This window comes from Ralstonia sp. OTU4908 (assembly GCF_038440115.1).
In the GTDB taxonomy this organism is placed as follows: Bacteria; Pseudomonadota; Gammaproteobacteria; order Burkholderiales; family Burkholderiaceae; genus Ralstonia; species Ralstonia pickettii.
Window position 1 is genome coordinate 112,644 of the sequence record NZ_JASATD010000005.1, and the last position, 55,983, is coordinate 168,626.

General features: G+C 62.6%; 55 protein-coding genes and 2 pseudogenes (2 of these 57 running past the window's edge). 22 read left to right on the forward strand and 35 right to left on the reverse strand.

The window, feature by feature from the left end:
• From lnt to AAHM38_RS06660, 16 genes are all read right to left on the reverse strand, one after another.
• Positions 1-1,047: the 5' portion of an apolipoprotein N-acyltransferase gene (gene lnt / locus AAHM38_RS06585; protein ID WP_116575882.1), read on the reverse strand. The gene continues 465 nt to the left of window position 1, outside the view; the window shows 1,047 of its 1,512 coding nt (coding positions 1-1,047); it begins with the start codon at positions 1,045-1,047; the stop codon falls past the left edge of the window.
• A 64-nt stretch (positions 1,048-1,111) separates the two neighbouring features.
• Positions 1,112-2,005 (reverse strand): HlyC/CorC family transporter, encoded by an 894-nt coding sequence (locus tag AAHM38_RS06590; protein ID WP_065856702.1) that lies wholly within the window; start codon positions 2,003-2,005, stop codon positions 1,112-1,114.
• A 162-nt stretch (positions 2,006-2,167) separates the two neighbouring features.
• Positions 2,168-3,598 carry a hypothetical protein gene (locus AAHM38_RS06595; protein ID WP_257019853.1) on the reverse strand — a complete coding sequence of 477 codons (1,431 nt, stop codon included), beginning with the start codon at positions 3,596-3,598 and terminating at the stop codon, positions 2,168-2,170.
• Between the two features lie 374 nt (positions 3,599-3,972).
• Positions 3,973-4,785 carry an rRNA maturation RNase YbeY gene (ybeY, locus tag AAHM38_RS06600; protein WP_116575883.1) on the reverse strand — a complete coding sequence of 271 codons (813 nt, stop codon included), beginning with the start codon at positions 4,783-4,785 and terminating at the stop codon, positions 3,973-3,975.
• 12 nt (positions 4,786-4,797) lie between these two features.
• Entirely contained in the window at positions 4,798-5,790 is a 993-nt protein-coding gene (locus tag AAHM38_RS06605) for a PhoH family protein (protein WP_116575884.1), read from the reverse strand.
• A 21-nt stretch (positions 5,791-5,811) separates the two neighbouring features.
• Positions 5,812-7,182 (reverse strand): tRNA (N6-isopentenyl adenosine(37)-C2)-methylthiotransferase MiaB, encoded by a 1,371-nt coding sequence (gene miaB / locus AAHM38_RS06610; RefSeq protein WP_116575885.1) that lies wholly within the window; start codon positions 7,180-7,182, stop codon positions 5,812-5,814.
• Positions 7,183-7,234: 52 nt separating this feature from the next.
• Complete coding sequence (locus AAHM38_RS06615; protein ID WP_012761215.1) at positions 7,235-7,648, reverse strand: hypothetical protein; 414 nt, start codon at positions 7,646-7,648, stop codon at positions 7,235-7,237.
• A 90-nt stretch (positions 7,649-7,738) separates the two neighbouring features.
• Entirely contained in the window at positions 7,739-8,737 is a 999-nt protein-coding gene (locus AAHM38_RS06620; protein WP_041667949.1) for an NAD(P)/FAD-dependent oxidoreductase, read from the reverse strand.
• 139 nt (positions 8,738-8,876) lie between these two features.
• Positions 8,877-9,797 carry an OmpW/AlkL family protein gene (locus AAHM38_RS06625; RefSeq protein ID WP_012761217.1) on the reverse strand — a complete coding sequence of 307 codons (921 nt, stop codon included), beginning with the start codon at positions 9,795-9,797 and terminating at the stop codon, positions 8,877-8,879.
• Between the two features lie 211 nt (positions 9,798-10,008).
• Positions 10,009-10,926, reverse strand: coding sequence for a DUF1571 domain-containing protein (locus tag AAHM38_RS06630; protein WP_116575886.1), 918 nt, complete (start codon positions 10,924-10,926; stop codon positions 10,009-10,011).
• A 20-nt stretch (positions 10,927-10,946) separates the two neighbouring features.
• On the reverse strand, positions 10,947-12,686 hold the full coding sequence (locus AAHM38_RS06635) for an AMP-binding protein (protein ID WP_012761219.1): 1,740 nt from the start codon (positions 12,684-12,686) through the stop codon (positions 10,947-10,949).
• 100 nt (positions 12,687-12,786) lie between these two features.
• Entirely contained in the window at positions 12,787-14,106 is a 1,320-nt protein-coding gene (locus AAHM38_RS06640; protein WP_012761220.1) for an acetyl-CoA C-acetyltransferase, read from the reverse strand.
• A gap of 4 nt (positions 14,107-14,110) precedes the next feature.
• A complete protein-coding gene (locus tag AAHM38_RS06645) occupies positions 14,111-15,031 on the reverse strand; it encodes a MaoC/PaaZ C-terminal domain-containing protein (RefSeq protein WP_116575887.1) in 921 nt (306 codons plus the stop codon).
• Between the two features lie 6 nt (positions 15,032-15,037).
• Complete coding sequence (locus tag AAHM38_RS06650) at positions 15,038-16,450, reverse strand: 3-oxoacyl-ACP reductase (RefSeq protein WP_116575888.1); 1,413 nt, start codon at positions 16,448-16,450, stop codon at positions 15,038-15,040.
• A gap of 32 nt (positions 16,451-16,482) precedes the next feature.
• Complete coding sequence (locus AAHM38_RS06655; RefSeq protein WP_116575889.1) at positions 16,483-18,993, reverse strand: acyl-CoA dehydrogenase; 2,511 nt, start codon at positions 18,991-18,993, stop codon at positions 16,483-16,485.
• A 117-nt stretch (positions 18,994-19,110) separates the two neighbouring features.
• Positions 19,111-20,175, reverse strand: a complete 1,065-nt coding sequence (locus tag AAHM38_RS06660) for a TetR/AcrR family transcriptional regulator (protein WP_116575890.1) — start codon at positions 20,173-20,175, stop codon at positions 19,111-19,113.
• 647 nt (positions 20,176-20,822) lie between these two features.
• Between AAHM38_RS06660 and AAHM38_RS06665 the strand changes: the two genes are divergently transcribed.
• Complete coding sequence (locus tag AAHM38_RS06665; protein WP_116575911.1) at positions 20,823-22,502, forward strand: DEAD/DEAH box helicase; 1,680 nt, start codon at positions 20,823-20,825, stop codon at positions 22,500-22,502.
• A 5-nt stretch (positions 22,503-22,507) separates the two neighbouring features.
• Complete coding sequence (locus AAHM38_RS06670; RefSeq protein WP_116575912.1) at positions 22,508-23,542, forward strand: serine/threonine protein kinase; 1,035 nt, start codon at positions 22,508-22,510, stop codon at positions 23,540-23,542.
• 33 nt (positions 23,543-23,575) lie between these two features.
• Here the strand turns inward: AAHM38_RS06670 and AAHM38_RS06675 are convergent, their stop codons facing one another.
• The gene (locus AAHM38_RS06675) at positions 23,576-24,472 is read right to left on the reverse strand and encodes a pirin family protein (protein WP_116575891.1); all 897 of its coding nucleotides are present in this window, start codon (positions 24,470-24,472) and stop codon (positions 23,576-23,578) included.
• A gap of 149 nt (positions 24,473-24,621) precedes the next feature.
• Here AAHM38_RS06675 and AAHM38_RS06680 point away from each other — a divergent pair, with 149 nt between their 5' ends.
• From AAHM38_RS06680 to AAHM38_RS06690, 3 genes are all read left to right on the forward strand, one after another.
• Positions 24,622-25,539, forward strand: coding sequence for a LysR family transcriptional regulator (locus AAHM38_RS06680; protein ID WP_012761228.1), 918 nt, complete (start codon positions 24,622-24,624; stop codon positions 25,537-25,539).
• 454 nt (positions 25,540-25,993) lie between these two features.
• Complete coding sequence (locus tag AAHM38_RS06685; RefSeq protein WP_116575913.1) at positions 25,994-26,734, forward strand: response regulator transcription factor; 741 nt, start codon at positions 25,994-25,996, stop codon at positions 26,732-26,734.
• A gap of 77 nt (positions 26,735-26,811) precedes the next feature.
• Positions 26,812-27,144 (forward strand): cupin domain-containing protein, encoded by a 333-nt coding sequence (locus tag AAHM38_RS06690; RefSeq protein WP_116575892.1) that lies wholly within the window; start codon positions 26,812-26,814, stop codon positions 27,142-27,144.
• Positions 27,145-27,189: 45 nt separating this feature from the next.
• Here the strand turns inward: AAHM38_RS06690 and AAHM38_RS06695 are convergent, their stop codons facing one another.
• On the reverse strand, positions 27,190-28,350 hold the full coding sequence (locus tag AAHM38_RS06695) for an FAD-dependent oxidoreductase (protein ID WP_116575893.1): 1,161 nt from the start codon (positions 28,348-28,350) through the stop codon (positions 27,190-27,192).
• A 121-nt stretch (positions 28,351-28,471) separates the two neighbouring features.
• On the opposite strand from AAHM38_RS06695, the gene AAHM38_RS06700 reads away from it, so the two are divergent.
• From AAHM38_RS06700 to AAHM38_RS06710, 3 genes and pseudogenes are all read left to right on the forward strand, one after another.
• Positions 28,472-29,395: a LysR family transcriptional regulator gene (locus AAHM38_RS06700; protein ID WP_116575894.1), complete on the forward strand. Its 924-nt coding sequence runs from the start codon at positions 28,472-28,474 to the stop codon at positions 29,393-29,395.
• 139 nt (positions 29,396-29,534) lie between these two features.
• Positions 29,535-30,868, forward strand: a pseudogene (locus AAHM38_RS06705) (MFS transporter).
• A gap of 31 nt (positions 30,869-30,899) precedes the next feature.
• Complete coding sequence (locus tag AAHM38_RS06710) at positions 30,900-31,886, forward strand: M14 family metallopeptidase (protein WP_116575895.1); 987 nt, start codon at positions 30,900-30,902, stop codon at positions 31,884-31,886.
• Here AAHM38_RS06710 and AAHM38_RS06715 read toward each other — a convergent pair.
• Positions 31,883-32,551: a TetR/AcrR family transcriptional regulator gene (locus tag AAHM38_RS06715; protein WP_012761235.1), complete on the reverse strand. Its 669-nt coding sequence runs from the start codon at positions 32,549-32,551 to the stop codon at positions 31,883-31,885. The two genes, AAHM38_RS06710 and AAHM38_RS06715, sit on opposite strands and share 4 nt — an antisense overlap.
• Positions 32,552-32,659: 108 nt before the next feature.
• On the opposite strand from AAHM38_RS06715, the gene AAHM38_RS06720 reads away from it, so the two are divergent.
• The 3 genes from AAHM38_RS06720 to AAHM38_RS06730 all read left to right on the forward strand — a co-directional run bounded on the left by AAHM38_RS06720 (position 32,660) and on the right by AAHM38_RS06730 (position 36,434).
• Positions 32,660-34,210, forward strand: a complete 1,551-nt coding sequence (locus AAHM38_RS06720) for a flavin-containing monooxygenase (protein WP_012761236.1) — start codon at positions 32,660-32,662, stop codon at positions 34,208-34,210.
• A 23-nt stretch (positions 34,211-34,233) separates the two neighbouring features.
• On the forward strand, positions 34,234-35,190 hold the full coding sequence (locus tag AAHM38_RS06725; RefSeq protein WP_116575896.1) for an alpha/beta fold hydrolase: 957 nt from the start codon (positions 34,234-34,236) through the stop codon (positions 35,188-35,190).
• Positions 35,191-35,612: 422 nt separating this feature from the next.
• Positions 35,613-36,434: a GGDEF domain-containing protein gene (locus AAHM38_RS06730; RefSeq protein WP_080693839.1), complete on the forward strand. Its 822-nt coding sequence runs from the start codon at positions 35,613-35,615 to the stop codon at positions 36,432-36,434.
• A 185-nt stretch (positions 36,435-36,619) separates the two neighbouring features.
• Here the strand turns inward: AAHM38_RS06730 and AAHM38_RS06735 are convergent, their stop codons facing one another.
• Entirely contained in the window at positions 36,620-36,931 is a 312-nt protein-coding gene (locus tag AAHM38_RS06735; RefSeq protein WP_024973601.1) for a hypothetical protein, read from the reverse strand.
• A 540-nt stretch (positions 36,932-37,471) separates the two neighbouring features.
• On the opposite strand from AAHM38_RS06735, the gene AAHM38_RS06740 reads away from it, so the two are divergent.
• On the forward strand, positions 37,472-39,241 hold the full coding sequence (locus AAHM38_RS06740) for an EAL domain-containing protein (RefSeq protein WP_116575897.1): 1,770 nt from the start codon (positions 37,472-37,474) through the stop codon (positions 39,239-39,241).
• 391 nt (positions 39,242-39,632) lie between these two features.
• Here AAHM38_RS06740 and AAHM38_RS06745 read toward each other — a convergent pair whose 3' ends face one another.
• Positions 39,633-40,046 (reverse strand): PHA-granule associated protein 4, encoded by a 414-nt coding sequence (locus AAHM38_RS06745; protein WP_235202057.1) that lies wholly within the window; start codon positions 40,044-40,046, stop codon positions 39,633-39,635.
• A gap of 220 nt (positions 40,047-40,266) precedes the next feature.
• Between AAHM38_RS06745 and AAHM38_RS06750 the strand changes: the two genes are divergently transcribed.
• From AAHM38_RS06750 to AAHM38_RS06760, 3 genes are read left to right on the forward strand one after another with little or no spacing between them, the layout of a single operon-like run.
• On the forward strand, positions 40,267-40,587 hold the full coding sequence (locus AAHM38_RS06750) for a hypothetical protein (protein WP_024973598.1): 321 nt from the start codon (positions 40,267-40,269) through the stop codon (positions 40,585-40,587).
• 24 nt (positions 40,588-40,611) lie between these two features.
• Positions 40,612-40,899 (forward strand): hypothetical protein, encoded by a 288-nt coding sequence (locus tag AAHM38_RS06755; protein WP_024973597.1) that lies wholly within the window; start codon positions 40,612-40,614, stop codon positions 40,897-40,899.
• 48 nt (positions 40,900-40,947) lie between these two features.
• A complete protein-coding gene (locus AAHM38_RS06760) occupies positions 40,948-41,634 on the forward strand; it encodes an SOS response-associated peptidase family protein (protein WP_257019852.1) in 687 nt (228 codons plus the stop codon).
• Between the two features lie 360 nt (positions 41,635-41,994).
• Here the strand turns inward: AAHM38_RS06760 and AAHM38_RS06765 are convergent, their stop codons facing one another.
• From AAHM38_RS06765 to AAHM38_RS06790, 6 genes are all read right to left on the reverse strand, one after another.
• Positions 41,995-42,417, reverse strand: a complete 423-nt coding sequence (locus AAHM38_RS06765) for a type II toxin-antitoxin system VapC family toxin (protein ID WP_024973595.1) — start codon at positions 42,415-42,417, stop codon at positions 41,995-41,997.
• A complete protein-coding gene (locus tag AAHM38_RS06770; protein ID WP_430715396.1) occupies positions 42,417-42,668 on the reverse strand; it encodes an AbrB/MazE/SpoVT family DNA-binding domain-containing protein in 252 nt (83 codons plus the stop codon). The genes AAHM38_RS06765 and AAHM38_RS06770 overlap by 1 nt, the downstream gene beginning before the upstream one ends.
• A gap of 382 nt (positions 42,669-43,050) precedes the next feature.
• Positions 43,051-43,182: a hypothetical protein gene (locus AAHM38_RS06775; protein WP_257019851.1), complete on the reverse strand. Its 132-nt coding sequence runs from the start codon at positions 43,180-43,182 to the stop codon at positions 43,051-43,053.
• A 75-nt stretch (positions 43,183-43,257) separates the two neighbouring features.
• Positions 43,258-43,503, reverse strand: coding sequence for an AbrB/MazE/SpoVT family DNA-binding domain-containing protein (locus tag AAHM38_RS06780; RefSeq protein WP_024973593.1), 246 nt, complete (start codon positions 43,501-43,503; stop codon positions 43,258-43,260).
• Positions 43,504-43,805: 302 nt separating this feature from the next.
• On the reverse strand, positions 43,806-44,600 hold the full coding sequence (locus AAHM38_RS06785; RefSeq protein WP_125472830.1) for a hypothetical protein: 795 nt from the start codon (positions 44,598-44,600) through the stop codon (positions 43,806-43,808).
• An 81-nt stretch (positions 44,601-44,681) separates the two neighbouring features.
• The gene (locus AAHM38_RS06790; protein ID WP_024973591.1) at positions 44,682-44,903 is read right to left on the reverse strand and encodes a hypothetical protein; all 222 of its coding nucleotides are present in this window, start codon (positions 44,901-44,903) and stop codon (positions 44,682-44,684) included.
• Between the two features lie 360 nt (positions 44,904-45,263).
• On the opposite strand from AAHM38_RS06790, the gene AAHM38_RS06795 reads away from it, so the two are divergent.
• From AAHM38_RS06795 to AAHM38_RS06810, 4 genes and pseudogenes are all read left to right on the forward strand, one after another.
• Positions 45,264-45,638: a DUF7673 family protein gene (locus tag AAHM38_RS06795; protein WP_024973590.1), complete on the forward strand. Its 375-nt coding sequence runs from the start codon at positions 45,264-45,266 to the stop codon at positions 45,636-45,638.
• 122 nt (positions 45,639-45,760) lie between these two features.
• A complete protein-coding gene (locus AAHM38_RS06800; protein ID WP_024973589.1) occupies positions 45,761-46,381 on the forward strand; it encodes a hypothetical protein in 621 nt (206 codons plus the stop codon).
• On the forward strand, positions 46,378-46,671 hold the full coding sequence (locus tag AAHM38_RS06805; protein ID WP_024973588.1) for a hypothetical protein: 294 nt from the start codon (positions 46,378-46,380) through the stop codon (positions 46,669-46,671). The genes AAHM38_RS06800 and AAHM38_RS06805 overlap by 4 nt, the downstream gene beginning before the upstream one ends.
• 166 nt (positions 46,672-46,837) lie before the next feature.
• Positions 46,838-47,014, forward strand: a pseudogene (locus AAHM38_RS06810) (IS1595-like element ISCARN29 family transposase); the annotation flags it as partial.
• Here the strand turns inward: AAHM38_RS06810 and AAHM38_RS06815 are convergent.
• The 6 genes from AAHM38_RS06815 to merR all read right to left on the reverse strand — a co-directional run bounded on the left by AAHM38_RS06815 (position 46,976) and on the right by merR (position 52,935).
• Complete coding sequence (locus AAHM38_RS06815) at positions 46,976-47,641, reverse strand: hypothetical protein (protein ID WP_024973587.1); 666 nt, start codon at positions 47,639-47,641, stop codon at positions 46,976-46,978. The pseudogene AAHM38_RS06810 and the gene AAHM38_RS06815 overlap by 39 nt on opposite strands.
• A 186-nt stretch (positions 47,642-47,827) precedes the next feature.
• Positions 47,828-48,631 carry a phosphonate ABC transporter ATP-binding protein gene (gene phnC, locus AAHM38_RS06820; protein WP_051539935.1) on the reverse strand — a complete coding sequence of 268 codons (804 nt, stop codon included), beginning with the start codon at positions 48,629-48,631 and terminating at the stop codon, positions 47,828-47,830.
• A 2-nt stretch (positions 48,632-48,633) separates the two neighbouring features.
• On the reverse strand, positions 48,634-49,458 hold the full coding sequence (phnE, locus tag AAHM38_RS06825) for a phosphonate ABC transporter, permease protein PhnE (RefSeq protein WP_024973585.1): 825 nt from the start codon (positions 49,456-49,458) through the stop codon (positions 48,634-48,636).
• Entirely contained in the window at positions 49,458-50,318 is an 861-nt protein-coding gene (locus AAHM38_RS06830; protein ID WP_152545590.1) for a hypothetical protein, read from the reverse strand. Before AAHM38_RS06830 ends, phnE begins: the two co-directional genes overlap by 1 nt.
• A gap of 226 nt (positions 50,319-50,544) precedes the next feature.
• Positions 50,545-51,420 carry a phosphate/phosphite/phosphonate ABC transporter substrate-binding protein gene (locus AAHM38_RS06835; protein ID WP_024973583.1) on the reverse strand — a complete coding sequence of 292 codons (876 nt, stop codon included), beginning with the start codon at positions 51,418-51,420 and terminating at the stop codon, positions 50,545-50,547.
• Positions 51,421-52,545: 1,125 nt separating this feature from the next.
• Complete coding sequence (gene merR, locus AAHM38_RS06840; protein WP_037056936.1) at positions 52,546-52,935, reverse strand: Hg(II)-responsive transcriptional regulator; 390 nt, start codon at positions 52,933-52,935, stop codon at positions 52,546-52,548.
• A gap of 87 nt (positions 52,936-53,022) precedes the next feature.
• Here merR and AAHM38_RS06845 point away from each other — a divergent pair, with 87 nt between their 5' ends.
• From AAHM38_RS06845 to AAHM38_RS06855, 3 genes are read left to right on the forward strand one after another with little or no spacing between them, the layout of a single operon-like run.
• The gene (locus AAHM38_RS06845; RefSeq protein ID WP_024973580.1) at positions 53,023-53,370 is read left to right on the forward strand and encodes a mercuric transporter MerT family protein; all 348 of its coding nucleotides are present in this window, start codon (positions 53,023-53,025) and stop codon (positions 53,368-53,370) included.
• 11 nt (positions 53,371-53,381) lie between these two features.
• A complete protein-coding gene (merP, locus tag AAHM38_RS06850; protein ID WP_024973579.1) occupies positions 53,382-53,660 on the forward strand; it encodes a mercury resistance system periplasmic binding protein MerP in 279 nt (92 codons plus the stop codon).
• A gap of 5 nt (positions 53,661-53,665) precedes the next feature.
• Positions 53,666-53,878: a GDCCVxC domain-containing (seleno)protein gene (locus AAHM38_RS06855; RefSeq protein WP_080693836.1), complete on the forward strand. Its 213-nt coding sequence runs from the start codon at positions 53,666-53,668 to the stop codon at positions 53,876-53,878.
• Between the two features lie 69 nt (positions 53,879-53,947).
• Here the strand turns inward: AAHM38_RS06855 and AAHM38_RS06860 are convergent, their stop codons facing one another.
• Complete coding sequence (locus AAHM38_RS06860) at positions 53,948-54,280, reverse strand: copper-binding protein (protein WP_024973578.1); 333 nt, start codon at positions 54,278-54,280, stop codon at positions 53,948-53,950.
• Positions 54,277-55,983, reverse strand: the 3' portion of a protein-coding gene (locus AAHM38_RS06865) for an efflux RND transporter permease subunit (protein WP_024973577.1). 1,464 nt of this gene lie beyond the right edge of the window; only the last 1,707 of its 3,171 coding nucleotides appear in the window; its start codon lies beyond the right edge, outside the window; its stop codon occupies positions 54,277-54,279. The genes AAHM38_RS06860 and AAHM38_RS06865 overlap by 4 nt, the downstream gene beginning before the upstream one ends.

Below are 55,983 nucleotides of genomic sequence, written 5' to 3' on the forward strand. Positions count from 1 at the left end.
CGGCATGTTCATCATGTTGACGAACCAGTGGAAACCGAAGGGGATGAACTCGCCGAACGGCACGAGGTGGTGCTTGTTGTAGCGGTACACGCCCTGGAATTGGGGGCCGATGCCGAACACGCTGTTGGTGTAATCGACGCGGGAGTCCTCGCTGGCGGCGCCGAACAGCAGGCTGGAGCCGGTGGTATCGACATAGGTGCGGAGGGCCAGCGCGATCTCCTGCGGCATCTCCTGAATCATGATCGGGAAGGCCGTCTCGGGTGTGACCACGAGTTGCGCGGGCTTCTCGGTGACCATCTTGGTGTACAGCTCCAGCGAGCGCTCGATGCCGGTTTGCTGGAACTTCACGTCCTGCGGCACGTTGCCTTGCAAGAGGCGCACGGAGATCGGCTTGCCCACCGGCTGCGTCCACGCAATGCCGTGCAGCGGCCAGCCGGCCACCAGCACGAGCGCACCCGCGATGCCCGCCAGCCAATGCAGGCGGCGCTCGGCCGCGACGCACAGCAGGCCAGCCAGCACGGCGGCGATCAGCACGATGCCGTAGACGCCCACCAGCGGCGCGTAGCCGGCCAACGGGCCATCGGTGTGTGCGTAGCCGCCGTTGATCCACGGAAAGCCGGTCCACACGGTGCCGCGCAGCCATTCAGTGACGGCCCATGCCGCACCAAATACCAGCGCCGATGCAGCACCGGACCACCGCCCGCGTCGTGTCAGCCACTGCCATGCCCACACCGCCAGCGCCGGATGCAGCGCCAGATAGCCGGCAAACAGCAGCACGGCCAGCGCCGCCATCCAGGCCGGCATGTCGCCGTAGACGTGCATGCTGATATAGAGCCACCAGACACCCGACAGGAACCAGCCGAGCCCAAAGCCATAGCCAATCCACGCCGCATCACGCAAGCGTGGCGCGCGCTGCACGAGCGCGGCCAAGCCCGTCAGGGAGAGTATCTGCAGCCACCACCAGTGGTTCGGCGCGAACGACAGCGTATGCATGACGCCAAGCAGCGCTGCCAGCGGCATCGCAAAACGCAACCGCGCGAGCGGCACAGCTTGTGCGTCCTGCCGACGCGACGGTGCGGCAGGGGAAGAGAACTGAGCGGGCACGGAAGGATCAGGCGGGATGAGAACCAGAGGTGTCGGCCGTGGCACTACCCCCGGCCGGCGTGGTGAGGCGGCGCACAAGCAGCACCTGCACCTGGCGCGCATCGGCGCGCAGCACGTCGAATTGCAGCGTGCCCATGACGATCTTTTCGCCCCGGTGCGGCACGCGGCCCAGGTGGTTGGACAGCAGCCCGCCCACGGTATCGACGTCTTCGTCGGAGAAATGCGTGCCGAAGGCTTCGTTGAACTGGCTGATTTCGGTCAGCCCGCGCACGCGCATGTGGCCATCGGCGGTCGGCAGGATGTTGTCTTCTTCCTGATCGAAGTCGTATTCGTCTTCGATGTCGCCAACGATCTGCTCGAGCACATCTTCAATGGTGATGAGGCCTGCTACGCCGCCGTATTCATCGACGACGATGGCGATATGGTTGCGGTTGACGCGGAAGTCACGCAGCAGCACGTTCAGACGCTTCGATTCCGGAATGAACACGGCCGGGCGCAGCATGTCGCGCACATCGAAGCCTTCGTCGGTGTAGAAGCGCAGCAGATCCTTCGCGAGCAGGATGCCGATGATGTTGTCGCGGCTGCCTTCGTAGACAGGGAAGCGCGAATGCGCGGCTTCCTGCACGAACGGGATGAATTCTGACGGCGCGTCGGCGATGTTCAGCGCATCCATCTGCGCGCGCGGGATCATGATGTCGCGCGCACACAGGTCTGAGACCTGGAACACCCCTTCGATCATCGACAGAGAGTCGGCGTCGATCAGGCTGCGCGCATGGGCGTCTTGGAGGATTTCGAGCAGCTCGGCCCGCGATTCGGGCTCGGGCGAGATAAGGTCGGTCAGGCGTTCCAGCAGTGAGCGGGGTTTGTCGGCTGGCTTCGGACTGGGATACGGATCATTCATGGCGCGGTCGCGCGTCGTTAAACATCGGCCCAGCATACACCAAAAGCCCTGCCGTCCCGATGACGTGGGGTGGTCGCCCAGCCTCCGGAAGTGGCTTCTATTTCACATTTGGAGGCCGGGTTCGGGCGCGTTGAGACGGACGATCTGCCGAGGAGGAAGCGGTCAATCGTGTCCGCCTTCGCCACCGCGTTGCTGGCCGTTGCTGTGCGCGTTGCTGCCTTCGTTGCCTGGGTGATTGTTGTTCTGACCCGGGTTGGCGTCGCCCTGATCATGATGCTGACCATGCCCGCCCGAGTCGTCGCCCTCGCCGCCGCGATCGTGATCCGCTCCCCGGTTGCCGCTACCGTGGCCCTCGCCGTAGTGATGTCCGTTGTTGCTGTGGTTGTCATCGCCGCCGTGGTGTCCGTCACCGCCGTGATCATGATCGCCACCGTGGTGTCCGTCGCCGCCATGGTCGTGATCGCCGCCGTGGTGTCCGTCGCCGCCATGGTCGTGATCGCCACCGTGGTTTCCGTCGCCGCCGTGGTCGTGATCGCCGCCGTGGTGTCCGTCACCTCCGTGGTCATGATCGCCGCCGTGGTTTCCGTCGCCGCCATGGTCGTGGTCGCCACCGTGATGACCGTCGCCGCCATGGTCGTGGTCGCCACCGTGATGACCGTCGCCGCCATGGTCGTGGTCGCCACCGCGATGACCGTCGCCGCCGTGGTCGTGGTCGCCACCGTGATGACCGTCGCCGCCGTGGTCGTGGTCGCCACCGTGATGACCGTCGCCGCCATGGTCGTGGTCCCCCCCATGATGGCCGCCGTGATCGTGATCGTGATCATGATCATGGTGGTGGCCGTGATGGTGACCGCCGTCGTGGCAGCTCCCGCACGGCGATGGGACGGGCGATGGGCTCGGCGTTGGTGTGGGTGTTGGAGCTGGTGTCGGCGTTGGACTCGGACTCGGCGATGGGGCTGGCGACGGACTGGGCCCGGGGCTCGGTGTGGGTGCCGGCGTGGGGCCAGGGCTGGGCGACGCACCGGGTGCAGGGGCTGGCGTCGGGCTGGGCTTGGACGGTGGCGCGTTGTTGCCGCTCGGGGGCGGTGCGTCGCTATTGCTGGTGGGCGGGGTTGCCGCCGGTGCCGGGTCTGCAGGACGGGAATTGCTGTGATACCGCCCCAGCGTGCTCGCGCCGCCGTAGGCCGTCCAGCGTCCGGCGATTTCCTTGTCGACGCCGGCGAGCCAGTGGTCGCCCGTGGCTCCGACGCCCACCAGCGCCTTGCTGCTTGCAAAGTCGTAGCCGCCGCCAATGAGTGCCTGCACGCTGGTGCTGCCCACCACCGCCTGCACGCGTGGCCGGATGGTGCCTTGCGCGACCATCAGGTTCACCTCGGCGCCAACCACGTTGTTGCTGTCGGAGATGTTGACCGTGCGGCAACCGACGACCGCGCCCGGATGCCAGGCGCCGTCGAACACGATGACGATGCCCGCGTAGCACGATTGCTTGTGATCAGCGTGCGCGATGCGCGGCGCGACCGCGAGCGCCGTGCCGACGCCCACGCCAACCAGCAGCGTGGTCCACGGAATGCTGTCCATGAAGCGTTGACGCATGATGACCTCCCCGGAGTGGCCTGACCCATCTGCGTGCGGATTTGGCCGATGGCGCTCGTTTGCGCCGAGTTCGCTAAGCGCGCTCGCGTGGCGGCTTATGCGTGGAGGATAGAAATCGCTACGGCAAAACCCATGCGCCATACGGAGAGCGACGAGGGTGCCGGATGGCCGATGGTCTGTGCGACGCGTATGCGCGATTCGAACGGCGCGAGCATGCGCCGAATGGCGGAGGGAAACCCGTAGACCGTTGTCAGGACTGGCTTTGCGTTAATGCGGGTTGATTCATCGCTGAAACACCACGCTGCAAGAATGGAACATGCAAAAAGCAAAACGCCGGCGCGAGGCCGGCGTTTGAACATCAGGGGCGTTGCGCTCTAGCGATCTGCGTAGGGATCGGCAAAACCGAGGTCGCGGAGGATCTCCGTTTCAATGCCTTCCATTTCCTTTGCATCCGCCGCGTCTTCGTGGTCGTAGCCCTGGGCGTGCAGCGCGCCGTGCACGATCAGGTGTGCGTAGTGCGCGGTCAGCGGCTTCTTCTGTTCCTTTGCCTCCTTTTCAACCACCGCGCAGCACAGCACGATGTCGGCCGACACCGGGTCTTCCGCGCTCTCGGCGTAAGAGAAGGTCAGCACATTGGTGGCGTAGTCCTTGCCGCGGTAGGTGCGGTTGAGCGTGCGGCCTTCTTCTTCGCCGACAAAGCGCACGTTGAGCTGCGCATCGGCAAACAGTGCCGGGGCGATCCACGCTTCGATGTCGCGTTCCTTCGGCAATGCCTTGCGAGCGGCCGCCTTGAGTTCATCGCCGTACTGCACCGTCAGGTCGAGCGTGAGCATCTCGGCGCCGGCGGTGTCGTCATCAAAGGCTTCTTCCGTGGAGTCTGCCAATTCAGCGGGTTGGGTTTCGATGCGCAACGTGATGCTGTCGTGGTGCTCCGGACGCAGCGAAAGCATGGCGTGCATGTTGGCGTCGGCGTGCTCGGCAACGAGGGTGATGGCCCCATCGACGGTATTCGGCAGGCCCAGGATCAGGCTGCGGCCATCGGCGAACGCAATGCGCAGCGCGCTCGCATCCACCGTCTTCGGTTTGCCTTGGGCGTCGAATACGTCAACGCGCGGGCCGAGCGACTCCGCGGCCGCGGGCTGGGTCTTCTTGGTTTTTGCTTTGGTATCGGTTTTTGCTTTAGCCACGTTCAGGCGTCCTTATGCATCTTTATGCTGGGCATGGAATTCGTCATAGGCCTCGACGATGCGGGCCACCAGCGGGTGCCGCACCACGTCGACGCTCGTAAAGCGCGTCATCGCAACGCCGCGCACGTCACGCAGCACGTGCTGCGCTTCGACCAGGCCACTCTTCTGGCCGCGCGGCAGATCGATCTGCGTTGTGTCGCCGGTGATCACCGCCTTGGAGCCGAAGCCGATCCGCGTGAGGAACATCTTCATCTGTTCCGGCGTGGTGTTCTGGGCTTCGTCCAGGATGATGAAGGCGTGATTGAGCGTGCGCCCGCGCATGTAGGCCAGCGGCGCGATCTCGATCATCTGGCGCTCGAACATCTTCTGCGTCTTGTCGAAGCCGAGCAGGTCGTACAGCGCGTCGTACAGCGGGCGCAGGTACGGGTCCACCTTTTGCGCGAGGTCGCCGGGCAGGAAGCCGAGGCGTTCGCCGGCTTCCACCGCCGGGCGCGTCAGTACGATGCGCTTGATGGCGTCGCGCTCCAGCGCATCCACCGCGCAGGCGACGGCCAGATACGTCTTGCCCGTACCCGCCGGGCCGATGCCGAACGACAGGTCGTGGGAGAGGATGTTGCGCAGGTACGCGCGCTGCATCGGCGTGCGGCCATGCAGATCGGTGCGCCGCGTATGCAGCACCGGCGATAGATCATTGCCGTCCGGCTCGTCGGTGCCCGATTCCGGCAGGTAAGCCCCATGTGCGGCGACCTGGCGGGTTTCTACCAGGCCGAGCTGGATGTCATCCACCGACAGCGGTTCCCGCGCGGCGTTGTAGAACGTCTCCAGGGCGTTGGTCGCGCCTTGCGCGTTGGTACCGCGCACGGTGAACTTGCTGCCACGCCGGTTGATGGTCACGTCCAGCGCCTGCTCGATCTGGCGCAGGTTCTCGTCCAGCGGTCCGCACAGGTTCTGCAGGCGCGTGTTGTCGTTCTTGGGCGCGGTGAATTCTGCGATGGAGGGTTTCATCAAGTCGGGTTGTGTTGATGATCAGTGAGTCGCGCTGGCCGTACGCTGTTCGGCCACTTCGCCACGCAACGAATGCGGGAACGCGTGCACGATACGCACGTCCAGCATCTGGCCGATCAGCTGGTCGCGACGCGCCTGCGGCAGATCGGGCAGGGCGAAGTTGACGACACGGTTGTTCTCGGTGCGGCCGTGCAACTCAGTCGGATCCTTGCGCGACGGGCCTTCCACCAGAATGCGCTGCACGCTGCCGACCATGCCTTGGCTGATGCGCGCCACGTTCTCTTCGATGGTCGCCTGCAAATGTTTCAGGCGTTCGAGCTTGACGGCCTGCGGCGTATCGTCGGGCAGGTTGGCGGCCGGCGTGCCGGGGCGGGGGCTGTAGATAAAGCTGAACGATGTGTCGTAGCCGATCTCGTGGATCAGGTCCATCGTTTTGGCGAAGTCCGCATCCGTCTCGCCCGGGAAGCCGACGATGAAGTCGGTGGCGATCGAGATGTTTGGCCGGATCGCGCGCAGCTTGCGGATGCTGCTCTTGTATTCGAGCACCGTGTAGCCGCGCTTCATCGCCATCAGGATGCGGTCGGAGCCGTGCTGCACGGGCAGGTGCAGGTGGTCGACGAGCTTCGGGTTGGTGGCATAGGCCTCGATCAGGCGGGAGCTGAATTCCTTCGGGTGGCTGGTCGTGTAGCGGATGCGCTCGATACCGGGAATCTCGGCCACGTATTCGAGCAGCAGCGCGAAATCCGCACGCTCGCTCGTGTCGCCCATCTTGCCGATGTAGGCGTTGACGTTCTGGCCCAGCAACGTGACTTCTCGCACGCCCTGTTCGGCCAGGCCGGCCACTTCGGCCAGCACGTCGTCGAACGGGCGCGAGACTTCCTCGCCGCGCGTGTACGGCACCACGCAGTAGCTGCAGTATTTCGAGCAGCCTTCCATGATCGACACGAAGGCGCTGGCGCCGTCCACGCGCGCGGGCGGCAGGTGGTCGAACTTCTCGATCTCGGGGAACGACACGTCGACCTGCGAGCGGCCCGTGCGGCGGCGTGCTGCGATCAGGTCGGGCAGGCGGTGCAGCGTCTGCGGGCCGAAAACGACATCCACGTAAGGGGCACGCGCCACGATGGCCGCACCTTCCTGGCTGGCCACGCAGCCACCTACGCCGACCACGAGATCCGGTTTGAGCGCCTTGAGCGCCTTGACGCGACCGAGTTCGGAGAACACTTTCTCCTGCGCCTTCTCGCGTACGGAGCATGTGTTGAAGAGGATCACGTCCGCATCTTCGGGCGTGTCGGTGGGGACGAGACCTTCAGCCGCGTTGAGCACGTCGGACATCTTGTCCGAGTCGTACTCGTTCATCTGGCAGCCGTAGGTTTTGATGAAGACTTTTTTCATGTGCCGTTCACAGTGGTTGACCTGGGGGCACGTGCTTCGTGGGGTGTTCTGACTACTGGGACTGCGCTTGCGCCTGACTTTGTGCCGCCACCGCAGCCTTGTAATCGTCATCGCTGACAACCCAGGCTGTCAGCAACTGCTGATACAAGTCGAGCTGATAGCGCACCTTGAACGTCTGGCCGACCACCGAGCCCGGCGGCAGCAGGCGCCCGTCCAGCGACAGGATCCGCACGCCCGGAGCAAAACGGATATCAGCGCTGCTGCTGCCGAAGCCCAACAGCAGGATGCGGACGATGCCGGTGCTGCCGGTACTCAGCGTGCCGGTATTGGCCGAATTGACGGTCAACTGGGCTGCCGGGGCCGTCGCCGGAATGTTGCGCAGCACTTGCGCATGAGACAGCAGCGGCGCCGAGGCCGCAGCAACGGCAGCAAAGGCTAGGGCGAGGACTTGGCGTCGGGTGCGCATGGCGTCGTCAGGAGAAAGCCACCGCCGGGTGAGCGACCCGGCACACGAAACACGAGACAACCCGGTATTGTAGCGTTCCGGGCAGAAGTCTTATAGCGCTTCGGCAATCTTGGCGGCCAGCGCAACGCCGCTCAGGAACGCGGCTTCCACGCGCGGGCCTTCGCACCAATCACCGCAGGCGCCCAGGCGGGCGGCGGCGTCCCAGTGGCAGGGCATGCCGGCAGACTGCTCGACCAGCGCGTGTGGCCACAGGTGCACGGCCATCAGATCGGGCTCCGGCGTCCCCGGGAATGCTTCCGCAAAGCGGGCGTGCATGGCATGGAGGGCCTGCTCGGGGCTGTCGTTGGCATGGGCGGCCGACCAGCCCGGCGATGCATGCACCACCCAGGATTCATCGACCATGACGCGGCCCGGTTTGGTGTTGTCGCGGGCCGCCCAGGCCAGCATGTCGTCGTCGATGCGGATGCCGTCATACGGCAAGCCGAGGGGTTGCGCAAAGCCCATCATCAGCGCCCAGCACGGGGCGTAGTGCACCGGCGCGATGGCTTCCTGCAGCGAGGCTGGCGTGGCGCCGTGAAACAGTGCGGGCAGTTCGGGCGCGGGCAGGGCCAGGGCGAGGAAGTCGGCGTGGGCGGCGTCCGTGCCGTTGCGCTCGATCGTCCAGCGCCGGCCATCGTGCGTTACACGCGTGACGGCGCGACCGAAGCGCACATCGAGCGGTGCTGCCAGGCTGCGCACCAGCGCGCCCATGCCGGGCAGGCCGACATAGCGGGCTTCATCGCGCGAGTCGGCTTCCAGCCCATCGACAGTGCGATGGCCCCAGCGTGCGGGCCAAGGCAGCACCGAGCCCTGACGGCCAGCGGCATCCACCGCGCGCCTGAAGACCTCGCTGCGCACGTTGAACGACTGCGCACCGTGGTCGAACGCATACGCCGGGGCGGACTCGGGCAGCACCGTGGTGGCCAGCCGGCCCCCGACACCGCCGGCGCGCTCATAGACCGTGGTGGCAATGCCTTCTGCGGCAAGCGCGTTGGCACAGGCAACACCGGCAATGCCGGCTCCGACGATGGCGATGGAAGGCTGGGTCATGGATGTGGCGTGGGTGCGGGGGCAGGAGTCCGGAATCGGCGCGGTGATCGGCGAGTAACAGTCCGCCATGATATCGGGTCGCGCCCCAATGAAAAACGCCACCCGAAGGTGGCGTTTTGCGATGGAGCAATTCTGCAGCTTAGAACTTGTAACCCACTGCCAGCCCAAAGACGATGGGGTCGACCTTGATGTCGGTCTTGTTGACGGCCAGCACCTGGCCTTGCTGGCTGCGGATCGTGATGGTGGAGGTCGTCTTCAGCGGCAGGTAGGACACCGTGCCGATGGCGGTCCAGTTCTTGGCGAACTCATACGACACACCCACGTTGGCGACCGGCGTCCACGAGCTCGACGTTTCCGCCGTCACCTTCGCCGGGCCCGTCGGCACCTGTCCCATGCCGAGCTGCAGCACCTGTCCCAGGTTTTGCAGCGCGTTCACGAAGTTCGAATTCAGGCGCAGATTGGTGAAGAAGTTGTAGCTGACACCTGCGCCGACGAACGGACGCAGCTTGCTTTCCTTGGTGCCGAAGTAGTACTGCGCGACGATCGCCGGGCTCCATTCACGCACGGTGGCGACCGGGTTGTTCTGCGGCAGGCCCAGGTTGATCAGCGTCAGCGGCCCGACCACCGGCACCGGGGCGATCACATTACCGCTGCCATACAGGTTGAATTTGGGTGGAACGCCACCCACGAACGTGCCGGCAATGTTGTCGTTAAAGAAGTGCGTGAACGTGAGCGACAGCGTATTCGCGTTACTGACTTTCACGTCAGTTCCCGGCGACTGGTAGGTGCCCAGGCCGAGCGCGCTGGTGGTGGTGGTCAGCGGCGTGGCGGAATCCATCGGGCGGATGTAGAACCAGCCCAGCGCCATGACGTTGCGACCCCAGACGTAGTTGTCCATGAAGCCGCTGAAGCCGCCGCCGCTGCTGGTGCCGCTGCCATTGCTGGCACTTGCGGCTACGTTGGCCTCTGCGGTGGATTGGGCGTGAGCCAGGGGGGCAGCAAGGGTGCTGGCGGCAGCGCAGGCAAAGGCTGCGGCAAAGCGGCGGGCAGTGCGGTTCATGTGGTTGTCTCTCTGGATTGGATTGTTATCACGCCTTGGTGTGGCGATTTGTGTTTCCGCAGCATAACGCAGCGCTTTTGTTCGGTTACGCTGCGATGACCGAAGTTTTCCTCTAGCGTGTACGCACGCAACAAGGGGTTTCCCCTAGTCTCGTTTCATACTGTCCGCCGGACGGCGGAGCCTTGGCCCACAACGGTCTTGGGGCCGCAGTCTAAAACTTGTATTCAGGATTTTTGGGGTTGAAAGTCTGGTCGTTCCAGGTCTTGCGCGTCACGCTCTCAATGACGATTTTCTCGAGCTGATTGCCCGATTCGTCCCACGCCTCTTCAATGCGCACCCACGGGTTTTTGAGGTCGAAATACAGGCGCACGCGCTTGGCGTAGAGCGTGGGCGGCCCGCTTGGTGAATCCCAGGTCAGCCGCAGCATGCGCTCGCCGTCTTCGGTCACCATCTTGGCTTCGTTGAACTTGCCGCTGCCGCCGGCAGCCACGTGGGCGCGTCCGTCGCGCTCGACCGAATCGACGATGAACTGCAGCCCAAGCTCACGCGCCGTGTGGTTCGACTGCGATTTGGCCAGCGAGCCGTCCAGCGCACTCCAGATCGCCACGAAACCGACGAGCCCGCCAAGGTGGCCGTACATCTCGTCCTTGCGCACGGTTTCGTCGTAGATGATCTCCTGGCCGGCGTGCGCGCCGCCCTTGAGCCAGCGCGCGTAGACCTGGCGCGGTGCGTTGCGGTAGCGGACCAGCATGAGCGCCGGTTGGCTTTGCCACTGGTCTCTCACGCGTTCCTGGCGGCGCATGCGGTATTCATATTCGGGCAGCTTGGCCGCCTCGCCCTTGAGCCAGCGCACCAGCGTTTCGGGCTTCATGGCCTGCGCCATGGCCAGGACGTCTTCGTCCGACCAACTGGCGAACGCGTTGGCGTTGACCTGGCTGCCGAGCCAAGCCGTCTGCCTGGCGATGTCCATGGCGGCAAAGCTGCCGATGGCCGCCGATTGCGATGCGGCGGTCTGTGTGGCGGTCGGCGCGGCTGCCGCTGGCACAGAAGCATCCGGCGCGGCAGGCTGGGCCCAGGCGTGTACTGCACCGGCCAGCAGCGTGGCCAGGGCGAGGGTACGCAATTGCATACGAGTCTCCGCTGTCGGTGTCATTGCTGAGCTTGCGCGCGGGCGCGCTTGATGTCCGGATCGGCATCGCGCAGTTCGCGGCGCAGGATCTTGCCCACGGTCGACTTGGGCAGCTCTTCGTGGCGGAACTCGACGATGCGCGGCATCTTGTAGCCGGTCAGGTGGGCGCGGCAGTGTTCGAGCAGGGCGGGCTCGGTCAGCGCGCCGGTGCGCGGCACCACGATGATCTTCACGCGCTCGCCGGCCACCGGATCGGGCACGCCAATGGCCGCCACCTCCAGCACGTCGGGGTGCAGTGCCACCACGTCTTCGATCTCGTTCGGATACACGTTGAAGCCCGACACGAGGATCATGTCCTTCTTGCGGTCGATCAGGCGGATGTAGCCGTTGGCATCCATCACTCCGATATCGCCGGTGGAGAACCACCCTTCGGCGTCGATGGACTTGGCGGTCTCATCGGGGCGCTGCCAGTACCCGCGCATGACCTGCGGCCCACGCACCTGCAGTTCGCCGGGTTCGCCCAGCGGCGCGATCGTGCCGTCGTCGCGCTTGAAGCGCACTTCGGTGGAGGGCGCGGGCAACCCGATCGTGCCGCTAAATTCGGTCACGTGCGGCGGGTTCATCGACACGACCGGCGAGCATTCCGTCAGCCCGTAGCCTTCGACGATGGTGTGGCCCGTGACTTCCTTCCAGCGCTGCGCGATCGCACGCTGCACCGCCATGCCGCCCCCGATGGTGATCTTCATGGCCGAGAAGTCGCGCTTGGCAAAGTCCGGGTCTTCCAGCAGCGCATTGAAGAGCGTGTTCACCCCCGCAATGCCCGAGAAGCGTTCGTTGCGCAGGATGAAGATCACGCGCTTGGTGTCACGCGGATTGGCGATCAGGATATTGCGCCCGCCCAGCGTCATGAACATCAGCAGGTTCACCGTGAGCGAGAAGATGTGATACAGCGGCAGCAGCGTGACGTTGGTTTCCACGCCGCCGTTGAGCATGCTCTTGGACCACTCTTCCGCTTGCAGCAGGTTGGCGATGATGTTGCGGTGCGTGAGCATCGCGCCCTTGGCCACGCCCGTGGTGCCGCCCGTGTATTGGAGGAAGGCCAGATCTTCCGGCGCCAGCTGCACTGACTGCAGGGTCCGTGAGCCTCCGGCGGCCAGCGCATCGCGCAGCCAGACCGGCGAGGGCAGCTTGTACGGCGGCACCTGCTTCTGCACGTGGCGCATCACGAAGTTCAGCGCGCGGCCCTTGAGGTTGAGCGCCCCGCCCATCAGGTCGCCGATGCCCGTGATGACGATGTTGCGCACCTGGCTGCCGGGCAGCGCCTGCTCCAGCGTGCGCGCGAAGTTCTCCAGCACCACGATCGTTTGTGCGCCGGAATCGCGCAACTGATGGGCCAGCTCCGGCACCGTGTACAACGGGTTGACGTTGACGACGATGGCGCCGGCCAGCAGCGTGCCGAACAGGCACACGGGGTACTGCAGGCTGTTGGGCAGCATGATCGCCACCCGATCGCCTTTCTTTACACCGCGCGACTGCAGCCACGCCGCAAACTGCTTGGCCTGGCGCTCGCACTCGCCGTACGTCATTTCGGTGCCGACACTCACGTAGGCGACGCGGGTACGGTACTTCTCCACCGATTCCCGAAACACCTCGACCAGCGAGTGATAACGATCGGGATTGATCTCCGCGGGCACGCCCTCGGGGTACGACTTCAGCCAGATGCGATCGGTCAGATCGCTGCGGTCGGCAACGGTGTTCATGGTGTCTCCGTCCATGAAAAACGCGGCGTGGTTTTATTGTGTGCCGCGCGGGTTTTGAATCTTGCTAGACGCGGGCCGTTCCCGTTGTGGCCCGAGCGGATTACTGCGACATCGTTTCGGGTCGCTCCAGAATGGCGACGACACCTTGCCCGCCCGCGGCACAGATCGACACCAGCCCGCGGCCGCTGCCGCGCTGCGCCAGCATCTTTGCCAGCGTCGCGACAATGCGCCCGCCCGTGGCGGCAAATGGATGCCCTGTGCCCAGCGAGCTGCCGTTCACGTTGAGCTTGCTGCGGTCGATGCTGCCCATCGGCGCGCTGCGGCCCAGCTTTTCGCGACAGTATTCGGGCGATTCCCACGCCGCCAGCGTACACAGGACTTGCGCTGCAAAGGCTTCGTGAATCTCGTAGTAGTCGAAGTCCTGCAGCGTCAGGCCCGCGCGCTCCAGCATGCGGGAAACGGCATAGGCCGGGGCCATCAAGAGCCCTTCGTTCTGCTCCGGCGTGCCGCTGAAGAAGTCGACAGCCGCCGTGTCCGCGCAGGTCATGTAGGCGAGCACGGGCAGGTTGTGCGCGCGCGCCCAGTCTTCGCTGGCGAGCAGCACGCACGAAGCGCCATCGGTGAGCGGCGTGGAGTTGCCGGCCGTCATGGTGCCGGCGGCGCTGCGGTCGAATACCGGCTGCAGCTTCGCCAGTTGCTCGATGGTCAAGTTGCTGCGCAGATTGTTGTCACGATCGAGCCCGAGGTGGGCGGTCATCAGGTCGGTGAAGAACCCGCGCTCGTAGGCCGCCGTGAGGTTGTGGTGGCTGCGTAGGGCCAGCGCGTCCTGGTCTTCGCGACGGATGCCCCAGCGCTTGGCCATCAGCTCGCAGTGTTCGCCCATCGACAGGCCAGTGCGCGGCTCGCTGTTGCGCGGCAGGAGCGGGCGCACGAACATCGATGGCCGCAGGCCGGCCAGCGCTTTGACGCGCGCGCCCGTGGACTTGGCGCGGTTGGCCTCCAGCAGGATCTTGCGCATCTTTTCGTTCAGGCCGACGGGCGCATCGGAGGTAGTGTCCGTGCCGCCGGCAATGCCCACGTCGATCTGCCCCAGTGCAATCTTGTTGGCAACGAGGATGGCGGCTTCCAGCCCGGTGCCACAGGCCTGCTGGATGTCGTACGCGGGCGTCTGCTTGGCGAGCGTGGTAGACAGCACCGTTTCGCGCGTCAGGTTGAAATCGCGCGCGTGCTTGATGACCGCGCCGGCCACGACTTCGTCCAGACGCTGGCCATGCAGGTTGAAGCGGTCGATCAGGCCTTGCAGCGCGGCGGTCAGCATCTGCTGGTTCGAAGCCGTGGCGTAGGCCGTGTTCGAGCGGGCAAACGGGATGCGGTTACCGCCGAGGATGGCCACGCGGCGCAGCTGCGCGTTGACGAGCATGAATTCAGTCTCCCGTGTTGTCTTGTTGTGCTTGCGGCAGCGTCAGCATGCCGCGCAGATAGGGTTTGTCGCCCGTGGCGTTGCGCACTTCAAAGGCGCGGCCCGGGGTGGCTTCGCTGGCTTGCCACAGCGTCGCCGTCCCCGGCAGTGATAGCGGCGTCTTGAATTCGGCCAGCACTTCGCCTTGCGTGAGCGGCGCCGCGGGCAACAGCTCTGCCAGCGCTCGGGCCTTTGTCCACATACCGTGAGCGATGGGATGCGCAAAGCCGAACAGTCTTGCACCGATAGTGGACACGTGGATGGGGTTCCAGTCGCCCGACACGCCGGCGTAGCGTCGGCCGGTGTCGGCGGGCACATCCCAGCGGCCGTCTGGTGACAAGGTCTGGGCACCGGGCAGCGCAATCAGCGGCGCACCTTGCGGAGAAGGCACGCCCACGCGCAAATAGGTCGACAGCGATTCCCACACCACCGCGCCGGCCTTGACGATCGCGGTTTCGATGGCGAACGCCTGCCCGCGTGCATGGTGGAACAACCGGCGGGGGCGCACTTCCACGCGCACGCGCTCACCCACCTGCAAACGCTGGTGTTGGCGGATCGTGTTGCACAGGTGCACCAGGCCGATGACCGGATAGGGAAACGCCGATTCCGTCATCAGCATGAGCTGCAGCGGAAAGCCTAGCAAGTGCGGATACGTCATCGGCACGCCATGCGCTGCGGAGAAGCCGCACACCGCTGCGTACTGTGCGATGTGCCCGGCGTCGAGCGGCACTTCCTGCCGCACCAGGGTGTGGCGCGGCAGCGGTCCGCCACGCTTGCCTTTACGTTGCGACAGCAGCGCGCGCCACGCCAGCGCCCCCGGCGATGGTGGCGCCGTCACCAGCGTCTGCGTGGCGATCATGGGAAAGAGCGGGGCCAGCGTGCGCACGATCGCTCAGGCGCCGAGCAGGCTTTGCCCGCACACGCGCACGATGTTGCCCGTTACGCCGTTCGACGCAGGGTTGGCGAACCACGCAATCGTCTCGGCCACGTCGACGGGCTGGCCGCCCTGGCTCATCGCATTCATGCGGCGGCCGGCTTCACGAATGGCAAACGGCACGGCTGCGGTCATCTGCGTTTCGATAAAGCCCGGCGCAACCGCGTTGATGGTGATGCCGCGTTCCGCCAGCAACGGCGCGCCAGCCTGCACGAGGCCAATCACCCCGGCTTTGGACGTCGCGTAGTTGGTCTGCCCCATGTTGCCTGCAATGCCGCTGATGGACGACACGCAGACGATGGCTCCGCCCGCGTGCAGCGCATTGGCTGCAAGCAGTGCGTCGTTGATGCGCAACTGAGCGGCGAGGTTGATATCGAGCACGCTGCGCCACGCGGGTTCGGTCATGCGGGCGATGGTCTTGTCGCGCGTGATGCCTGCGTTGTGCACGAGGATGTCGACGCCGCCCAATGCGGCAAGTTGCTGCGCGAGCAAGGCGGGTGTTTCAGGCGCGGCAATGTCGTATGCCATGGCTTCACCGCCGATTTCCTGGGCGACGGCGCCCAGCGCCTCTTGTGCGGCGGGCACGTCCAGGCAGAGCACGCGCGCACCATCTCGCGCCAACACGTGCGCAATGGCCGCGCCGATGCCGCGCGAGGCACCGGTCACCAGCGCGGTGCGGCCGGCCAGCGGCTTCTGCCAATCCACCGAGACCGCTGCGGCGCGATGCACGCGCACCACTTGCCCCGACACATACGCCGAGCGCGCCGACAACAGAAACCGCAGCGTCGACGCGGCCACGTTTTCCGCACCCTCCGCTACGTACACGAGCTGCGCCGTGCAGCCGCGCCGGACTTCCTTGCCGAGAGATCGCGTGAGTCCTTCCAGCGCGCGCTGCGCGATCGCCGCCTCGGGCGTCTTGCTGCCTTCGGGCGGACGGCCGATCACGACCACGCGCCCACAACCGCCGATGGCCCGGACGCCATCGTGAAACACGTGATACAGCGCATCGAGGCCGTCGACCGACGCAATGCCCGTGGCATCGAAAACGATGCCGCCAATGCGATCGAACGCCTCGCCTTCCTTGCCCGTGGGCGCGACAAAGCGGCCGGTGATCTGCCCGTGCCGGTTGGCAGTTCCGAGCCACTCCGGATCGCTTTCATGAAAGCGCGTGGGGACGCCGGTCTCGGCAAAGAGCGCTGCGAGCGTCTCGCGCATGGAGCCGCCTGGCGCCGCGCCCACCAGAAACGGCCCGACAAATTCCGGTTCGCCGGGCACGTAACGGCGCAACGGCACCGGCTGCGGCAGGCCGAGGTTGGCCGACAGCCACTTGCCGAAGCCGGAACCGACGAAATCGAGGTACTTGTCTTGCATCGTTGTTGTTGTCGTTTGTCAGGCCCGGACCATCAGGCTGCGCGGCGCTCGGCGGCGTGCAGGGCATCAAGCGCATCCTTGCGGCGCTGCAGGTCGGCCATCAGGTTGAAGTCGGGCGGGAAGTCATCCACAGCAACGGCGTGCTCACCGTAGCGCGCGTAGTCGCACAGTTGCTTGCGTTCGCCTTCGTCGATGAGGTTTTGTGCCACCGCTTGCGCCGTCCAGGCTTCGAAGTCAGGCAGGCTTTGCGGCACGGCCGGCAGCTTGCCTGCCCGGATGGCCGGTTTCAAGCGTTGCTCGATTGCGTCCACGGCCGGTTGCAGACGGAAGGCCGCCTCGCCATAGGCGATCGGGTCGACTTCGGGCGTCGGGCAGTACGAGTCGGCAAGCAGGCGATCGCGTACGGCGCCGGGCGTCTGCATCAGCTCGGCAACCTGTGCAGCCAGCGCATCCGACGGCTTTCGATATGGCGTGCCGAACGGGAAGATCAGCGCACGCAGTAGCGCCGCGACGCCTGCGTTCGGGAAGTTGGCCAGCACACCGTCGAGCGCATCGTGTGCCTTCACCAGCGCGTCCTGCACCGACCAATGAACGAGCGGCGTGTCTTCGGCGGGGCGGCCCTCATCTTCAAAGCGCTTGAGCGTGGACGAGATCAGGTACATCTGCGAGAGGATGTCGCCAAGCCTCCCCGTGATGCTTTCGCGGCGCTTGAGCGTGCCGCCCAGCGTAAACATCGACACATCGGACAGCAGCGCCAGCGCGGTCGAGAAGCGGTTCACGGCACGGTAATGCCGATGCATTTCCGGTGCAGCGTTGCCCGGCACGCTCGCTACGCGCCCGCCGGAGAGCGCATGCAAGAACGCACGCACCACGTTGCCGGCGATGAACGCGCCGTGGCCGAACAGCGCCGCATCGAACGCACGCAGCGTCTCGGGTGAATCGGCGCCTTGCGCGGCGGTCATCTCGCGCAGCACATACGGATGGCAGCGGATCACGCCCTGCCCGAAGATGATCAGGCAGCGCGTCATGATGTTCGCGCCTTCCACCGTGATGGCGATCGGCACCTGCTGATACGCGCGCGCCAGGAAGTTGTTCGGGCCCATGCAGATGCCCTTGCCGCCGACGATGTCCATCGCGTCGGTGACCACATCGCGCGCACGTTCGGTGACGTGGTATTTGGCAATGGCGGAGATGACTGAAGGCTTTTCACCCCGGTCGACGGCCAACGCGGACAGACGCCGTGCCGAGTCCATCATGTACAGATTGCCGCCCATCCGACCGAGCGCTTCCTGGATCCCTTCGAACTTGCCGATGGGGGTACGGAACTGGCGACGCACGGCGGCGTACGCGCCGGTGCTGCGCACGGCCAGCTTGGCCATGCCCACGTTCGACGAAGGCAGCGAGATGGCGCGGCCCGCTGCCAAGCATTCCATCAGCATGCGCCAGCCACGGCCGACCTGTGCCCGGCCGCCGATCACCCAGTCGATGGGGATGAACACATCCTTGCCCCAATTGGGGCCGTTCTGGAACACCGCATTGAGTGGCCAATGGCGGCGGCCGATGTTCACGCCCGGATGCTTGGTCGGGATGAGCGCGCACGTGATGCCGGGTTCCTTGTCGGCACCGAGCAAACCATCCGGATCGACTGCGCGGAAGGCCAGTCCCAGCACTGTCGCGATGGGGCCGAGCGTGATGTAGCGTTTGCTCCATGTCACGCGAAAGCCAAGGGTCTCGCGGCCTTCGTGCATGCCGCGGCAGACCACGCCCACATCGGGAATGGCGGCGGCATCGGAGCCGGCATACGCGTTGGTCAGCGCAAAGCAGGGGATTTCTTCCCCGCGTGCGAGGCGCGGCAGGTAATGGTCCTTTTGCGCTTCGGTGCCGTAGTGCAGAAGCAGCTCGGCGGGGCCCAGAGAGTTGGGCACCATGACCGAAACGGCTGCAGCGGAGCAGCGCGTCGACAGTTTCATGATGACCTGCGAGTGCGCATACGCCGAGAAGCCTTTGCCGCCGTATTCCTTCGGGATGATCATGCCGAGGAAGCCCGCGCGCTTGGCATAGGCCCACGCCTCGGGCGACAGGTCTTGCCAAATCTGCGTGCTTTCCCAATCGTTGGCAAGGTCGCAGAGCTTTTCAGTTTCGACGTCGAGGAAGGATTGCTCTTCCGCCGACAGACTGGGCGGCGGGGAAGACAGCAAACGCGACCAGTTCGGCCGGCCGGAGAACAATTCGGCATCCCACCAGACCGTGCCGGCTTCAATGGCGTCGCGCTCCGTCTGCGACATCTCCGGCATGATCTTGCGGAACATCGCCAGCACCGGGCGCGTGATGAGTGCCCGGCGCAACGGCTTGACCGCAAGCACCAGCGCGGGCAGCACAAAGACGATGGCGAGCACCGCTGTCATCACCGGGCCGACGAGGCCCAGCCAAGCACCGGCGACCAGCCACACCGCCGTTGCGATCAGCCAGGCGACTGCCGAGGCTTCCATGCTGGCGAGAGCGAGCGCGCCGATGCAAAGCAGGACGATCCAGATCGTCGTCATGAGGGTCTCCATTCGATGCGTTGATGTGCCGGCTGTCTCGAACATGCGGCGGCACCTGCCGAACACCGGAGCGACTACCGTGCCTGCACACGGGAGTGCCGCGCGGCGCCCGCGTTGTCAGGCGTTGGGGCTGCGCCAGGGCCGCATCGGGTTGGCCGGGAAGATTGCCCGTGCTGCATTGCTGCGGCGAATGGCCAATGCCCGGGTGCGCGCAGACGGCGCGGGGCCGTCGCTATCGCTGTCGGCACCGTGGTGATCGTCGTGCTCGTCGGCGCTGAGGTCGTCGTGGTCGTCCGCGGCATCGTCTGCGCTTGCGCGCGAGCCCGGCGTGCGGCCGAACAAGTCACCGGCGAAGGGCGACGCCGTGGCAGGCGTCGCGCTGCGTTCGGTGATGCGGCCATTGCCGTGCCCGGCGTGGCGGCCCGAGCCGCCGTGGCCGCTGTCGTTGCCGTTGGAGGCGTCGTCTGCTTGCGCGACCGGCGTGGGCACCTGTGCTTCGGCCAGTTCGACGACCTGGTCGAGCGCGCCGGCCTCGCCCGGCAGCGGGGCGTTGAGCGTGGCCACCACCAGCGCCGTCAGGCGTGCCAGGAGTGAGGCATCGTTCATCGTCTTGCCCTGCGTGAACAGCGGCAGCAGGTTGTTGAGGTCGTCCCCCGCCAGCACGCCGGCAAGTGCCTTGAGCGCAAAGTGCAGGCGCCAGCCCAGTTCTGCGCGTGGCAGGTGCGGCAGCGCACGCGAGAAGGCTTCGAAAAAGCGATCGAACACCGGCGCATAGTGGCCGAGCAGATAGTTCTGCACGAACGGCGAAGTATCGGAATACACGCGCCCCATCAGCCGCAGGAACGCAGGCCCGCCGGTGTCTGGGTTGCGCGCCATCTGCAGCGCTGGCACAAACAGCGCGCCGAGCACGTGGTCGCAGGTCAGTTGTTCCTTGCTCCAGCGCTCTTCGCATGCATCGAGCAGTGCCAGCCGGCGCGTGTTGAGCGGGTCGAGCCGGCGCCCCAGCACCGACTGCATCAACGCTTCCTTGCTGCCGAAGTGATAATTGACCGCCGCCAGATTGACCTTGGCGCGTGCCGTGATCTGCCGCAACGACATCGCCTCGTAGCCGAACTCGATGAACAACAGTTCGGTGGCTTCCAGAATGCGGCCCTTGGTGTCTCCTGCTCCAGGACGTCCCATGTCTCCTACCTCGTTTTTTTAAGCGTGATATCGGCCTCGATTGCTGCGGTGCAGCGCTCGAACGTACGATTCAAACATGTGTATGGGGTTGCTCGGGCATGTTAGGAACAGACGTTTGAAAACGCCAAGCGCCCAATTCGAGCAAGCACTCTAGACCGGAAGAGCTTGCCCAACCAATGTATGAAACACGTGGCCCGGAAAGTGAGTGAGCGCAAACATGAGAAAGCTCAACCAGGCTCGCACCCGATGAGCGGGTCAGCCGGCCGGCCGATGGAGCGAGGTCAGACCGCCGAAAAATGCGGCAGGGTTTTGTGCAGGAGGGGGAGAGGGAGCCGCCGTCCTGGACGACCAGCGTCGAGACCTCCACCCACGAATGCCGATCTTCGCGATAGGCGGAAGCGGCGTCCGTCTACAGCCGGAGGCGCATTCCCCGTGCAATTCCGACGGTATGCGTTGAGGGAGCGGCCGGGAATGTGGTGAATACGCCGTGGAGGCCTTGCGGCGGCGGTGGGGTAAACACCATCACCTGTTAAACTAGCGCCCTTCTTGCAGTCCCCGGGGTCCAGTCGCCCCGTCACCTACCCAGGCTTTGTCCACGATTGGCGCACGAACGAATGCGCGGGACACGCCGGTCCAATCGCTTTTCCATGTCGTTTTCCGAACTCGGCTTGTCAGACAAGCTGGTACGTGCCGTGGCCGAACTCGGCTACGCAGAACCCACTCCGATTCAACGCCAGGCCATCCCCGCCATCCTCAAGGGCGGTGACCTGCTCGCCGGTGCACAGACCGGCACCGGCAAGACCGCCGGTTTCACGCTGCCGCTGCTGCACCGCCTGTCGGCATCGCAGCCCAACAAGGTGCAAACGCCGCAGGGCATGCGCTTTCCGATCCGCGCGCTGGTGCTGACGCCCACGCGTGAGCTTGCCGCGCAGGTGGAAGAAAGCGTGCGCGCCTATGGCAAATACCTGCCGCTGAAGTCGATGGTGATGTTCGGCGGCGTCGGCATCAACCCGCAGATCGATGCGCTCAAGCGCGGTGTCGATATCGTCGTGGCCACGCCGGGCCGCCTGCTGGACCACGTCGGCCAGCGCACCATCGATCTGTCCCACATTGAACTGCTGGTGCTGGACGAAGCCGATCGCATGCTGGACATGGGCTTCATCCACGACATCCGCAAGATCCTCAACATCCTGCCGCCGAAGCGACAGAACCTGCTGTTCTCGGCAACGTTCTCCGACGACATCCGCGAACTGGCTGACCGTCTTCTCGACAAGCCGGCGCTGATCGAAGTCGCGCGCCGCAACACGACCGCCGAGACAGTCGAACAACGCATCTACCCGGTCGACCGCGAGCGTAAGCGCGAACTGCTGGCCAAGCTCGTGCGCGACAACGACTGGCACCAGGTGCTGGTCTTCACGCGCACCAAGCACGGCGCGAACCGCCTGGCCGAGCAGCTCACGCGCGACGGCATTCCCGCGCTGGCCATCCACGGCAACAAGAGCCAATCGGCGCGCACGCGTGCGCTGACGGAGTTCAAGGCCGGGACGCTGCGGGTGCTGGTTGCAACCGACATCGCCGCCCGTGGTATCGACATCGACCAACTGCCGCACGTGGTCAACTTCGACCTGCCGAACGTGCCGGAAGACTACGTGCACCGTATCGGCCGCACGGGCCGCGCCGGCGCGCAAGGCGAGGCGATTTCGCTGGTCTGCGTGGACGAGCATGGCCTGCTGCGCGACATCGAGCGCCTCATCAAGCGCGAACTGCCGCGTACCGTGCTGGAAGGTTTCGAGCCGGACCCGTCCATCGCGGCGGAGCCGATTCCGAACGGGCGCAACTCGGCGGGCCGTGGCGGTAACGCGCGCGGTGGCCGCCCGGGCGGTGGGCGCAGCCAGCAGCCGCGCCAGGCCAGCGGCAACGCTGCGCCGCGCGAGCCGCGGGCTCCGCGTGAGCCTCGTGAGCCGCGTCGCGAGTCGAGCGGTAACGGTCAGGGTCAGGGTCAGAACCAAGGCCAAGGCCAAGGCCGCAATGGTGCCGGCAGCCGCCAGCGTCAGCCGCAAGGTCAACGCGACGGCCAGGCTGCGCCGAAGCCGCGCAATGGCCACGGTGCCGGCAACGGCAACGGCCAATCGCAGGCGCGCGGCCAGCGCCAGGGCAACGGTCAAGGCCAGGGCCAAGGCAATGGACAAGGCGGGCAGGGCGGTCAACAACGCCGCGCATCAAACACGCAAGCTGCGCAGCCCGCCCATAAGGCACAGCCGGCCAAGCAGCCGTTCAATGGTTTGTTCGCCAAGGCGGCTGCGTTGCTCGGCGGCCGTAAAGCCTGACGTTGATGCACGACGACGGCCCACCCGCATCAGCTGACGCGCCCTACGACGGCCTGACGCCTGACAGCATCCTCGATGCGCTGGCGGAGGTCGGGCTGATGCCGGACGGCCGCATGTTCCCGCTCAACAGCTACGAAAACCGCGTGTACCAGGTCGGCGTGGAAGACAGCGCGCCGGTGGTGGTCAAGTTCTACCGCCCGGGCCGCTGGACCGATGCGCAGATCGTCGAGGAACACGCCTTCACGGCAGAACTCGCAGCGGCGGAGATCCCCGTGGTCGCGCCGCTGGAAATCGACGGCCGCACGCTGCACGCGTTCGAGCGTTGGCACTTCGCGGTCTTCCCGCGTTGCGCAGGCCGCGTGCCGGCCATCGACCAGGACCACACGCTTGAGTGGATGGGCCGCTTCCTTGGCCGCATCCACGTCGTGGGTGCGCGGCGGCCGTTCGTGGCCAGGCCCGCACTCGACATCGACACCTTCGGCGTGCAATCGCGCGACTGGCTGCTCGAACACGATTTCATCCCGCCCGATTTGTTGCCGGCTTGGCGCAGCGTGGCTGACGCCGCACTCGACGGCGTGCGCCGCTGCTACGACCGCGCAGGCGACGTTTCATTGCTGCGCCTGCACGGCGATTGCCACGCCTCGAACGTGCTCTGGATCGAAGAGGCCGACGCCAAGCAGGGCGATCCACTGCGCAGCGCCGGCCCGCATTTCGTCGACTTTGACGACAGCCGCACCGGCCCGGCCGTGCAGGATCTGTGGATGCTGCTCTCGGGCGATCGCGCGTCGATGCAATCGCAGCTCGCCAGCCTGCTGGCCGGCTATGAGGATTTCTGTGAGTTCGACACGCGCGAGCTGTATCTGGTGGAAGCGCTGCGCACGCTGCGCTTACTGCATTACAGCGCATGGCTGGCGCGTCGCTGGAATGATCCGGCGTTTCCTGCCGCGTTCCCGTGGTTCAACACGCAACGCTACTGGCAGGACCGGGTGTTGGAATTGCGCGAGCAGATCGCGCTGTTGGACGAACCGCCGCTCTGGTGAAACCGAGCGGCGGTTTTTCTTTGAGGCGTGGGCTTAGGCGAACTTGCCGGCCTGGAAGTCACGCACGGCCTGGAAGATTTCTTCCTGCGTGTTCATCACAAACGGGCCGTATTGAGCGATCGACTCGTTCAGCGGCTTGCCGGCCACCAGCAGCACACGCGCCTCAGCGTCGCCTGCACGGATCACCACACCGTCGCTGCCTTCCGTGTTGGCAAGGATGGCCATCTGCTTGTCTTCCACGCGCTGCAGCCCGGCGTCGCCAGGTGCTCCGGCGTCACCGACCAGCGCGCTGCCACGGAACACGTAGACGAACGCGTTGTGCCCTGCCGGCAGCGACTGCGCAAATGACGCGCCCGCTGGCAGCGTGATGTCGAGGTACAGCGGCTGCGTCGCTTCACGCGTCATCGCACCTTGCACACCGTGCGATTCTCCCGCGATCACACGCACGGCCACGCCGTCTTCCGTTGTGAACTCGGGAATCTCGTTCGACGGAATGTCGCGGTACCACGGTGTTGTCATCTTGTCGCGGGCAGGCAGGTTCAACCACAGCTGGAAGCCTTCCATCACGCCGTCCTCCTGTTCCGGCATTTCCGAGTGCACGACGCCGCTGCCGGCCGTCATCCACTGTACGCCGCCGTGTTGCAGGAGGCCTTCGTGGCCCGCACTGTCGCGGTGGCGCATGCGGCCCGCGATCATGTATGTCACCGTTTCAAAGCCGCGGTGCGGGTGATCGGGAAAGCCGGCCAGATAGTCGTTCGGGTCGTCACTGCGAAACGCGTCCAGCATCAGGAACGGATCGAGCCGGCGTTGCAGGTTGTTCGTCAGCACGCGGGTGAGCTTCACGCCCGCGCCGTCCGAGGTGGGGCGGCCCGTGATGATGCGCTCGACGAGGCGGGCACGCTGCACTTGCGGTTGCACGAGGGTTTCCATGTGGTTCTCCTGAAATTCGGCATTTGTCATACGCCAAATGTAGGGTAGTTGCCTCGTTTGCACTAGTCGGTTATTGTGGGAAAAAATGTTGCTCCTGGCGAGACAATAACCATTCCGGCCGGCGCGCATCACGATAAGAGGAGGAAACCATGGATCTGAACCAACTGGCGCTGTTTGTGCGCGTGGTCGAAGCGGGGAGCTTCACGGCAGCAGCCACGCGGCTGGACCTGCCCAAATCGTCCGTCAGCCGGGGCATTGCGGCGCTTGAACAGGATTTGAACGTGCGACTGTTACAGCGCACCACGCGCACGCTGCATTTGACCGACGCGGGCCAGAGCCTGTATCAGGTGGCGTCGCATGCATTGGAAGACATCGAACGCGCCACCACCTGCGCCGGCGAGCTGCAGGACTTGCCGCGCGGCAAGGTGCGGATCACGTCTTCCGAAGACGTCGGCCGCCTGCTGGTGGCGCCGGTGGCGGCGCGCTTCATGCAGCAGTATCCGGAAATCGATCTGGACGTGGTGCTGACGCCGCGCAACGTCGATCTCGTGCAGGAAGGTTTCGACCTCGCTGTCCGCGTTGGACGCCTAGCCGATAGTTCGCTGGTCGCGCGGTCGCTGGGCGTGTTGCGCATCGGCCTGTTCGCCTCGCCCGATTACCTGCAGCGCCGCGGTGCGCCGGACACCGTACAAGGGCTGGCCGACCATTGCTGCCTCGATTTTCGCGGCACCGGCCGCGGCGAAACGCAATGGCGCCTCGTCGGCCCCGATGGGCTGAAAACCGTGGCTGTGCGTGCGCGCCTGAATGCCGACAGCCTCATCTACCTGGAAACGTTGATTGCTTCAGGCGCCGGTATCGGTCCGCTGCCGCTGTATGCGAGTGCCGTGGCGCGCGCCAACGCACCGCTGCCGCGACTCGTTCGCGTGCTGCCGGACTATGCGACCAGCGGTGAGCCGATCAACCTCGTCACGCCCTCTGCCCGGTTCGTTCCCAGGCGCGTTCGCTTGCTGATCGACATGCTGACCGAGTCGATTCGGCAGGAGCTGGAAAACGCTGATCCCACCTGAAGTGTCGCGGCACAGAAGCTGCCAACGTTAAATGTTGTCACGACTGCGCCCGTTGCACGTTTCGCAAGGCACCATGCGATCCACGTGTGCCGGACCAGTACGTCTGACCCTCCATGACGTCACCCCCGTAAGCGTTGCAGTGCTTCCCCCCGGTGCGCTGCGATGTGTCTGGCACATGCGACCCTTGGGTGTTTCTGATCCCGTCACACTGTTGTGGGAAGCACCGCCGCCCGGACATCATTGTCCGGGCTTTTTTTTGCCGTTTCACGAATGCTTGTCGCACGGTGTTTAACGGCCTTCACAAATTAGGACTCTTCTCATGGTTCGTAGCAAACCTCGCCATGAAAATTGCTGCCACGTAACACATGCAACGGAACGCGTCGAACGCGCTTGAATAAGCGCCATCAATTCCGCACCCGCCGCGACGCATGTGCGAATTTTCATGGAGCCGAACATGCGTATCGCCTTGCTTGAAGACGATCCCTTCCAAAGCGAAGTCATCGTCCAGATCCTGTCCCAGTCCGGCCACGACGTGGTGACCTTCACCGACGGTGCGACCTTGCTGCGCATGCTGGGCCGATCGTCGTACGACATGCTGATCCTCGACTGGCATACGCCTGGCATGCTCGGGATCGACGTACTGAGCGTCGTGCGCAGCCGTCATAAAGAAGTGTTGCCGGTGCTCTTTGTCACGGCCGAAGAAGGCGAGAAAAGCCTTGTGCGCGCGCTCACGCACGGCGCAGATGACTACATCGCCAAGCCGTTCCGCATTGCCGAGCTGCGTGCGCGCGTCGACGCGCTGCTGCGCCGTGCCTATCCCATTCCGTATGGTCGCCTGCCATTCGCCGTCGGGCCGTACCACTTCAACACGCAGCGCCAACAGATCACCCTGCACGGCGAACCCGTTACGCTGACCGGCATCGAGTTCCAGCTGGCGCTGCTGTTGTTCTCGAACGTGGGCCGCACGCTGTCGCGCGACCACATCTTCGGGCAGGTGTGGGGCCGCAATTCATCGGAATACACGCGCACGATCGATAGCCACGTGTCGCGCATCCGCATGAAACTGAATATCGAGCCGGTGAACGAGGTGCGCCTGGTGGCGGTGTACAAGCACGGCTATCGCGTCGACCATCTCAAACCGGCGAACGACATGAATGCGCTGTCCGAGATGGATATCGCATCGTACGACGCTTAAGCCCGAGCCCATCGGCGCGCAGTGAGGGTGCCCGTCCAGCAATGGAATTGGGCGCCCTTATTGTTTCATCGGCTGTTATGCTCGGCGTTTCTCTTTCTCTGGGCGAGGCCAGCGTGCCGTTTTTCAATCTCAATGCAGAGGCCGAAACGCTGCCGCGCGCATGGTCGTCTCGCGTGATGGAGCGTTTTGGTAGCGCCAATTTCAAGGTGCTGCGCATGGACGGCACGTCGTATCCCAACGAGGTGCACGACTATGCCGAAGGCCTGCTGGTGATCGATGGCGAGCTTCGCCTGCGCATCGGCGACGAAGCGGTGACGGTCTCGCGCGGTGAGCTGTATGTGGTGCCTGCCGGCGTGCCGCACAGCGTAGATGCCGGCAGCGCCGGCACGCTGGTTATTCTGGACGTGTAAGCGGAGCGTCTTCTGCCTCTGCAAGCTGCTTGATCCGCTGCAGCATCATCCGGCATCGCGCGCGGGCGGCTCTGCCAAGCTCCGTTTCATCAGCCAGGCGACACCGGGTACGCGCAAACCGGTGGCAAACACCACGTCTCGCATCCAACCGCCGTATTGCGCCTGGAAGCATGGCGTGAGCGCGCGGCTCAGTGTCTGGTAGGCCTGCACGGTGCGCAGGCGACGGGCGTGGTAGGCGAGCGCGCCATCGGCGGCACCATGGACTTGCACGCATGCCGCTAGTGCGAGTGCATCTTGCGCGGCCAGCGTGGTCCCCAGGCCGAGTTGCGGGCTCATGGCGTGCGCGGCATCGCCGATGATGCAGTAGGGCGGTTTGGCCAACGCGCGCGGCCATGTGTGTCGATAGACGGCAAACGGCATATCGTCGTGCGAGCCGATCTGTTCGACCATGGGCGCGGCTTGCGGCCACAGGCTGAGGACATGCGCCTTCCACTGTGTGATGTCGGCCTGGCGCCAGGCGTCGACGGCATCGCTGGGCAGGCTCCAGAACATCGACAGGCGCGTACGTGTGCCGTCTACGTCGGTAGGCAGCAGGCCCATCATCTCGCGCGTGCCGCGAAAGCGCTGCTGCAGCACGCGCGGGTTCCAGCCCTCCACCCATCCTTGGAACCACAGCGTGCCCCATCGATAGGTACTTGACGGGCCGGCCAGGCCTGCGGGCTCACGCAGCGCTGACGCTGCGCCATCGGCAATTACAAACAGATCGAAGACTGATTCGCCCTGCGTGTGCGCGACTTGCGCGCGTGGTCCATCAACAAGCAACTGCTGGATCGCGCAACCAAAGTGGAATGTTGCGCCCGCATGCAAGGCGGCGTCGTAGAGCATGGACGACAGCGCATGCCGCGTGACGGCGCGGCCAGGCGTCTCGGCGTAGTCGATGTCGAGCAGACGCCAGCCGCGATGGTTCAGACCGATCAGCCGATCGATCGGCGCGCCGATGCCCTCCAGCTCGCGGCCCACGCCGAGTGCCTCCAGCGCCCGAATACCCTGTGGCTGGATCAGCAGGCCCGCGCCCATGGCGGTCAACTGCGGGTGCTTTTCGAAGACGTGCACTTCGTGCCCCTGGCGGGCAAACGCGATGGCGGCGGCGAGGCCGGCGTTACCGGCGCCGGCAATGCCGATGGAGAGCGGGCGAAGTGCGGACATGAAAGCGTGGCGGATCGTTTGCTCAAGATGATAACGATACGGCACGCACGTTAAGGCTGTTCGCGCAGGCTGCGGAGATAATGCGCAGACCTCACGCCCACCACACAAGACCGGACGCGCCATGCAGATCAAATGGCTGGAAGACTTCAAGGAACTCGCCAAGACGCGCAGCTTCAGCCGCGCCGCCGAGAACCGCAACGTCACGCACCCCGCATTCGGCCGCCGGATCAAGGCGCTAGAGGAATGGGTGGGCACCGCGCTGGTCGAGCGTAGCGAGCACCCGGTCACGCTCACGGCGGCAGGGCGCTTGTTTTTGGATGCGGCCGCCAATGCCGTGGACGGCCTGAACGATGTGCGCTTGCTGCTGCGGGAGGCGCAACTGCCCGTGGCGCTCAGGATCGGCACCGGGCGCACGCTGGCGCGCACCTTCGTCCCCGGCTGGTACGAAACGCTGGCGCGTCAGCGCGGCGTGTTTCCGCTCAGCGTGACGACAGGCGGCACGCAAGAGGGCGTGCTCGCCCTTGCCGATGGCACGGTCGATTTGCTGATCGCCTACGCCAGCCCGCAGGCCGATGCGCTCCTCGATCCGCGCAAGTACGACCATTGCCTGCTGGGCAGCGAGACGCTCGTGCCGGTGAGCGCCCCCGACAAGCGCGGCCGCCCGCGCTTCACGCTGCCGGGCTTCGCTGCAGAACCGCTTCCATGGCTGGCCTTCGCGCGTGGGCTGACATTGCGGCAGATGCTCGACAGCCATCTGGCGGCCGCCGATCGGAAGGCGTATCTGCAGCCCGTGTTCCAGGCGGACTTTTACGAAGCGGTGGAAGAGATGGCCCTGCGCGGATTCGGCATGGCGTGGCTGCCGTATCGCTTGGCCAGGCCGCACCTGAACGCGGGTGAACTGCGCCCCGCTGGCGACGACGCCTGGCATATCCACGTCAACATCCGCATGATGCGCGTGCGCAGCAACCAGAGCGCGTTGCTCGACGAGGTGTGGCAACGGGCGGTCGATAACGCCAGCGGTCACGGCCGTAACGATCTCGCCTGAGGCGCGTCGCAAAAAGCCCAACCTTGTGCCGAAACGGCACAAGCCGCCTCGGCGCGGCCCCTAGACTCCTCCGCAACCTTCGCCCGCCAGCGCCGTTCGGCAAACCAGGCGGGTCGGCACAGACCACGGGGAGACAACCATGCCAGCCCACACCCTCAACGCGAGCAGCGCGGGCGCGCGCGCCGCCGACGCACATCGACATCCCGCACCCTGGCGAGCCGTTCTGGCCGCCAGCGTCGGTAACGCGCTCGAATACTACGATTTGCTGATCTACGGCTATTTCGCCATCACCATCGGCAAGCTGTTCTTCCCCACGGGCGATGCGTGGAGTTCGCTGATGCTCTCCGTCGGGACGTTTGGCGTGTCGTTCATCATGCGCCCGCTCGGCTCGATGGTGCTTGGCAGTTATGCAGACCGCGTGGGGCGCAAGGCCGCGCTGACCTGGTCGATCCTGCTGATGATGCTGGGCACGGCGATGATCGCGTTTGCACCGACCTACGCGTCGATCGGTCTGTGGTCGCCGGCCATCGTGATCGTGGCGCGACTGCTGCAGGGCTTTTCGGCCGGCGGAGAATTGGGTCGGCCACGGCGTTCATGATCGAACACGCCAACGGCAAGCGCATGGGCTACAACGCGAGCTGGCAGGCCGCCACGCAGGGTCTTGCCACATTGCTGGCAGCGGGCTTGAGCGCGTGGATCACCTACGCGCTGCCCACCGCGCAGGTGGAGTCATGGGGCTGGCGCGTGGCGTTTCTGTTCGGCTTGCTGATCGGCCCGATTGGCGTCTACATCCGCCGCCATACGCCTGAAACGCCGGAGTTTTTAACCATGCAGGCGGAAGCGCCGGCTGCGCTGCAAGCGCGCTCGCCGCTGCGTGACACGCTCACGCAAGGTTTGCCAGGGCTGCTGCTGGGCGCGGGCGTGGTCGTGGCTGTCACCGCATTCAACTACGTGCAGAAGGTCTATATGCCGACCTATGCCATCAATCAACTCCACATCGCGACCAGTGCGTCGCTTGTCTGCACGATGATCACGGGCGCGATGCTGATGGTGATGGCACCGGCGTTCGGCCTGATGGCGGATCGTTTCGGCAGCATCCGCGTGGTGTCGATTGCGATGGTGGTGATTGCGCTGTCGACGTATCCGATGTTTGCCACGCTGGTCGCACAACCGACGTTCTGGACGTTGCTGGTCATGCAGGCGATTGTGGGCGTGCTGTTGGCCGCCATCCTGGCGCCGCTGCCTGCGCTGCTCGCCGATATCTTTCCGACGCGTACGCGCGGCACGGGCCTGGCGCTGAGCTACAACCTGTCGGTGACGATCTTCGGCGGTTTCTCACCGCTGATCGTCACCTGGCTGATCGGTGTCACGCACATCAAGACGTCGCCAAGTTTCTATGTGTTTGCGACCACGCTGATCAGCCTGGCCTCGCTGTGGATGCTGCGCGGGCACGCGCGAGCGCACTTAACCTGAACAGACTTCTCGTCACACCGAAGGATTTCGCATGATGACCCTGGAGGCGCTGCGCGCCACGCTGCCGGTCTACCCGATCGAGTTGCACAAGCCTGATATCCGCCGTTGGAAGACCGGCACACACGGCATTGACTACGTCCATACGTCCGACAGCGGCGTGCCGGGCCCGCACGTCATGATCAACGCGCTCACGCATGGCAATGAACTGTGCGGCGCGATTGCGGTGGATGCGCTGCTGGCGGCCGGCGTGCGCCCGGCACGTGGCCGGCTCACGCTGTCATTTGCCAACGTCGAGGCGTATGAGCGCTTCGATATCAACGACCCGGATGCCACGCGCTTCATCGACGAAGACCTGAATCGCGTGTGGTCTGCAGACAAGCTTGGTGGCCCCGGCAACTCGCTGGAACTGCGCCGCGCGCGTGAGCTGCGGCCAGTGATCGACACGGTCGATTACCTGCTCGATATTCACTCGATGCATGAGAAGGCCGAGCCGCTGATGCTGACCGGACCGCACGCCAAAGGCGTCGCATTGGGCCGCCTCGTTGGTGCGGCTTCGCATCTGATGATCGATGCCGGCCATGCTGCCGGTCGCCGCTTGCGCGACTACGGCGGCTTCGGCGATGCCGCCAGTCCGAAGAACGCGCTGCTCATCGAATGCGGTCAACACTTCGAACACGTGAGCCGGGATGTTGCGCTGGACGCGTGTGCGCGTTTTCTGGTGGCGCTGGGCACCGTCGATGCGTCAGCAGTATCGGAATGGCTGGGCATGGCGCCTGCGCTGGAGGTGCGTTGCATTCGGGTGACCGATCCGGTGGTCGCCAAATCCACGGCGTTCCGTTTTGCGGACGACTATCGCGGCATGGAGATCATCGCGCGCGCCGGCACCGTCATCGCCACCGATGGAGCGCTGCAAATCGTCACGCCGTACGACAACTGCGTGCTGCTGCAGCCATCGCTGCGGCATCTGGCCCCCGGCGTGACCGTGGTTCGACTTGGCAGGCTGGAAGGATCGGCCTAAACGCCGAGCATGGCGCGCAACGTGCCGAGCACGACTTGCCGGCAGTTGCGCACCATCTTCTCTTCAGGATCTCGATAGCCGGTCAGAAGCCACGCCGCCCCCACGTTGGTCAGGGCACCCACGAGTGCCAACCCGAGGATGCGCTGGTCGGCGCGCTGTTCGGCGTTGTCCTCAAGGGGGGCGCCGGGCAGTTCGGCATTCGCCATGATCTGCTTGCCGAATTCCAGCAGGTTGCGCTGGTAGGTGGCGTCCGTTTCCGGGCTCACGCCCATCACTTCCAGCAGCAGTACGCGCGCCGCGCACGGGTCACGCAAGAACGCGAAAAACGCGTGCAGGCCGGCGTCGACACGCGCCTCCAGCGTATTGCCAGCGGCGGCGGTGGCCTCTGAAACCTGCGCGCGCAAGTCTTCGGCATGTTGCTGGTAGGTCGCGCGGAGCAGGGCTTCGGTGCTGTCGAACGCGGCGTAAAAGTACCGGTCGTTGAGCTTCGCTTCCTGACAGATCGCGCGCACGGTGGCCTTGCGAAAACCCACCGTGCCGAACACGCGCGTGCCAGCGCGAATGAGTGCATCGCGGCGTTCTGCCGCGCGTGCCTCCGGCGCCACACCGCCATACGGGCGGCCTTTCTTCGCGGGCGCGTCTGCTGTTTCAAGTGTTTTCTCCATTTCGCTATTTGACGTCAGGACGCTCGAAAATTAAAGTGGTGACGAATCACACCACATTTAGTGCGAAATTTGCCGATCCCGCCCCCGGGGCTGCAACCAGGAGACCGCATGGACACGACGATGGAGCGAAGCGCCAACCCGGGCGTGCCCCGCAATCGGGCAGCCGCACCGGATACCGACGTCGACGTGCTGATCGTCGGTGCAGGCCTCTCGGGCATTGGCGCGGCGTATCACCTGCGCGAGCGCTGCCCGTCGGCGCGTTTCACCATCCTCGAAGGGCGCGAAGCCATCGGCGGCACGTGGGACTTGTTCCGCTATCCGGGCATCCGCTCCGATTCCGACATGTTCACGCTCGGCTACAGCTTCCGACCGTGGCACAGCAGCAAGGCCATCTCCGACGGTCAGACGATCCTCGATTACATTCGAGACACCGCGCGCGTGTTCGGCATCGACAAATCCATCCGTTTCCGCCACAAGGTGACGGGCGCGAGCTGGGATTCCGCCGCCGCGCGCTGGACCGTGCAGGCGCTACGCAGCGATGGCACGCGCGAGGAACCGGTGCAGTTCACCTGCAAGTTCCTCTACATGTGCAGCGGCTACTACGACTACGAAGAGGGCCACGCCCCGACGTGGCCCGAGATGGACAGGTTCCAGGGCCGCATCGTCCATCCGCAGCATTGGCCGAACGATCTTTCGTATGCGGGAAAGCGTGTGGTGGTGATCGGTAGCGGGGCCACGGCCGTCACGCTGGTGCCCGCGATGGCCGGCACCGCGCAGCACGTGACGATGCTGCAGCGCTCGCCCACGTATATCGTCTCGCGGCCCGAGCAGGATGCCGTGGCCAACACGTTGCGTCGCTGGCTGCCGTCCGGTCTCGCTCACCGGCTGGTGCGCACGAAAAACGTGCTGCTGACGATGTACTTCTACAGCCTCGCCCGTCGCAAGCCCAAGGCATTCAAAGAGTTCATCATCGGCATGGCCGGCAAGCAGATCGGCCCCGGGTTCGACGTGCGCAAACACCTCACACCGCGCTACAACCCGTGGGACCAGCGCCTGTGCCTCGTGCCGGACGGCGATCTGTTCAAGACGATCCGCGCGGGCAAGGCGTCGATTGCGACCGACGAAATCGAACGCTTTACCGCCACCGGCCTGCAGCTCAAGAGCGGCGAGCATCTTGATGCCGACGTGATCGTCACGGCCACGGGGCTCAAATTGAAAGTGCTGGGCGGGGCGGCCATCACTGTCGACGGGCATGCCGTGAATCTGGCAGAAACCGTGTCGTACAAGGGCATGATGTACAGCGGTGTGCCGAACCTGGCGTCGTCATTCGGCTATACGAATGCATCGTGGACGCTCAAGGCTGAGTTGATCGCGCAGTACGTCTGCCGGCTGCTCAACCACATGCAGTCCAACGGCTTCGATACCTGCGTGCCGCGTCTCGATGACGAAGCCATGAGCCGCGAACCCGCCGTCGATCTGACGTCCGGCTACATCCAGCGTGCGGCGGCCATCCTGCCCAAGCAGGGCGACAAGCAGCCGTGGAAGTCATATCAGAACTACGCGCGCGATCTGATGATGCTCAAGTTCGGCACACTGGCCGACAGTGCCATACAGTTCGAACGCCGTGCCCAGCCGATCGGCGCGGCGCAGCCCGCCTAACCGCCTCCCGCTTTGGGGACACTATGACCAGCATCGTTCTTGGCGTCATCGCGCTTGCCATCCTCGCGCCTGTTGCGTTCACGTTTTTCATCGCTCGCCGCGTCAACAAGGGGTTCCCGCCCGAAGGTCAGTTCATTGATATCGGCGGCGATCGCGTGCATTACACCGATCGCGGAACGGGCCCTGCCATCGTGTTCGTTCATGGCCTGTGCGGCAACCTGCGCAACTTCGCGTACCTGGATATGGACCGGCTGGCGCGCTCGCACCGCGTGATCGTGATCGACCGACCGGGGGCAGGGCGATCCGTGCGCGCTGCGGATTCGCCGGCAAACATCTACGCGCAGGCCCACACGGTCGCGCAGTGCATCGAGCAGCTTGGGCTCGACAAGCCCGTGCTGGTGGGGCATTCGCTTGGTGGGGCGATTTCGCTTGCGGTGGGGCTGAACCATCCGCACGTTATCCGCCGGCTCGCGTTGATTGCGCCGCTCACGCATGCAGAAAGCACGCCGCCGGGTGCGTTCAGGGGCTTGGTGTTGACGTCGCCGCTGGTTCGCAGGCTGGTGTCATGGACACTGGCGATCCCGCTGTCGATCATCAATTCCCGCAAGGCCATCGCTGCGGTGTTCGCGCCCGAGGCCATGCCGAAGGATTTCCCGTTCAAGGGCGGCGGCTTGCTTGGGCTGCGTCCGCATGTGTTTTATGCGGCTTCGTCGGATCTGGTCGCTGCGCCGGAAGATCTGCCCGACATGGAACGCCGCTATGCCTCGATGACGGTGCCCGTCGATGTGCTGTACGGCCGCGGTGACCGCATCCTCAACGTCAAACGTCAGGGCGAAGCGCTCAAGCAGAAGCTCGATCGTGTGAACCTGGGCATCATCGACGGCGGCCATATGCTGCCCGTGACGCAACCGGCGTTGACGACCGATTGGGTGTTGGCGGTGGCCGCTGCGGCGCCGGCGCAAGCAGAATTGCTTGCGTAACGCGACTGCCCTGGCGATGGCCGGGGCGCAGCAGAAAAGCAAAAAGCCCTGCCGAAGCAGGGCTTTTTGGTATTTGGTGGCGAATCAGGGACTCGAAAAATTGCCGTTGAACATTTCAATCGGAATTATGTAAGCCCTTGATTTGTATCGCTAAATTTCACTGGTTGACCGTGTATAAATCAATATACCGACGAATTGCTACGGTTTCAAGGGCTAAAATTGTCACGGTCTGCCGTGGGCAAAAGTCCACGGTATGTGCCGAGCCAAAACAAGCTTGGCCAGCACCTTCTTCCCGGTCGGGTTTGGACCGAGTGCTATCTTCCTGGGGCTGGCATTGTAGAGCTGGAATCGCGCTGAAGCGTGCCTGTCAGACTCTGACAGTACGCGCTAGTGTCGCGCGAGCAAACGTTGCCAAGTGGCGAATGTTCAGCCGGATTGAGTCAGCGCCACTCGATATGAGTTGGGGTTGGGTGGTCTGCGCGGGCCTCTATGTCGACGATGTGGATGCGGCTTTCCGCCAAATCCTGCTGGCGCACTTGATGTGGGTACTGCTCGCCGGCACTGCTGCATCCGTGCTGATGGCGCTCATCGTCCGCAGTATTCGAAACAGCCTGGGCGCAGACCCGGCCCATGCCGCCGATATCGCCAACCTCATCGCGGACGGTGACCTGAGCGTGGTGCAGAACATGGCCACAGGTAAGCCCGGCAGCTTGCTTTACGCGATGCACCAGCTCGAAAAGCAGGCAGCGACGGACGCCTTGACGGGCCTCAGTAACCGCCTGTGCCTCGAGCGGGAAATCGCGCGGGCGTATCACACCCAGGACGCCGAGGCAGGGCAGGCCGCACTTCTGCTCATTGACCTGGACGGATTCAAGCAAGTGAACGACACGTACGGTCATGCCGTGGGAGACGCGCTGCTGAAGCTCTTCGCCAGCGCCCTGCAAGCGCGAATGCGTCGTGGCGACACGCTCGCGCGCTTGGGGGGCGATGAATTCGTGATACTGGCGCGCGATGTGAGCGGCAAGGCTGGAGCACAAGCACTTGCCGACAGCGTTCTTGTCATGCTGGACAATATTCAGACGATTGACGGGCATTCGGTTGCTGTTTCAGCCAGTATTGGCATCTGCCTGTTGCCCGCCCGAGCCGGTAACAGCCCTCTCGATACACCTGGCCTGCTGCGGCAGGCCGACGGTGCCATGTATCGCGCCAAAACAAACGGAAAAAGGCAGGCGGTATTCGCCTAAGACGCCAGCTCCGGGTGGGGTGCGGGACCACCAAGGTGCCAAGGTCGAACCTCCATGGCCTTGCACGATTGTGGCGCGTGGCGACCCTCAGAGGCGCTAGAGCGCTTCGAATCCAAGCTGCAAGGCACCATGGGTTCGGAGGCCGCCTGCCGCAAGCAGCGCCGACGTCGTTCGGGTCGGGTAGTTCAATCTGCGCGCATTGTTCTTGACGTGTTGTTGGCAGTTGCGCTGCGCGAACCGCTTTCTTCAGCGTGCGAAGCGAGCCAACGCTCGATAATCGCTTGCCCCTCAAGTATCCCAGCGGAGATGGCGGCATCAGCGCTATCGAAATCGGCGGCGGTATGGTGGAAGCGCTCGAGCTGAGGGTAGACCATCGCACCGGTTTTGGGAGCGCAGACAAAGCCCGTGTAAGCATAGCCAACTCTGGAGCGGTGCCCCAACACCGACAGCACATGGATGGAGCAGCCCCGGTACTCCTGAACAATCCATGCTTGCATGCTGCTCCCCTTGGTGTTTTTCTAATGCAATTTTGGGTGGGGATGACCGACAGTGCAATGAGAGAGTGCTTCAATCACATATGTAACAAATTTTTGTCATAATTTATTTGTAACTTTCCGCTGTAACGAGCGTAGCCTCCTTCTTTGTGTGAGAACACAGCAGGGTGGCTGTTCTTGGTTATGGCGATGCGCTGCGCACGTTGTCTCCTCCTGCCATCGTCTTCAGGCGCTGCAACATTGCAGCGCCTTTTTTATTACGGGGCAAGCGCGACTGATAGCGCCGCTTCCATTTGGGTGCCGACCGATTGCTTCATGAATTTTCCGTGACGCAGAGTAAACATTCCTCAACGACTGACGTTAGCGGAACTGACATCGCTTCCGTTGGAATCTTTAAGTGCTCCACCCTCCCGAGCTACCCTGGGGGGCGTTGACCTCGGCCAACACTCCGCAAAGCGACAGGGTGCGAGCAGCTGTAGCGTCGCAACACCTTTGGGGGCGGCTCAGATTCGCTGCCCAGTCACTTTTGCTTCTGCCGCCATCATGACGATATCCATTGCAGAGTGCATCGAAAAGCAGCTCCTGAGCGCAGTGTTCCAGCCAATCGGAGACCTCGCATGCGGCGAGATTTTCGGATATGAAGCGTTGATTCGGGGACCGGCCGGCTCGCCCCTTGAACATCCGGTCGGGCTCTTCGAGCGAGCAAGGCAGGAGGGCTGCATGGTGGCACTGGAGCGACTCGCCGCTCGCGTGTGTATTCGGGCGTTCGCAAAGGCCGAGCTAACGGGCAAGCTCTTTGTCAATTTCAGCGCGGATGCACTCAGGGAAATGGTCCAAGACGAGGACGATGTTCGCTCTTTCTTCGAAGAAGTGAATCTTCCGCTCGAGCGCATTGTCATCGAACTCACCGAGCAGCCTCCTCCTGAGCCACTTGGTTCTCTCAAAGACGCCCTGGAGGTCACAAAGCGGGCAGGCGTCCAGTTTGCTCTCGATGACTACGGTACGGGGAACGCAAACCTTAGCTTGTGGGCAGCTTTGCGTCCGAACTTCATCAAGATTGACCGCTCCCTTGTTGACGGGGTTGCGACCTCGGCGTTCCACAGCAGCGCGCTCAAAAGCCTTCAACAATTGGCGTCCCTGGCCGACGCGCTATTGATAGCCGAAGGCGTCGAATCGGTCGATGACTTGATGGTCTGCCGCGATATTGGCATCGCTTACGCACAAGGCTATGTCCTCGGCAAACCTGCGCCCGACCCCACACTCCGACTCGGTGAGCCGGCACTGGCGGCAATCAGAACCAATTCGATTGTCGTGTTTCCGGAGGTGGCCAAGCTGACGACTCGTACTTTCTCTGCAAGCCGACTTTTGATTGACGCGCCCAGCGTGTTGCCAGACACGCGTAACAACGATGTTCTGGCACTATTTTCCAGGCATCAAGACCTACACGCTATGGCTGTTGTCAAGGACGAATGCCCAGTCGGCATCATTAGCCGCCGTTCTTTCATTGATTGGTATGCGCAGCCTTACCACCGCGACCTGTTTGGCAAGAAGCCGTGCATGACCTTTGCGAACTCGACTCCCGTCCTCTTGGAAAAGAGTGCGACGATGGAAGATGTGGTCAATCTGCTGGCCAGCGATGACCAAAGCTATCTCGCGGATGGACTGGTGCTCGTCGAGAATGGACGTTATGCAGGGCTTGCACGAGGAGAGGACCTTGTTCGCGCGGTCACGGAAGTGCGTATCGAGGCGGCAAGGTACGCAAACCCATTGACGTTCCTGCCGGGCAACTTACCAATTGACGCCCACATCAAGCGGCTGCTAACAAGCGGAGCTCCCTTCCACGCGTGCTACTGCGACCTAAACAGCTTCAAGCCGTTCAACGACCAGTATGGCTATTGGAAGGGCGATGAAATGCTTAAGTTGGCGGCTGCGGTCCTGAGTGAGGCCTGTGACCCACTTCGTGACTTTCTCGGGCACGTTGGCGGCGACGATTTCCTGATTCTCTTCCAGAGCGAGGATTGGGAGTCGCGCATCCGCACCGCCATGGCGGACTTCAATCGCAAAGCGGTGGAGATTTACACGCCAGCGGACATCAAAGCGGGCGGCATCAACAGTGAAGACCGTCACGGCAACCTCCGCTTCTATGGCTTCGTGACGGTCGCCGTGGGAGTCGTCTCGGTGCCCTCGGACTCTCAACTCGATAGCGATGCGATTGCGACGCTGGCGGCGTCTGCCAAGCGCGAAGCCAAAAAAGCAGTTGACCACTTCTATGAGTGTTCGTGCGACCCCCTTGTAATGAACTGCTGTAGCTGACCTTACTGGGATGCACTCGTGCTCTCCTTTCGGAAGCAAAGTTCTGGCGACGCTACGCTCCCCCCGGCAATGTGTGCATAGTATGCACACTTGCTTGCAAAACGAGCTCCTTGCTCGTCACCCCACGTCATGACGTGTCGAATCAGTCGTCAGTTCCGGATTGATGCCGCAGTCGCGGGCACAGCAATGTGGGTGTTTGCGTGATGTATCGAACGCTACGCAAAGGCGGGAGCACATTTGGCAAGAATCCGCTCAAAAATTGACTAGAATCCGCTCAAAAGTGAGCGGATTCTGAGCGGATTTTTGTGGACACCTGGGTCGCAGAGGCAGGAGCCACACATTGAATCCGTCGGCAGGCGCTCATCGTTGGGTGAATAGCCCATGAAAGCGGCTACTCGGACCAGACCACGTCGGCCGCTGGCAGCAAGTGACCACCGAGCACGTAGTCGCCCAGGCTTGCCGCCTTTGCTTCGAGCCGCTCCAACTCGCCTGCTGGCAGTCGATTCAAGTCAAATCGGCAATAGAGGTTGCGTTGCCGGAATGTCACCTTGGGACGCGTCAAGCCAGCCACCAGCGCCGTCACGGAGCTAACCGCTACGCTCTCGTGACCACGGAATTCGACACTGATGCCAACTTTCTGGCCCAGCCGGCCGAGTTCTACGGCATCCTGCCAGCCGGATTCATAGTCCAGCTCGACGGTCGCGACGCCTTGTGTCTTAAGCAGTCGCAGTGCCTCTTCCCGAGTGCCTGCGCGCGCTGACGCTGGCCCCGTCGGGTTGCTGTCCATGTCGATTTGGGAAGGCATGCGCGCCACCTGTGCTGTTTGCATCATCTGGGTCACGGCGAATCCGTCCGGACTCGCCTGATAAACGTAGTTGACTGGACCGAGGCTGACTAGCCTGACGGAAAAAGGATGTACAAACGCTTGCTGTTCGCTTGCGGGGGTGTATCGGTCACATCTTTGCGGCTCTCATTGACCAAGTGCCGCTAGCTGAAGATACTGTATATATATCCAGTATTAGACCATGGCGGCACGTGACTTTCCAACTCCTGAGACCCAGCGCAAGAAGCTTTCTGCAGCTGCGCTGCGGGCCATATGGCAACGCAATCCCACGCCGGAAGTGCGCGACTTGCTGTGGGAAATCTATCGCCTGCAAGACATCGCTAGGCAGGCGTACGGCGTTGTTACTTTGACCCGCATGTGGGGCATCGATAAGCCGTTCCTGGCGAGATTGGACGCGCTGGATTCAGCGTTGTTTGCCGAGCCCTGTTTGTGGGAGCGGCCGCTTGGTTGGTCGACAGCAGAAGAGCAGGCATTGAAGCGGCTGTCGCGCGGCCGTCGGTAGCTCGGCCAAGTTTGAGGTTCCACAATGACCTTCCCACTGCGACAACGCTTCCCCGCGCTCACCCGGAAGCGCCTGCGCGAGATTCAGCTGCAGTACGGTCACGACCCAGTGGTACGCCGTCTCCTATGGGAAATCCGGTGTCTGCAAGTTGTCATTATGCGGGCGCGTCAGCTCGAGCAGTCGATGGGGCCGGGTGAAGGCACGACTGACACGGGCATCATCGTCGGTGCCCTTCGCAGCGAACTTGCGGGCGAGTCCTGGCTGCAGGAATGGGAGATTGAGTTGGACACCTGCGGAAAGATGCCGCCGTAATGATTGCCTACAACGGGCCATCGCTTCGTGGGTATGGGGAGGAGCATCATGTGTACCAACTACTCGCCAGCGAAGGTCGAGCGCCTCCGCGTTCTGTTGGGCCTCGGCCCTGTAGTGGACTATCCACCTGAGACGTTCCCCGACTACGACTCGCCGCTCGTCTTCATCAACAAGGACGGTAAGCAGGATTGCGTCGTGGCGAATTTCGGCTTTGCGCCAGCCGAGTACGCTCGTTCAGGTATGCCAAACCCCGTCAACGCCCGTGCAGAGACGGTCAGCACCAACCGCATGTTCGGGAAGTACTGGAGAGCGTGCAACCTCTGCATCGTGCCGGTCGATGCCATCTATGAGCCGTGCTACGAGACAGGTCACAACGTTCGGCACAAAATCTGGATTAAAGGTGAGAGCGAGTTTGGCATCGCCGGCATCTGGCGTACCTGGCAAACATCCGAGGGAGTACCACCGCGCTACGCATTCGCCATGCTGACGCTTAACGCGGATGACCACGCCATCTTCAAGCGAATGCACAAGCCGAGCAATCCGGACGGTTCTGCGAAAGAAAAGCGCGGTGTCGTCATGCTGACGCGCGAAAAATGGGACGAGTGGCTGGCTTGCCGGGACCCAGAGGTGGCGCGCAGCTTCTTGTCGCTGTACCCCGCAGACAAGATGGAGGCAGCGCCACCGCCGGCTGACCGGAAGGCACCCAAGACACCAAAGCCGCCGGCATGCGGCTAGCCGTTCGGTTAAGGAGTTGATTAGGAGCCTTAGACAGCTCTAGACTGGGCCCCAGTCAATGACTGAGGCCCTTTCTTGTCTGAGGAAAAATCTTCTTCAGCTTCGGCTGGTTGGCCAGGGCGCTATCCGCCAACGGCAGCAGGCAGGTCGACAGCACCACCACTGGGCGTGGGTGACTATCTGGACATCAAGATTGCAGAGTAGCTTGGCGATTGCTGAGGAGCTGCTGTGGATTGGCGTTTATCTTGAACCCGAAACACCACCGTGCCCGAACGACCAATGCCCGTGGGCAACCTGCTTCGGATACCCTTTGAGACGCAAGTGCGTGAGGTAGGCGATAAGGAGCGCTCCGCCAGCCACTCAAAACTCGAGCGGCTTAATCCTCATTCGCTTTGCATTGCGGGCCAGTACATCATCGAGCGTCGCCATGGCCTTGGCCTTGGCCTCCAGCGCAGACGCAAGGTGCAGTGCATCACCCGCACGGAGCCCCATGGACGCATCCAGGGTTAGCACGGCAGCGCGATGGAACGTGTACGGTTCGACAGGCAATAACTGTAGGTCGCCAGCACACAGGCGTTCGAATGCCTGCCATGCAGATGCCCCCTGTTCGGCTGACAATTGTTTTGTCCGTTTCTTGATGCCGAGGGCGCTCGCGAATTCGGTCACACACCACGTGGCAGAGGCCATTTCGTCGGTACACGCCGCGTACCACTGCGAAACAGCGGGACTCCTCGGCTCATTCACGCAGAGCGCCACCAATACACTCGTGTCAACGTACACCATCAGTAGCGCGCTCCGTGCCGCAGTTCCTCCATGACTGACTGTGTCATCGGCATCGCCTCGCGAGTCGACGCCAGTTCTTGCGCGAAAACCTTCCGGTCCCATTTGGCCGCGTGAATGCTTATTCCGCCATCCACGGTCAGGTTGGCCTGCACTTGGTCGCCCTCCTTGAGGCCAGCGTGGCGAACGTAATCAGCGGGGATACGCAGCGCGAGGCTGTTGCCCCATTTCGCGATTTGCAGGTTCATCATCATCCCTCCATTGATATACATCGACGTGTATACATACTAGTACGTCGCGGATTCCGGGGCAACACGTGGCCAGGAGCAAACGTGCGACAGCTACCGATACATGTGTGGGACCTGCCTCGTCACGCCAGGTTCGGCTACATCGAACGCTCGCTTGAGCCTTTACGCGTAAAAAAGGGCTCAAACCGGGCTATAGATTGCTGACGGTAAGGTAGATGCTGCGCGCCGGGACGTGAAAAAGCCCCCTTGCTCGCGCAAAGAGGGGCTTCGAATAATGCAGGCGAACCTGTCCTTATCAACTCTTTAACCGAACGGCTAGGCCTTCGGTGACGGGGGTGTTCGGTAGCGGGACGCAGGAAACCTGCCCCTCCTCATTGGGCCTTGCTAGTCACCTAGCAATCATGGCAATGACAGTTGCTGCAGCCACCAGTACGCCAAAGACAGCGACGCCCGCACCTAGCCGTGTTGCAACCCAGTCGATATTCTTTTGCGACTCAGCGAAGTGCATTAGTTTGTTCATGCCATAGCCCTCCAGTTTTCATAGCGTAGCACCAACGGCTGTGCCCTACTCATCAGCTAGCCATTAGGGGGCTCATCAGCCACGCTCATTGCCGGCATCAGGCATTTCATCCCAGCCTTCCGCTCGCGGGAAACCGTCGGGCATTTCCGCCAACAGGTCAGCCAACTTGCAGCGTGGTTGGTCCCGAACTTCTATCGTCAGCTTGTTGCCAGCAATTCGGAGCTCGACCTGCGAGCCGGCCCTCAACTGATTCTGTTCGATGAATTTGGCCGGCAGTCGCAGCACCAATTCTCGACCGACTTTTTGAAGCGTTTGGCGCATCGAGTCCTCTTACTTGATGGCAATGCAACAGTGCAATTTCTACCGTTTCTCGTAGGCCTCAGCGGCCTGCTCCACCTGGTCAACATTTCCGCGCGACAGGGTTTGCAGCGGGGTAAGGTTCCTGTCGCTATATCCCGCAGACAAGATGGAGGCAGCACCAGCGTCGGCTGACCGGAAGGCACCCAAAACACCCAAGACACCAAAGCCGCCGGCAAGCGGTGACTTGTTCTAAGCTTTCTCCTGGTCAGCATGAACTGCCGAAAGGCCAAAGCACGGCTTTGTAGTCGTCGCTGAACATAGACTCATTCATCAGATGTCTGTCTACAGGGTTCCTCACGCCACTCCTCGGCCTCGTCGGCGCCAATCAGACCTCGCTCCAGCAGAGCGTCGACATGGGCCGTGCTGAGTTCCCCGCCATTCCGGAAGGTCTCACGCGCGGCATCGAGGAGGGCAGTCTCGATGCTACCGTCGATGTGGACGTGCGCCCTCCGAGCCTCTGCCCGCAGGGCTCTGGCGGCAGCTTGCAGTGATTCATCGCACCACAGGGACGTCAGTTGATTGTTGGCAAACAGCCAGTCGCTTACGTCCCAGACTTCGGACAGAGACTCGTTGTCCAAATTGAGTAGAGTCTCCTCAAGGGTTTCTTCGGCGTCTTGGGCATCACAATCAACCTTGCCCACGAGGTTATTGCCGTCCCAGACGATTTTGACCCCTTGGTACACCCGCCTCGCTAAATCCTGGAATTCATCGGAGTCGAGCAAATCGGCCAGCGTCTCGCCGCTCGTCTCGGCTGGCACTCTGTAGCGCCGGGTTCGTCCGTGGTAAACCTCTTCGGGGACCGCGTTACCGATTTCGCGGGAATACCCGATGGTGACCATGCCGCATTCGCAGTCGATTTCGATATGTGCCGCCTGGGGGTATATCTGACCGCTATAGCGGTGATATAGAGGGGAAGCCTCGCTACGCAACGCATCGGAGTCGTAGTCGAACTGCAACACGCGCTTTGGCGTCGCTTTGGAGCGTGTTTTTGATGTCGTGCTGGTCGGGGCGTCCCCTTCGCAATCATTGCGGTGGGTTACGGTTGGGTCGGATTGCATTGCTGAATCAGAATTCTTCATGAGTAATTGAGTAAATTATTAGACGAGCCTAGTCAACGGCGCGTAGGGCCGCGCCTTCGGTTACTCGTCGTTCAATATCCGTTCGGCCTGCATCAAACGCTCGACCCATCCATGGTCCAGCCTGTCTATCGCCTCCGCAATCGTGTAGCCCATCGAATCCAACCAATCCGGTCGATTCAGCACTAGCGCCGCTGCGAGTTTCTCTCCTGTGGAAAGCCGGCAAAAACCGCCAATCCTGGCGGCACGAGCCTTCTCGGTAATGTGTTGCAGTTGGGAATCCATAAAACCTCTCTTCTCTACGTGTTCGCATAAAAATGGTCGACGCCAAATCTTGCGCGACCGTCCGTCTTTGTGTTTCGATGTCTTTGCGTCATTCAATTTAACGTTGCATGGCGCCAATGTAAATTGACTGACGCGAAATATTTTGTCTTTCAAATGTAGACTAACGCAACCAAATACATCACAACAATAACGTTGCCGGGATGCGACAATTGGATGTTGATAAGAAAAACTACTTTTAATTAGACTGTGTCGAGCGTGGCGACTCCAGTATTGCGTTTTCACTTTTCTGTTACATCGTGGAGCACTGATGTTGTCGCTATACGGATTGCGTCAATCCGACGCATTTCAATAAGGACACCCATGAAGCACACCATCAAGCAGTGCACCTCCGGTGTCGTTGCGCTACCGCCGTTACGCGCGCAATTTGTTGGCGATACCGGAGCGCAGGCAGCGCACCGTCTCTTCGAAATATGCTGGCACCATGCGGGCGGAAGCACGACCGCCCTCGCTCAATTTCTCATCGGTCTGTACAACAAAAATTACGCCTCAGGTGACCCGGCGTCGCTGTGCAAATGGTTGGACGATTCTGCGTTTGAGGACGTGGTTTCGACGATGCGGTGGATGCGTGCCAACCGGCACGACGAAATCCACAACATCTTCACCGACGGTGATGAGGTGATGGCGGAACTGATGCAGAGATTTGGCCTATGGCCGCCCCAATCTTGCAATGCCTGACGCTTGCTGCACTGACTTGAGCATCGGGTCTTTAAGCGTGGGCGTTAGTTAGGTACATCGCGGAGCACTGATGTTGTCGCTATACGAATTGCGTCAATCCGACGTATTTCACAGAGGACAACATGAACGTCGAGTCGTTTGATTTTTACGGTTCGCAAGTGTGCAACGCTCGCTTGATGGAGCCCGCTGAGGTACTGGACGCGGTCCGTAGCCGAAACGGCATTCCCGGTGTGTTTGCGGGTTGGTGCCTGTGCGGCGATACCACTGAGCCGATGTTTGACACCATTGCCACGCGGGGTGAGGGCGTAGACCTGCGATTGTCAGGTTTCTTTGGCTCCGCCAAAGGCGCTTACGCGACCATCACGCAGCAGGTCGGTGGCATGCAACATCGATTCCTCCTGCCACTGTTTGAACCGCAGGTCATCGCGTATCTAGAGGCGCTGGAGCGGCAGCCGATTCAGGTGATGCTCGGCCGCGCAGGGCAGAGCCAGGCACTGATGTTGCACAATTTGTTGCCCTGGCGAACCATTCTGCCTCTGGTTGGCATGTGTCAGCGGGACAGGTGTCTCAGCGTTGGGGAGGCGCTGGAAGAGATGGCCGAGGCCATTCACTCCATCTGCCGGCCAGAGACGATACCAAGCATCTACAAGGGCATTGACCTGACTGAGGTGAGCGTGTCGGTCCTCGCGCCCGCGATGTATTGCGCAGAGGGGGAGGTCGACCTGGCGGGAGAGCCGATATGAAGGCGGAGGGACTGCTGCTGGCGTTGGAACCCGACTGCGCGTACTACGTTGTGAGCGACCCACCAACGCAGGACGTCATCGCGGTGGTCGAGGCGCGCGACGAGCCCGAGGCCAAGGCGTTTTTCGCAGCGCTGCGGCTTATGTTGAGAGCGGCGCCAGAGGTGGATATCCGAATGCTGGGGGATGCCACGCCGCCAAATGGGGCCCCCGTGTTTCGGCTGCGCTACCTCAAGGCCATGCAGGCAAGGGCAGAGGAGGAAGGGCGGATGCCAGATACGACGCGGCACTGACGCGTCCTAGCTTCCGTTCATCGGAGTTGATTCTGCGGCGACCGTACCTGCCTGGGTACTGGTCGCCGCATTTTTATGGGCTCTGTTCGCGATTCGTATTGATTTGACCTAAAATTCGGCCCCCTCATAGGAGATGTGGACCATGAAGGCCGAGTCGTTCTAAGCCTTGCTCGGGCAGGTGCTGCCCCTTACCGAAGGCCAGTTCGACGAGCTGGTGCGGACGGTTGAGAAGCGGCGGTCCAAGACCAAGGCTCTGCGTGTCCTTGAGGGTGCCTGGGGCAAGCGCCCGCAGTGGTGCCTTGAATTAAGGCCGGACAATGAGCTGGTGGTGAGCGGTCACGCCAATTTCACCACGCAGCTTCCCATGCGATTTCCCGTCTGAGTGATAAACCAGCAAGACGGCATTGTCATGAGTAAGGGGGGCCGGCGATATTGTGGTAATAACAGCTTTGCCTTGCGCATCGGCAACAAAATTGTTGTCGGTGCCGTTGCCGTCGAGCGGTGTGAATCCAATGGGCTTCTGGTCGAAGTGATTCTCGAACAGGCTGTAGTGCCCATTAGGTTTCAGGCCGGACATGGCCACGCTGACTTGTTCGCGGCCGTCGGGCAGACGCGTCAAAATAACTTGTCCCTTGGCGCCAAGCCAGGCGCCAAGCGTCATGTTAAGCGCTTGGCCCGACGCATTCACGATAGGCAGCGTTGGCGAATCGCTCAGTAGCGCATTGCGCAAGTCGGCAACGTGCTTGATGTTCTGCGGGCCAACGACCGCTGGCGCGCCGCGCTCGGCAACGAACACCTGCGGGTCCAGCGTCGCCTTTTGGTGAGTTTCGGCGGAAAAGAAGGCCGCGTGCGTTTCGAAATCGAGCGCACGCATCTCGCCGTCCGCGTGTGCCACTGTGGCTATCAAGCCGGCGAGCCCCGCCAAACAGACGCCAATAATACGTTTGTACTTCAGATGAGTTGCGTTCATCGTTCTCTCCTGGGTAAAGAAAAACACTGCGGGGGACGCGTCCATTGACGTGGCTACGCTTGCTCCTGTTGATATGGCAGCGCTCCGCTGAGCATTCCGTTTTAGCGCTGCCAGGATGCGGCAGTCGTCCAGCGGGAGCACGCTGTGAGTGTATTTACCCATAGGCTGGTCCATGGCGCCCATACGTTAGATTGCAGCCGCAGGCTTGGGAATGCCGCTACCGTAGATTCGCAAGCTTACGTGGCGGTCGAAGTCCTTGGCAGCGACATCAACCTCGATGTTGCCTGCCGCCATCCCGAGGATGCGGTCAGCCCAGCTTCGCGCAAAATCCAACTGATGCAGACTGCAGATGACGGTCACTCCATCATTGCGGCATATGTCGTGCAGCAACGCGAGGACATTGGCACCGCTTTGCGGGTCCAGACTGGCGACGGGCTCATCCGCGAGGATGATGTCGGGACGTTGGGCGAGTGCGCGTGCAATGGCCACGCGCTGTTGCTGTCCACCGGACAACGTGTCTGCCCGCTGTTGGGCTAGCGACAGCAGCCCGACGCGGTCCAGGCACTCCAGAGCGAGCAGCCGGTCCTCTCGGGAAAAGCGGCGCAATAGTCCACGCCAGGCAGGGACGTGGCCGAGCCTACCCGCGAGTACGTTATCCAGCGCTGAGAGCCGACCGATGAGGTTGAACTGTTGAAAGACGACGGCAATCCGGCGCCGCTGCGCTCCGCCGAGCTCGCCGACCCGAGTGCCGTTGAAGAAAATCTGCCCAGCATCAGGCGCATCGAGACCCGCCATGCAGCGAATGAGTGTTGTCTTGCCGGCGCCGCTGGGGCCGAGCAGCGCCAAGCACTCACCTTGCATGGTTTCAAAGGATAGGTCTCGCAGGACCGAGCTGCCGAGGTAGCGTTTGTTGAGCCCGCGCACTTCGAGAATCGCACGGTCGTCGGGGAAACGCGCTGGCACCAGCCGTGCTGTTTGGGAATCATGCATACCTAAACCAACCTGCGACGCATCCATCCGGATAACTGGTCAATCGCGGTAACCACAGCCAAGATGACCAAGATGATTGTGGCCAGGCGAGCGAAGTCCAGCAGGTCCATGCTGTTCTTGAGCTCCTGCCCGATACCGCCTGCTCCGACCACTCCCAGCACGGTCGACGCGCGCACATTGAATTCAAACAGATACAGCGTCGTCGACAGGGTGACGGGGAGCACGTCCGGAATCAACGCGTACGCTGCGGCAACAATACGGCTGGCGCCTGTTGTCTCCACCGCTCGCATTGGCCCGAGGTTGGCGTTCTCGACGTGGTCTGCGATGAGCTTGGCAGCGCTTCCCCAGGTATGTAGTGCGATGCCCAGCACGCCGGCGAATGGCCCCAGTCCGACCGCCGCCACAAACAACAACGCAAACACGAAGGCGTCGATGCCGCGTAGGGCATTCAGGAACCATCGGGCAGGCAGATACAGCTTTGGGAGCGGTGTGATGTTTCGGCTCGCCAGAATCGCCATGGGAATGGCCAGGAACGTCGCCATCATCGTGCCGATTGCGGCCATCCCGACGGTTTCGGCCGTGCGCTCGAGGAAGACGGGGAGTTCATCCAGTTTCGGCGGCCATGCCATCGCCAGCCAGTGTGCAAGCTTTGGCAGGCCGCTGACAAAGCGCTCCAAGTCGACTTGTGCAAGTCGCCAACTTTCAACGAAGAACGCCGCAATCGCGACCGCAAGCGCGTAACGCTTCGCTCTTTGGTACCAGGTCCGCTCTCGGCGGCGCTCGATTGCTTCGAGCGCCCGGCGCGCTGCAATTTCGTGAGTCGACATCAGAAATTTGTCCGCTGCACGCGACCGCCAATCGCGTGTCTCAGCCCAAATTCGGGTCCCTTGATAATGCGGCTGTGGTAAGCCTCGTAGGCGGGTGACCCCGGTGGCCAGTTCGCGAAAAACCGTCGGAGCCAAGCCGTGGTGTCGAAACGCACGGGGACAGCATCAAAGCGCACGCCATGCATGTTGATGCCGTAGAGGCTTTCCGGGGGAATCCGCGTGTCGGTCGAGATGCGCGTGATAAGACCGAAGCCGGTGTTCGCAAAGTTTGGCAAGCCGGCCGCGCCGTTGTTGATGATGAGGCGGTCACTGCCGTCGACGCGATAGTCGCGCGCGTGAGCGAGGCACGTGTGGGTGCTGGCGAAGGCGTGGACTCCGGAATCTCTGAAGTAGCGCTCGATTGTCTGCAGCGGAGTCGGCTCCACATCAGCTTCGTCGCCGGAGCAGCACTTGCCAATCGGCGACAGCCGCTCGGCGGCAAACGCCCAGCCAGAGAGTGCCTCGGCGTCGCCGTGCACAATGCCAATCCGGCATTCGCCGACTTCCAGTACACGAAAGTACGGCAGTCGCCCGAGCGCCTCTCGCAGTTCTGGCGCTTGGGCTGCGGTGTCGTTGAGTCGGCGCATGATGGCGTTCGAGCGCGCAACGTATTCGGCGTTGACGTAGTCAGGGTAGTTGCAACCGCATCCTGCATCCGTGGGCGCCGACAGCTCCGCCTCCACGTTGCCGCGAATGGAGGTGCTCTCAAGAGCAACCTGATTGACCTCTCTGAAGCTCTCGATGTCCGTGTTGAACCAGTTGTGGTCCCCGTTGAACACGAGGTCGATGTGGATGCCACGCTTGGCCTCCGATTCCCGCATGCGCAGAATTTCGTGGAGTGCCTCGAGATTGCCATACAGCCCACCGACGACGTATGCAGTCTCCGCGCGCGAGGTCGTCGCGCGTCGGAATTCGCGTGCGTCGTAGTGATACTCAATCGGGCATGATTGTCCGGGCCTGTTCATTGGTATAGCTCCGGGAACGCGGCTGGTGCGCCGCTGACCAAGCAAGAAGGCCGCCAGAGTTTCGGCTCGCCTCCCGGTGCCGTCAGCTCTTGGCCTTGATACGCCCAACGGCAATGCCCGCGTCTTCAATCATCTTGTAAGTCGCGTGTGTCGCCGAGACGAAGCCGGTATAGCGGGGTGGCATGACCTCCTTGGCTTGCTCGGTTGTCAGCGAGGTGAGAACGGCCTGCAGCTTCTGCGCAAACTCGCGCGGTGCGGATTTCGGCACTGCGAAGGCGTCATTGGGTAGCGGCTCCGAAGTCCAGATAACCTTCGTGCCGTCCGGCTTGATGCGGCCTGCCGCAATCATCGCGTTGCGGTTGCGGTCGTAGTCGGTTGCCAGGTCGACCTGCCCGGCGGCCACGGCAATCTCGTTGGCCGGATGGGCCGCACCCTCGCTGTATTTCCAGAACGCCTTTGGGTCAATCTTCCAGACTCGAGCGGCGTAGTAGGTTGGAATCAACCAGCCCGATGTCGAGCCTAAGTCCGCAAACGAAATTGAGCGACCGCGCGTATCGTCAGGAAAGCGCGAGACGTCCATATCCGGTCGGCCGATGATGATTGCGTGGTAGGTGGGCTTGTCGTCGTACTTGACCGTGGCAATTGCCTGGCAATCGGTCGCGTTGTTGGCAATCACGTAGCCCCATGGCCCCATCCACGCTGCGTCCAACTGGCCCGAGCCCATTGCCACTGCGAGACCGGCCCAGTCTGAGCTTACGGCGAGCTCGAAATCCGGCGCGCCCATCTGCTTGGCGATATATGAAAACAACGGGGTAAACGCTCGCTTGGTGTCTTCCATGGTCGGCATGAAAGGACCCACACCGAAGCGAAGCTTGCGCTGCTGCGCGAAAACTGCCGGGGCGGCGAGTGTAGTGGCGACAATTGCAGCGGACTGCAACAGGAAGGTTCTGCGTGACATTGAGCGTTCCTTGGTTGTGGGTAGAGTGACTTGCTGAGCGAGCCAAGTCCTCGTCCATGCAACCTCGCCGGCCCTCGTTTCAGCTTCGGGTGCCTAGGACTTGCATGAGCGAATGCTGCAGATTGGACGAACGACGCCCAAAATTCCTTACACCGCGCGCAGGGCAACGATACGGAGGCGAGTCACGAGTGGAAGAGCGCGCGGACGGGAGGCCAGTGCGCGGTGGTGAGTGAGAGACATGGCTTGAAGACTACCTCTGCAATTGCAGCGCCTGACGCGGCCACACGATGCGCCGTCCCGTCAAAGGCAACGCCCCATGAGGGCGATGTTTGAGGGAGTAGGTAACGTGCAGGTGGACGCGACACCAAGCGAATAGCCGAGAGTACCTCTCCAAGCGCCGATGGGGCGGTTACTCTTGCGAGCCGTCGCCGACAAGCCTATCGCCGTTGGTAAATCTCGCGCTATCTGCCAATGCGTCGCACCTGTCCGAGACTTAATTGCCATCACCGTAGACATCGAACCTGGATGACTTTGCACCATCTGAGTACACGTTGAACTTGCCGTCACTATAGACATCGAACTTGGATGAGTTTGCACCATCCGAGTAGACGTCAAACGTCGCGGCTTTCGCTCCATGGGTATAGGGGGACGCAGGACCTTGGATGCCAGCATAGGCGGACCAAGAGACAAGCGCGGAACCTGTCACAGCGAGCAAGAGAATTCTCTTCAACATTTTCAATCTCCTTTTCAGGTAGTTACTCCCCCAGTCAACGCTGGGGCAAGACTTCAGACAGCAGTTGCCTCATTACCCAATTCCAGCCAGGTGCCTGCAGCACTGTGGTACTTAGGGCCGACTGGAAGTTGCGGCCCGACACCCTGGCCTTGCTGGTTAGTTCGGTTAACTGCCGGTGTTGGAGATTGGACGGCCGGCGCCCAGACTTCCTTACACGAGGAGCGGGGCAGCGGCTTCGTTGGTGGCTGGCGCAGGTTGATGGATGTCGCTGCGTGGAACGTGATACACGACTATGGTCTTCTTCGTTCGATGTGGCCTCTTCTGGAGGGCCGCGTCCGCGCCGGTCGAGTTCCTTTCAGTGTGTCCGGCACGCCAGTTCTCGTCAGCGGAAATCAGCCCGGTAGAAGGGATTGAATGATTGGGCAGCTACCTTGCTGATTCCCTAGTTCGCACTGGAGCACCAAGTCTGCCAGCGCTTTGCGCATGCTGGTCAGGTCAGCAATCTTGGCGTCAATGAGTGTCAATTTGCGCACGGCCAAATCATGCGTATCGCCGCAGCAGTCGGCTCCCTCAAGCTGCAATAGATTTCCGATTTCTTCCAGTGTGAAACCGAGTACCTGCGCACGCTTGATGAAACTCAGGCGATGGACATCGTCCACCGAGTATTTCCGCTGACCGCTCACCGGCTTTTCCGGCTCCCGAAGCAACCCGCGCCGCTGGTAATACCGCACCGTTTCAACATTGACGTTCGCAGCTTTCGCCACCTGTCCAATCGTCAACATAGTCAGTCTCTCGTTGAATTTCCGCTTGACTCCGTACCTAAGTACGGAGTCTATGCTTTTAGCACGTAGATGACGACTGGAGCTTTCATGTCTTTCTTGGATTCGAAACGCTCACTGACCCTTGGTGTATTCGCCGCGATTGGTGCGTCGGTGTGCTGTGTTGGGCCCCTGGTTTTGCTCGCCCTTGGCGTCGGCGGTGCATGGGTTGGCAATCTAGTCGCGTTTGAGCCTTATCGCCCGGCTTTCATTGCCCTGACACTGTTATTTTTCGGTCTGGCGTTCCGTCGACTGTACTTGGTCAAGCCGGTGTGTGCGCCGAACACTTCCTGTGCCAAGCCCATGGTGCGGACGCGGCAGCGTCTGATTTTCTGGCTGGCAGCCGTGCTCGTACTTGGTCTCTTGGTCACCCCTCTGGCCGCGCCCCTCTTTATTTGAGCGGAGTCTCTATGCGATTCATTACCAAACTTTTCGCTATCGCGCTGCTTCCGATGGCGTCCGCGTTCGCGGCCACGCAATCCGTTGTCCTCGACGTGCAGAATATGACTTGCCCCCTATGCCCAGTGACGGTCAGAAAGGCATTGCAGAGGGTCCCTGGCGTCGAGGACGCCAAGGTCGACTTTGACCATAAAACGGCGACCGTGAGATTTGACCCGACCAAGGCCGATACCGCCATGCTGGTCAAAGCCACGACCAATGCCGGTTACCCATCAACGCCCCACAAGTGAAAATCATGGCCACTGTCAATCTGAATTCGGTTCTGACCTGCCCACACTGCGGATTCGCGAAACAGGAGACCATGCCGACCGATTCTTGCCAGTTCTACTACGAATGTGAGAATTGCAAGACGGTCTTGCGGCCAAAGCCTGGCGATTGCTGCGTCTACTGCTCCTATGGCTCAGTGAAATGCCCGTCAATTCAGGAGAAACAGGGTTGTTGCGGCTGAACTAGCGAGGGGTTGGATGCCCGGATACAGCGTTGTCTATCCGGGCCTCGTGCTTTTCAGCAACCAGCCTTATCGACGCCGAAGTTCCGGCACTGTGGCGGTGCCACTGGCTTGGCCAAAGACGGCATTCACGGGGTCTCCCTCCTTGAAGCTCTTCAGGCTTCCGGCATCCTTAACCGGGAAAGCCATCGTCATCGCTGGCATGCCGAGATTTTCAATCGGACCATGCTTGAGAGTGACCTTGCCAGCCTGCAGGTCAATCTTCTTGATTTCGGCGGTTACGGGCTTGGCCGCTTGGCTGGCCTGCGTCGATGGCTTCATATCCATCGAATCCGTCGAACTTGCGGCGTATGCGCCCGAAGCGATGGCAAAAAGTAGCGAGAGTACGAGGGCGGGTTTCACTTGAACTCCACGGTGAGAGAAGGCTGTTGGGAGCTACTCTTGAATTTCAGTTGCCGCCTGCGTAGCAGCAAGTAGCCAGCCGGCACAACGAAGAGCGACAGCAAAGGGGCGGTGACCATGCCGCCAAGCATGGGCGCAGCAATACGCTGCATCACCTCGGAACCTGTACCGCTGGACCACATGATGGGAATTAGGCCGGCCAAGATAACGGCGACAGTCATCGCCTTGGGGCGCACGCGGAGAGCTGCGCCTTCCTGTATGGCCTCGATAAGAGCCTGAACGTCAGCTCTCCCATTCAGCTCACGGGCAGCCCACGCCTGCTTCAGGTAGAGGAGCATGATGACGCCGAACTCGGCTGCCACACCGGCGAGCGCCAGGAAGCCCACGATACCCGCGACTGACAGGTTGAAGCCCAACAGGTATAGCAACCAGAAGCCGCCAATCAGCGCGAGCGGAAGCGTCCCCATGATGAGCAGGACCTCGTCGATGCGCTGGAAGACCATGTAGAGCAGCACAAAGATGATGAGCAGCGTGAACGGTATGACGACCTTCAGCTTTGCGGTTGCTCGTTCCAGGTATTCGAACTGCCCGGACCAGCTGACCGAGTAGCCGGGAGGCATGGGGACCGCTTTGGCAACAGCGATTTGCATCTCCTGCACGGCAGACCGCAAGTCACGTCCGCGAATATCGACGTAGACCCACCCAGACAGGCGTGCATTCTCGCTGCGCAACATGGGGGCGCCTTGCGCGACGCGAATGTCTGCCACATCAGACAGCAGGACTTGCTGGCCTCGGTCAGTAACGATAGGCAAGCGACGCAACTGCTCAATGGAGTCGCGATAGTCCCGTGGATACCGCACGTTGAGGGGGAAGCGCGCCAGTCCATCCACCACTTCACCAACGTTATCGCCACCGATGGCTGAGGACACGATGCTCTGGACGTCGTCAATATTCAGCCCGTAGCGGCCTGCCGCCGCGCGGTTGATGTCGACGTCGATGTACCTGCCGCCCGACAGCCGCTCCGCCAGCGCTGATGTGACGCCCGGAACCAGCTTGACGGCAGCTTCGATTCGAGTCGTCAGCTGGTCTATCTCCTTCAGGTCTGCGCCGGACACCTTGATGCCGACGGGGCTTTTGATTCCTGTGGCCAGCATGTCGATGCGATTGCGGATGGGCGGCACCCAGATGTTCGACAGACCAGGAACCTTGACTGTGCGGTCCAGCTCCTCGACCAGCTTATCCGTGGTCATACCAGACCGCCACTGGTCTCGCGGCTTGAACTGAATCGTGGTTTCGAACATCTCCATCGGAGCCGGGTCGGTGGCCGTATCGGCGCGGCCTGCCTTCCCAAAAACTGACGCCACCTCTGGCACGGTCTTGATGAGCCGGTCCGTCTGCTGAAGTAGCTGGGCGGCTTTGCCAGCGGACAGGCCGGGCAGCGCGGAGGGCATGTATAGCAGGTCACCCTCATCCATGGGCGGCATAAACTCGGCACCGATTTTCAGTGCGGGCCAAGCGGTCAGGGCCAGCAACACGCCAGCGATAGCCAACGTCGTCTTTGGATAGGCGAGTACGCGAGCGAGGACGGGCTGGTATGCGCGAATGAGCCAACGACTCAATGGGTTCGCTTGCTCTTGCGGAATCTTTCCCCGAATCAGGTAGCCCATCAGCACGGGGACCAATGTCACTGAAAGCCCAGCGGC

Coding starts and splice junctions, on each gene's coding strand:
- AAHM38_RS06730 (WP_080693839.1), top strand. CDS start 35,613: ATGTTCAGCCGGATTGAGTCAGCGCCACTCGATATGAGTTGGGGTTGG.
- AAHM38_RS06735 (WP_024973601.1), bottom strand. CDS start 36,931: ATGCAAGCATGGATTGTTCAGGAGTACCGGGGCTGCTCCATCCATGTG.
- AAHM38_RS06635 (WP_012761219.1), bottom strand. CDS start 12,686: ATGAACACCGTTGCCGACCGCAGCGATCTGACCGATCGCATCTGGCTG.
- AAHM38_RS06695 (WP_116575893.1), bottom strand. CDS start 28,350: ATGTCCGCACTTCGCCCGCTCTCCATCGGCATTGCCGGCGCCGGTAAC.
- AAHM38_RS06630 (WP_116575886.1), bottom strand. CDS start 10,926: ATGCAATTGCGTACCCTCGCCCTGGCCACGCTGCTGGCCGGTGCAGTA.
- AAHM38_RS06710 (WP_116575895.1), top strand. CDS start 30,900: ATGATGACCCTGGAGGCGCTGCGCGCCACGCTGCCGGTCTACCCGATC.
- AAHM38_RS06790 (WP_024973591.1), bottom strand. CDS start 44,903: ATGGATTCCCAACTGCAACACATTACCGAGAAGGCTCGTGCCGCCAGG.
- AAHM38_RS06620 (WP_041667949.1), bottom strand. CDS start 8,737: ATGACCCAGCCTTCCATCGCCATCGTCGGAGCCGGCATTGCCGGTGTT.
- AAHM38_RS06795 (WP_024973590.1), top strand. CDS start 45,264: ATGAAGCACACCATCAAGCAGTGCACCTCCGGTGTCGTTGCGCTACCG.
- AAHM38_RS06760 (WP_257019852.1), top strand. CDS start 40,948: ATGTGTACCAACTACTCGCCAGCGAAGGTCGAGCGCCTCCGCGTTCTG.
- AAHM38_RS06740 (WP_116575897.1), top strand. CDS start 37,472: ATGACGATATCCATTGCAGAGTGCATCGAAAAGCAGCTCCTGAGCGCA.
- AAHM38_RS06595 (WP_257019853.1), bottom strand. CDS start 3,598: ATGCGTCAACGCTTCATGGACAGCATTCCGTGGACCACGCTGCTGGTT.
- AAHM38_RS06785 (WP_125472830.1), bottom strand. CDS start 44,600: ATGCAATCCGACCCAACCGTAACCCACCGCAATGATTGCGAAGGGGAC.
- AAHM38_RS06775 (WP_257019851.1), bottom strand. CDS start 43,182: ATGAACAAACTAATGCACTTCGCTGAGTCGCAAAAGAATATCGACTGG.
- AAHM38_RS06660 (WP_116575890.1), bottom strand. CDS start 20,175: ATGGGACGTCCTGGAGCAGGAGACACCAAGGGCCGCATTCTGGAAGCC.
- AAHM38_RS06625 (WP_012761217.1), bottom strand. CDS start 9,797: ATGAACCGCACTGCCCGCCGCTTTGCCGCAGCCTTTGCCTGCGCTGCC.
- AAHM38_RS06615 (WP_012761215.1), bottom strand. CDS start 7,648: ATGCGCACCCGACGCCAAGTCCTCGCCCTAGCCTTTGCTGCCGTTGCT.
- miaB (WP_116575885.1), bottom strand. CDS start 7,182: ATGAAAAAAGTCTTCATCAAAACCTACGGCTGCCAGATGAACGAGTAC.
- AAHM38_RS06690 (WP_116575892.1), top strand. CDS start 26,812: ATGCTCGGCGTTTCTCTTTCTCTGGGCGAGGCCAGCGTGCCGTTTTTC.
- AAHM38_RS06680 (WP_012761228.1), top strand. CDS start 24,622: ATGGATCTGAACCAACTGGCGCTGTTTGTGCGCGTGGTCGAAGCGGGG.
- AAHM38_RS06855 (WP_080693836.1), top strand. CDS start 53,666: ATGGCCACTGTCAATCTGAATTCGGTTCTGACCTGCCCACACTGCGGA.
- AAHM38_RS06590 (WP_065856702.1), bottom strand. CDS start 2,005: ATGAATGATCCGTATCCCAGTCCGAAGCCAGCCGACAAACCCCGCTCA.
- AAHM38_RS06805 (WP_024973588.1), top strand. CDS start 46,378: ATGAAGGCGGAGGGACTGCTGCTGGCGTTGGAACCCGACTGCGCGTAC.
- AAHM38_RS06650 (WP_116575888.1), bottom strand. CDS start 16,450: ATGCAAGACAAGTACCTCGATTTCGTCGGTTCCGGCTTCGGCAAGTGG.
- AAHM38_RS06655 (WP_116575889.1), bottom strand. CDS start 18,993: ATGACGACGATCTGGATCGTCCTGCTTTGCATCGGCGCGCTCGCTCTC.
- AAHM38_RS06765 (WP_024973595.1), bottom strand. CDS start 42,417: ATGGTGTACGTTGACACGAGTGTATTGGTGGCGCTCTGCGTGAATGAG.
- phnE (WP_024973585.1), bottom strand. CDS start 49,458: ATGTCGACTCACGAAATTGCAGCGCGCCGGGCGCTCGAAGCAATCGAG.
- AAHM38_RS06745 (WP_235202057.1), bottom strand. CDS start 40,046: ATGCCTTCCCAAATCGACATGGACAGCAACCCGACGGGGCCAGCGTCA.
- merR (WP_037056936.1), bottom strand. CDS start 52,935: ATGTTGACGATTGGACAGGTGGCGAAAGCTGCGAACGTCAATGTTGAA.
- AAHM38_RS06715 (WP_012761235.1), bottom strand. CDS start 32,551: ATGGAGAAAACACTTGAAACAGCAGACGCGCCCGCGAAGAAAGGCCGC.
- AAHM38_RS06670 (WP_116575912.1), top strand. CDS start 22,508: ATGCACGACGACGGCCCACCCGCATCAGCTGACGCGCCCTACGACGGC.
- AAHM38_RS06835 (WP_024973583.1), bottom strand. CDS start 51,420: ATGTCACGCAGAACCTTCCTGTTGCAGTCCGCTGCAATTGTCGCCACT.
- AAHM38_RS06605 (WP_116575884.1), bottom strand. CDS start 5,790: ATGAAACCCTCCATCGCAGAATTCACCGCGCCCAAGAACGACAACACG.
- AAHM38_RS06720 (WP_012761236.1), top strand. CDS start 32,660: ATGGACACGACGATGGAGCGAAGCGCCAACCCGGGCGTGCCCCGCAAT.
- merP (WP_024973579.1), top strand. CDS start 53,382: ATGCGATTCATTACCAAACTTTTCGCTATCGCGCTGCTTCCGATGGCG.
- AAHM38_RS06845 (WP_024973580.1), top strand. CDS start 53,023: ATGTCTTTCTTGGATTCGAAACGCTCACTGACCCTTGGTGTATTCGCC.
- AAHM38_RS06815 (WP_024973587.1), bottom strand. CDS start 47,641: ATGAACGCAACTCATCTGAAGTACAAACGTATTATTGGCGTCTGTTTG.
- AAHM38_RS06770 (WP_430715396.1), bottom strand. CDS start 42,668: ATGATGATGAACCTGCAAATCGCGAAATGGGGCAACAGCCTCGCGCTG.
- phnC (WP_051539935.1), bottom strand. CDS start 48,631: ATGCATGATTCCCAAACAGCACGGCTGGTGCCAGCGCGTTTCCCCGAC.
- AAHM38_RS06675 (WP_116575891.1), bottom strand. CDS start 24,472: ATGGAAACCCTCGTGCAACCGCAAGTGCAGCGTGCCCGCCTCGTCGAG.
- AAHM38_RS06780 (WP_024973593.1), bottom strand. CDS start 43,503: ATGCGCCAAACGCTTCAAAAAGTCGGTCGAGAATTGGTGCTGCGACTG.
- AAHM38_RS06685 (WP_116575913.1), top strand. CDS start 25,994: ATGCGTATCGCCTTGCTTGAAGACGATCCCTTCCAAAGCGAAGTCATC.
- AAHM38_RS06755 (WP_024973597.1), top strand. CDS start 40,612: ATGACCTTCCCACTGCGACAACGCTTCCCCGCGCTCACCCGGAAGCGC.
- AAHM38_RS06750 (WP_024973598.1), top strand. CDS start 40,267: ATGGCGGCACGTGACTTTCCAACTCCTGAGACCCAGCGCAAGAAGCTT.
- AAHM38_RS06800 (WP_024973589.1), top strand. CDS start 45,761: ATGAACGTCGAGTCGTTTGATTTTTACGGTTCGCAAGTGTGCAACGCT.
- AAHM38_RS06700 (WP_116575894.1), top strand. CDS start 28,472: ATGCAGATCAAATGGCTGGAAGACTTCAAGGAACTCGCCAAGACGCGC.
- AAHM38_RS06665 (WP_116575911.1), top strand. CDS start 20,823: ATGTCGTTTTCCGAACTCGGCTTGTCAGACAAGCTGGTACGTGCCGTG.
- AAHM38_RS06725 (WP_116575896.1), top strand. CDS start 34,234: ATGACCAGCATCGTTCTTGGCGTCATCGCGCTTGCCATCCTCGCGCCT.
- AAHM38_RS06640 (WP_012761220.1), bottom strand. CDS start 14,106: ATGCTCGTCAACGCGCAGCTGCGCCGCGTGGCCATCCTCGGCGGTAAC.
- AAHM38_RS06830 (WP_152545590.1), bottom strand. CDS start 50,318: ATGCGGGAATCGGAGGCCAAGCGTGGCATCCACATCGACCTCGTGTTC.